Annotated in this window: 58 protein-coding genes and 1 pseudogene (1 of these 59 only partly in view); 34 read left to right on the top strand and 25 right to left on the bottom strand. The window is 58.1% G+C overall.

Features of this window, described 5'->3' with window-relative positions; genetic code table 11:
• The 7 genes from murA to mlaF all read right to left on the bottom strand — a co-directional run.
• Positions 1–338, bottom strand: the beginning of a protein-coding gene (murA, locus tag DXXMK7_RS01665) for a UDP-N-acetylglucosamine 1-carboxyvinyltransferase (RefSeq protein WP_038917564.1). 925 nt of this gene lie to the left of the window's left edge; 338 of the gene's 1263 nt are visible here — the first part of the coding sequence; the start codon lies at positions 336–338; its stop codon lies beyond the left edge, outside the window.
• 53 nt (positions 339–391) lie between these two features.
• Positions 392–646 carry a BolA family iron metabolism protein IbaG gene (gene ibaG, locus DXXMK7_RS01660; protein WP_038663133.1) on the bottom strand — a complete coding sequence of 85 codons (255 nt, stop codon included), beginning with the start codon at positions 644–646 and terminating at the stop codon, positions 392–394.
• A 132-nt stretch (positions 647–778) separates the two neighbouring features.
• Positions 779–1081, bottom strand: a complete 303-nt coding sequence (gene mlaB / locus DXXMK7_RS01655; protein ID WP_038663136.1) for a lipid asymmetry maintenance protein MlaB — start codon at positions 1079–1081, stop codon at positions 779–781.
• Complete coding sequence (gene mlaC, locus DXXMK7_RS01650; protein ID WP_038663139.1) at positions 1074–1706, bottom strand: phospholipid-binding protein MlaC; 633 nt, start codon at positions 1704–1706, stop codon at positions 1074–1076. Before mlaC ends, mlaB begins: the two co-directional genes overlap by 8 nt.
• Before the next feature lie 11 nt (positions 1707–1717).
• Entirely contained in the window at positions 1718–2347 is a 630-nt protein-coding gene (gene mlaD, locus DXXMK7_RS01645; protein WP_038663142.1) for an outer membrane lipid asymmetry maintenance protein MlaD, read from the bottom strand.
• Positions 2348–2351: 4 nt separating this feature from the next.
• A complete protein-coding gene (gene mlaE / locus DXXMK7_RS01640; protein WP_038917563.1) occupies positions 2352–3134 on the bottom strand; it encodes a lipid asymmetry maintenance ABC transporter permease subunit MlaE in 783 nt (260 codons plus the stop codon).
• 3 nt (positions 3135–3137) lie between these two features.
• A complete protein-coding gene (mlaF, locus tag DXXMK7_RS01635) occupies positions 3138–3947 on the bottom strand; it encodes a phospholipid ABC transporter ATP-binding protein MlaF (RefSeq protein ID WP_038917562.1) in 810 nt (269 codons plus the stop codon).
• A gap of 280 nt (positions 3948–4227) precedes the next feature.
• On the opposite strand from mlaF, the gene DXXMK7_RS01630 reads away from it, so the two are divergent.
• From DXXMK7_RS01630 to rnk, 12 genes are all read left to right on the top strand, one after another.
• Positions 4228–5190: a calcium/sodium antiporter gene (locus tag DXXMK7_RS01630; RefSeq protein ID WP_038663150.1), complete on the top strand. Its 963-nt coding sequence runs from the start codon at positions 4228–4230 to the stop codon at positions 5188–5190.
• Positions 5191–5220: 30 nt separating this feature from the next.
• Entirely contained in the window at positions 5221–6207 is a 987-nt protein-coding gene (gene kdsD / locus DXXMK7_RS01625) for an arabinose-5-phosphate isomerase KdsD (RefSeq protein WP_038663153.1), read from the top strand.
• 49 nt (positions 6208–6256) lie between these two features.
• Entirely contained in the window at positions 6257–6823 is a 567-nt protein-coding gene (gene kdsC / locus DXXMK7_RS01620; RefSeq protein ID WP_038663157.1) for a 3-deoxy-manno-octulosonate-8-phosphatase KdsC, read from the top strand.
• Positions 6820–7389, top strand: a complete 570-nt coding sequence (lptC, locus tag DXXMK7_RS01615) for an LPS export ABC transporter periplasmic protein LptC (protein WP_038917560.1) — start codon at positions 6820–6822, stop codon at positions 7387–7389. Before kdsC ends, lptC begins: the two co-directional genes overlap by 4 nt.
• Positions 7367–7945: a lipopolysaccharide ABC transporter substrate-binding protein LptA gene (gene lptA / locus DXXMK7_RS01610; RefSeq protein ID WP_038663163.1), complete on the top strand. Its 579-nt coding sequence runs from the start codon at positions 7367–7369 to the stop codon at positions 7943–7945. Before lptC ends, lptA begins: the two co-directional genes overlap by 23 nt.
• 15 nt (positions 7946–7960) lie before the next feature.
• Positions 7961–8686, top strand: a complete 726-nt coding sequence (gene lptB, locus DXXMK7_RS01605) for an LPS export ABC transporter ATP-binding protein (protein WP_022631820.1) — start codon at positions 7961–7963, stop codon at positions 8684–8686.
• A 49-nt stretch (positions 8687–8735) separates the two neighbouring features.
• The gene (gene rpoN, locus DXXMK7_RS01600) at positions 8736–10169 is read left to right on the top strand and encodes an RNA polymerase factor sigma-54 (protein ID WP_038917559.1); all 1434 of its coding nucleotides are present in this window, start codon (positions 8736–8738) and stop codon (positions 10167–10169) included.
• Positions 10170–10193: 24 nt separating this feature from the next.
• Entirely contained in the window at positions 10194–10481 is a 288-nt protein-coding gene (hpf, locus tag DXXMK7_RS01595; protein ID WP_022631818.1) for a ribosome hibernation promoting factor, read from the top strand.
• A gap of 92 nt (positions 10482–10573) precedes the next feature.
• Positions 10574–11062: a PTS IIA-like nitrogen regulatory protein PtsN gene (gene ptsN / locus DXXMK7_RS01590; RefSeq protein WP_024104239.1), complete on the top strand. Its 489-nt coding sequence runs from the start codon at positions 10574–10576 to the stop codon at positions 11060–11062.
• 148 nt (positions 11063–11210) lie between these two features.
• Positions 11211–12065 (top strand): RNase adapter RapZ, encoded by an 855-nt coding sequence (rapZ, locus tag DXXMK7_RS01585; RefSeq protein WP_013316003.1) that lies wholly within the window; start codon positions 11211–11213, stop codon positions 12063–12065.
• On the top strand, positions 12062–12334 hold the full coding sequence (gene npr, locus DXXMK7_RS01580; protein ID WP_038917558.1) for a PTS phosphocarrier protein NPr: 273 nt from the start codon (positions 12062–12064) through the stop codon (positions 12332–12334). Before rapZ ends, npr begins: the two co-directional genes overlap by 4 nt.
• Before the next feature lie 269 nt (positions 12335–12603).
• Positions 12604–13014 (top strand): nucleoside diphosphate kinase regulator, encoded by a 411-nt coding sequence (gene rnk / locus DXXMK7_RS01575; RefSeq protein WP_038917556.1) that lies wholly within the window; start codon positions 12604–12606, stop codon positions 13012–13014.
• 66 nt (positions 13015–13080) lie between these two features.
• On the opposite strand, the gene pmbA is transcribed toward rnk, so the two are convergent.
• Positions 13081–14421 (bottom strand): metalloprotease PmbA, encoded by a 1341-nt coding sequence (gene pmbA / locus DXXMK7_RS01570; RefSeq protein WP_038917555.1) that lies wholly within the window; start codon positions 14419–14421, stop codon positions 13081–13083.
• 190 nt (positions 14422–14611) lie between these two features.
• Between pmbA and yjgA the strand changes: the two genes are divergently transcribed.
• Positions 14612–15160, top strand: a complete 549-nt coding sequence (gene yjgA, locus DXXMK7_RS01565; protein ID WP_038663181.1) for a ribosome biogenesis factor YjgA — start codon at positions 14612–14614, stop codon at positions 15158–15160.
• 31 nt (positions 15161–15191) lie between these two features.
• On the opposite strand, the gene DXXMK7_RS01560 is transcribed toward yjgA, so the two are convergent.
• Complete coding sequence (locus DXXMK7_RS01560) at positions 15192–15818, bottom strand: LysE family translocator (protein ID WP_038917553.1); 627 nt, start codon at positions 15816–15818, stop codon at positions 15192–15194.
• Positions 15819–15933: 115 nt separating this feature from the next.
• On the opposite strand from DXXMK7_RS01560, the gene DXXMK7_RS01555 reads away from it, so the two are divergent.
• On the top strand, positions 15934–16434 hold the full coding sequence (locus DXXMK7_RS01555; RefSeq protein ID WP_038917552.1) for a DUF1543 domain-containing protein: 501 nt from the start codon (positions 15934–15936) through the stop codon (positions 16432–16434).
• A 12-nt stretch (positions 16435–16446) separates the two neighbouring features.
• On the opposite strand, the gene aaeB is transcribed toward DXXMK7_RS01555, so the two are convergent.
• The 3 genes from aaeB to aaeX are packed head-to-tail and all read right to left on the bottom strand — an operon-like array spanning position 16447 to position 19568.
• Positions 16447–18396, bottom strand: coding sequence for a p-hydroxybenzoic acid efflux pump subunit AaeB (gene aaeB, locus DXXMK7_RS01550; protein WP_038920768.1), 1950 nt, complete (start codon positions 18394–18396; stop codon positions 16447–16449).
• Between the two features lie 13 nt (positions 18397–18409).
• Entirely contained in the window at positions 18410–19333 is a 924-nt protein-coding gene (aaeA, locus tag DXXMK7_RS01545) for a p-hydroxybenzoic acid efflux pump subunit AaeA (protein ID WP_080762624.1), read from the bottom strand.
• Positions 19334–19364: 31 nt separating this feature from the next.
• Positions 19365–19568, bottom strand: coding sequence for a p-hydroxybenzoic acid efflux pump operon protein AaeX (aaeX, locus tag DXXMK7_RS01540; RefSeq protein ID WP_022631808.1), 204 nt, complete (start codon positions 19566–19568; stop codon positions 19365–19367).
• A 337-nt stretch (positions 19569–19905) separates the two neighbouring features.
• On the opposite strand from aaeX, the gene aaeR reads away from it, so the two are divergent.
• Positions 19906–20850, top strand: coding sequence for an HTH-type transcriptional activator AaeR (gene aaeR / locus DXXMK7_RS01535; RefSeq protein WP_038663193.1), 945 nt, complete (start codon positions 19906–19908; stop codon positions 20848–20850).
• 46 nt (positions 20851–20896) lie between these two features.
• Here the strand turns inward: aaeR and tldD are convergent, their stop codons facing one another.
• The 8 genes and pseudogenes from tldD to csrD form a co-directional block, all read right to left on the bottom strand.
• Positions 20897–22342 carry a metalloprotease TldD gene (gene tldD, locus DXXMK7_RS01530; protein WP_038917549.1) on the bottom strand — a complete coding sequence of 482 codons (1446 nt, stop codon included), beginning with the start codon at positions 22340–22342 and terminating at the stop codon, positions 20897–20899.
• A gap of 46 nt (positions 22343–22388) precedes the next feature.
• On the bottom strand, positions 22389–26225 hold the full coding sequence (gene yhdP / locus DXXMK7_RS01525; RefSeq protein WP_038920767.1) for an AsmA2 domain-containing protein YhdP: 3837 nt from the start codon (positions 26223–26225) through the stop codon (positions 22389–22391).
• A gap of 109 nt (positions 26226–26334) precedes the next feature.
• The gene (rng, locus tag DXXMK7_RS01520; RefSeq protein ID WP_038663199.1) at positions 26335–27804 is read right to left on the bottom strand and encodes a ribonuclease G; all 1470 of its coding nucleotides are present in this window, start codon (positions 27802–27804) and stop codon (positions 26335–26337) included.
• Complete coding sequence (locus DXXMK7_RS01515) at positions 27794–28387, bottom strand: nucleoside triphosphate pyrophosphatase (protein WP_038917548.1); 594 nt, start codon at positions 28385–28387, stop codon at positions 27794–27796. The genes rng and DXXMK7_RS01515 overlap by 11 nt, the downstream gene beginning before the upstream one ends.
• Before the next feature lie 24 nt (positions 28388–28411).
• Positions 28412–28900 (bottom strand): rod shape-determining protein MreD, encoded by a 489-nt coding sequence (gene mreD, locus DXXMK7_RS01510; protein WP_033570505.1) that lies wholly within the window; start codon positions 28898–28900, stop codon positions 28412–28414.
• Between the two features lie 13 nt (positions 28901–28913).
• Positions 28914–30054, bottom strand: a pseudogene (gene mreC, locus DXXMK7_RS01505) (rod shape-determining protein MreC).
• A gap of 103 nt (positions 30055–30157) precedes the next feature.
• On the bottom strand, positions 30158–31201 hold the full coding sequence (gene mreB, locus DXXMK7_RS01500; protein ID WP_012883014.1) for a rod shape-determining protein MreB: 1044 nt from the start codon (positions 31199–31201) through the stop codon (positions 30158–30160).
• Positions 31202–31515: 314 nt separating this feature from the next.
• Positions 31516–33462 (bottom strand): RNase E specificity factor CsrD, encoded by a 1947-nt coding sequence (csrD, locus tag DXXMK7_RS01495; protein ID WP_038917545.1) that lies wholly within the window; start codon positions 33460–33462, stop codon positions 31516–31518.
• A 152-nt stretch (positions 33463–33614) separates the two neighbouring features.
• Between csrD and DXXMK7_RS01490 the strand changes: the two genes are divergently transcribed.
• The 11 genes from DXXMK7_RS01490 to fis all read left to right on the top strand — a co-directional run bounded on the left by DXXMK7_RS01490 (position 33615) and on the right by fis (position 43449).
• The gene (locus DXXMK7_RS01490; RefSeq protein WP_038917544.1) at positions 33615–34601 is read left to right on the top strand and encodes an MDR family oxidoreductase; all 987 of its coding nucleotides are present in this window, start codon (positions 33615–33617) and stop codon (positions 34599–34601) included.
• 259 nt (positions 34602–34860) lie between these two features.
• On the top strand, positions 34861–35862 hold the full coding sequence (gene msrP, locus DXXMK7_RS01485; RefSeq protein WP_038917543.1) for a protein-methionine-sulfoxide reductase catalytic subunit MsrP: 1002 nt from the start codon (positions 34861–34863) through the stop codon (positions 35860–35862).
• 68 nt (positions 35863–35930) lie between these two features.
• Entirely contained in the window at positions 35931–36530 is a 600-nt protein-coding gene (gene msrQ, locus DXXMK7_RS01480) for a protein-methionine-sulfoxide reductase heme-binding subunit MsrQ (protein WP_038917542.1), read from the top strand.
• Between the two features lie 238 nt (positions 36531–36768).
• Positions 36769–37221: a type II 3-dehydroquinate dehydratase gene (gene aroQ / locus DXXMK7_RS01475; RefSeq protein ID WP_029456545.1), complete on the top strand. Its 453-nt coding sequence runs from the start codon at positions 36769–36771 to the stop codon at positions 37219–37221.
• 35 nt (positions 37222–37256) lie between these two features.
• Positions 37257–37718: an acetyl-CoA carboxylase biotin carboxyl carrier protein gene (accB, locus tag DXXMK7_RS01470; protein WP_038917541.1), complete on the top strand. Its 462-nt coding sequence runs from the start codon at positions 37257–37259 to the stop codon at positions 37716–37718.
• Positions 37719–37729: 11 nt separating this feature from the next.
• Positions 37730–39073 carry an acetyl-CoA carboxylase biotin carboxylase subunit gene (gene accC, locus DXXMK7_RS01465; RefSeq protein WP_038917540.1) on the top strand — a complete coding sequence of 448 codons (1344 nt, stop codon included), beginning with the start codon at positions 37730–37732 and terminating at the stop codon, positions 39071–39073.
• A 172-nt stretch (positions 39074–39245) separates the two neighbouring features.
• Entirely contained in the window at positions 39246–39488 is a 243-nt protein-coding gene (locus DXXMK7_RS01460; protein ID WP_033570481.1) for a YhdT family protein, read from the top strand.
• On the top strand, positions 39478–40929 hold the full coding sequence (panF, locus tag DXXMK7_RS01455; RefSeq protein WP_038917539.1) for a sodium/pantothenate symporter: 1452 nt from the start codon (positions 39478–39480) through the stop codon (positions 40927–40929). Before DXXMK7_RS01460 ends, panF begins: the two co-directional genes overlap by 11 nt.
• A 14-nt stretch (positions 40930–40943) precedes the next feature.
• The gene (gene prmA / locus DXXMK7_RS01450) at positions 40944–41831 is read left to right on the top strand and encodes a 50S ribosomal protein L11 methyltransferase (protein WP_038917538.1); all 888 of its coding nucleotides are present in this window, start codon (positions 40944–40946) and stop codon (positions 41829–41831) included.
• Between the two features lie 332 nt (positions 41832–42163).
• Positions 42164–43129 (top strand): tRNA dihydrouridine synthase DusB, encoded by a 966-nt coding sequence (dusB, locus tag DXXMK7_RS01445; protein ID WP_038663237.1) that lies wholly within the window; start codon positions 42164–42166, stop codon positions 43127–43129.
• A 23-nt stretch (positions 43130–43152) separates the two neighbouring features.
• Positions 43153–43449, top strand: a complete 297-nt coding sequence (gene fis, locus DXXMK7_RS01440) for a DNA-binding transcriptional regulator Fis (RefSeq protein WP_012883002.1) — start codon at positions 43153–43155, stop codon at positions 43447–43449.
• Positions 43450–43593: 144 nt separating this feature from the next.
• Here the strand turns inward: fis and DXXMK7_RS01435 are convergent, their stop codons facing one another.
• The 3 genes from DXXMK7_RS01435 to DXXMK7_RS01425 are packed head-to-tail and all read right to left on the bottom strand — an operon-like array spanning position 43594 to position 45841.
• The gene (locus tag DXXMK7_RS01435; protein ID WP_038917536.1) at positions 43594–44646 is read right to left on the bottom strand and encodes an NAD(P)-dependent alcohol dehydrogenase; all 1053 of its coding nucleotides are present in this window, start codon (positions 44644–44646) and stop codon (positions 43594–43596) included.
• 30 nt (positions 44647–44676) lie between these two features.
• A complete protein-coding gene (locus DXXMK7_RS01430; RefSeq protein WP_371206443.1) occupies positions 44677–45465 on the bottom strand; it encodes an SDR family oxidoreductase in 789 nt (262 codons plus the stop codon).
• A complete protein-coding gene (locus tag DXXMK7_RS01425; protein WP_038917535.1) occupies positions 45446–45841 on the bottom strand; it encodes a cupin domain-containing protein in 396 nt (131 codons plus the stop codon). Before DXXMK7_RS01425 ends, DXXMK7_RS01430 begins: the two co-directional genes overlap by 20 nt.
• 349 nt (positions 45842–46190) lie before the next feature.
• On the opposite strand from DXXMK7_RS01425, the gene DXXMK7_RS01420 reads away from it, so the two are divergent.
• The gene (locus DXXMK7_RS01420) at positions 46191–47084 is read left to right on the top strand and encodes a LysR family transcriptional regulator (RefSeq protein ID WP_038917534.1); all 894 of its coding nucleotides are present in this window, start codon (positions 46191–46193) and stop codon (positions 47082–47084) included.
• A 53-nt stretch (positions 47085–47137) separates the two neighbouring features.
• On the opposite strand, the gene DXXMK7_RS01415 is transcribed toward DXXMK7_RS01420, so the two are convergent.
• Together DXXMK7_RS01415 and DXXMK7_RS01410 are read right to left on the bottom strand one after the other, a co-directional pair.
• Entirely contained in the window at positions 47138–47983 is an 846-nt protein-coding gene (locus DXXMK7_RS01415; protein ID WP_082170943.1) for an SDR family oxidoreductase, read from the bottom strand.
• Between the two features lie 246 nt (positions 47984–48229).
• Positions 48230–49372 carry an endonuclease/exonuclease/phosphatase family protein gene (locus tag DXXMK7_RS01410; RefSeq protein ID WP_038917533.1) on the bottom strand — a complete coding sequence of 381 codons (1143 nt, stop codon included), beginning with the start codon at positions 49370–49372 and terminating at the stop codon, positions 48230–48232.
• 245 nt (positions 49373–49617) lie between these two features.
• Here DXXMK7_RS01410 and DXXMK7_RS01405 point away from each other — a divergent pair, with 245 nt between their 5' ends.
• The 7 genes from DXXMK7_RS01405 (at position 49618) to DXXMK7_RS01375 (ending at position 56337) form a co-directional block, all read left to right on the top strand.
• Positions 49618–50388 (top strand): amino acid ABC transporter substrate-binding protein, encoded by a 771-nt coding sequence (locus tag DXXMK7_RS01405; RefSeq protein WP_038917532.1) that lies wholly within the window; start codon positions 49618–49620, stop codon positions 50386–50388.
• A gap of 25 nt (positions 50389–50413) precedes the next feature.
• Positions 50414–51079, top strand: a complete 666-nt coding sequence (locus tag DXXMK7_RS01400) for an amino acid ABC transporter permease (RefSeq protein WP_038917530.1) — start codon at positions 50414–50416, stop codon at positions 51077–51079.
• A gap of 114 nt (positions 51080–51193) precedes the next feature.
• The gene (locus DXXMK7_RS01395) at positions 51194–51889 is read left to right on the top strand and encodes a CTP synthase (protein WP_038917527.1); all 696 of its coding nucleotides are present in this window, start codon (positions 51194–51196) and stop codon (positions 51887–51889) included.
• A gap of 297 nt (positions 51890–52186) precedes the next feature.
• Entirely contained in the window at positions 52187–53212 is a 1026-nt protein-coding gene (locus DXXMK7_RS01390) for an amino acid ABC transporter substrate-binding protein (protein ID WP_038669033.1), read from the top strand.
• A gap of 72 nt (positions 53213–53284) precedes the next feature.
• Positions 53285–54463: an amino acid ABC transporter permease gene (locus tag DXXMK7_RS01385; protein ID WP_038917526.1), complete on the top strand. Its 1179-nt coding sequence runs from the start codon at positions 53285–53287 to the stop codon at positions 54461–54463.
• Positions 54464–54472: 9 nt separating this feature from the next.
• The gene (locus tag DXXMK7_RS01380) at positions 54473–55567 is read left to right on the top strand and encodes an amino acid ABC transporter permease (RefSeq protein ID WP_038917525.1); all 1095 of its coding nucleotides are present in this window, start codon (positions 54473–54475) and stop codon (positions 55565–55567) included.
• 8 nt (positions 55568–55575) lie between these two features.
• Complete coding sequence (locus tag DXXMK7_RS01375; RefSeq protein WP_038663273.1) at positions 55576–56337, top strand: amino acid ABC transporter ATP-binding protein; 762 nt, start codon at positions 55576–55578, stop codon at positions 56335–56337.
• The last annotated feature ends 292 nt before the right edge of the window (positions 56338–56629 follow it).

The following is a 56629-nucleotide window of genomic DNA, read 5'->3' as shown; positions in this document are numbered from 1 at the left end:
CCCGGCAACGACACCTGCCCCTGGCCAAAGCGCGCCACCAGCGGGCCCAGCGCCCAAATTGACGCACGCATGGTTTTCACCAGGTCATAGGGTGCGCAGAACACGTTAACCGTGCTCGCATCCACATGCACGGAACCGTTGCGCTCGACGCGCGCGCCCAGTTGGCTCAACAGCTTCATGGTGGTGTCGATATCACGCAGCTTGGGAACGTTCTGGATTTCTACCGGCTCTTCAGCCAGCAATGCGGCAAACAGAATGGGCAGAGCTGCGTTTTTAGCGCCGGAAATGGTGACTTCACCAGCGAGCCGGGTTGGACCCTGCACACGAAATTTATCCATAGTGACGATTTCTCAATGTTCAGACTCAATAGCACGGCCGGGCGGCCGCTGAATTACAGACCGCTCAGTTTGCGGTCGCGCTGCCATTCTTCAGGGGTGTAAGCCTTGATCGACAACGCATGAATGCGATTATCCGCGATATATTCCATCAGCGGCGCGTAGACCGCCTGCTGCTGTTTTACGCGGCTCATACCCTTGAACAACTCACCTATCACAATGACCTGGAAGTGGCTGCCGTCACCGGAAACATGCACTTCCTGCAGCGCCAGCGCGCTCATCAGCACGTCTTTAATTTCGTTGTTTTCCATTGCTCTCGATTCTACGTCAGGGGGATGATAAACAGGGTGGTATCTTAGATGAATCTGTCGCTATCTTAAACAAAAGAAATCCCCCTTGCGCACACGCGACAAGGGGGATCGATGCTAACCGGAATGCAAGGTTCAGTCGGCTGGCTGAACGGGAATGATTTCACTCAGGTTATATAACTGAATCAGGGTACGAAGCCGGTCGCTGGCGCCGATAATCGCCAGCGGTTTCCCCCGCTGTTCCTGCTGATGATAAAAATGCACCAGCAGGGCAAGCCCGGAAGAATCCACCCGCGCCACCTGACCGACATCCAGCACGCTGCTGTCGTTCAGCAGTGCCTCGCGCTGCCGCCACAGCGGCAACAGCGTATTCCGGTCCAGATCGCCTTCCAGACGCAGGGCGCCGTCCTCCTGTCGCCAGCGCAGCGCGTCAGCCATTTTTCTGACCCAGCGAAATCGGCTGCTGAGCCGCGGCCTGCAACTGCTTAGTCAGGCCGTCGACCCCGTTCTGACGCAGCGTGGACGCCCACTCGTTCTGCTTGGTGGTAATCATGCTCACCCCTTCGGCGATCATGTCATACGCCTGCCAGTAACCGGTTTTGGTGTTCTTGCGCCACTGGAAATCCAGACGAATCGGCGGGCGGCCGCCGTTATCGATGATGGTCACGCGAATGGAAACGATCTCGGCGTTGCCCACCGGCTGCTCCGACGCGATCTCGTAGGTCTGACCGTGATAAGACGCCAGCGCCTGACCATATGCCTGTTCCAGATAAGCCTCAAACGCCTTGAAATAAACCTCACGCTGATCCGGCGTGGCGTTCTTGTAATACTGACCCAGCACCAATGCGCCGGCGTATTTCACCTGCACATACGGCAGCAGTTCTTCACGCACCACGGTACGCAGATAGTTGGGGTCCTGCTTAATGCGCGGCTGTTCATTTTTGAGGCGGTCGAAGGTTTTCTGCGCCGCGTCGCGCATCAGGCTGTAAGGGTTGGTCTGGTCAGCAGCGCTGACAAACGGGGCTACCACCAACAGAGCAACCATCAATAAACGTTTCAACATGCTGTGTCCTCTCAAGGCTGTTGGGCTGGTTTTGCGCCAGATTCAGGGGTTGCCGCCTCGCCACTTTTCTCCGCCGGTTTGGTTGGTGCCGGTTGAGCATGGCTCTGATTCGCATTATTTGGGGTAACCGTGTCCTGACCGGCATTATTCTGGCTGGCATTGTCAGTATTGTTGCCGCCGCTCTTATATAGGAATTGACCGATAAGGTCTTCCAGGACCATGGCCGACTTGGTGTCCTGGACGGTGCCGCCGTCTTTCAGAATCGACGTGCCCATATCCTCGTCTTCAAAACCCATGTTCAGCGCCAGATACTGTTCACCCAGCAGACCGGAAGTACGAATCGCCAGCGAGCTGGTATCCGGAATGTGGTCGTAACGCTTATCGATATCCATCGCCACCCGCGGCAGATACGTCTTGGTGTCCAGCGAGATATCCGCCACCCGGCCAATCACCACCCCGCCGATTTTCACCGGGGAACGCGCTTTGAGACCGCCGATATTGTCGAAGGTCGCGTACAAACGGTAGGTCTGTTGTTGCCCCAGCGATTTCAGGTCAGCGACTTTCAGACATAAAAAGACTATGGCGCACAGCGCAATCAGCATGAATACGCCAACCCAAATTTCATGTTTCTTTGTTTGCATCGACTCATTTCCCAAACATCAGTGCTGTCAGCACAAAATCCAATCCCAGTACCGCCAGCGACGAATGCACCACGGTGCGGGTCGTCGCGCGGCTGATGCCTTCTGACGTCGGAATCGCGTCATAACCGTTGAACAGCGCAATCCAGGTAACGGTAATGGCAAACACCAGGCTCTTGAGAGCGCAGTTAAGCAAGTCTTTCTGCCACTCCACCGCGTTTTGCATCGCCGACCAGAAAAAGCCGTTGTCGATGCCTTTCCAGTCCACGCCGACCAGCGCGCCGCCCCAGATACCGACGGCGACAAAAATCACCGTCAGCAGCGGCATGGTGATTACCCCGGCCCAGAATCGCGGCGCCACCACGCGGCGCAACGGGTCCACCGCCATCATCTCCATACTGGATAACTGCTCGGTGGCCTTCATCAGCCCGATTTCCGCCGTCAGGGCGGAACCGGCGCGTCCGGCGAACAGCAACGCGGTCACCACCGGCCCCAGTTCGCGCAGCAACGACAGCGCCACCATCATGCCCAGACTGGCTTCGGCGCTGTAGGTAGTCAGGACCAGATACCCCTGCAACCCCAGCACCATTCCGATGAATACGCCGGATACCATGATGATCAGCAGCGACTGCACGCCGACGCTATACAGCTGTTTGCGCAGCAGCGGCCACTGTTTGACCAGCTCCGGCTTTCCGACCAGCGCATTGAACAGCATCAGCCCGGCACGCCCGAAAGCGGCGCAGACCTGAATGCCAACGCGTCCCAGCGACGCTAATGCCTGTACTAGCATGAATTACTTACTCCCCAAGCCTAACAGCCCACGCTGATAATCGCCTGCCGGATAGCGGAACGGCACCGGGCCATCGGCAATGCCATCCAGAAACTGCCTCACGCGCGGATCGCCATTCTGCTGCAATTCAGCCGGCGAACCTTCCGCCACCACGCGTTGGTCGGCGATGATGTAAGCATAATCGGCAATACTCAGCACTTCCGGCACATCGTGGGACACCACGATGCAGGTCACGCCAAGCGCATGGTTCAACTCGTCGATCAGCTTCACCAGCACGCCCATGGTAATCGGGTCCTGGCCGACGAACGGCTCATCGAACATGATCAGCTGCGGGTCGAGCGCAATGGCGCGCGCCAGCGCCGCCCGCCGCGCCATTCCTCCCGACAGCTCCGACGGCATCAGTTCCGCCGCGCCGCGTAGCCCAACCGCTTCCAGCTTCATCATCACCGTACTGTGCAACAGCGGCTCGGGCAGTTGCGTATGTTCGCGCAGCGGCCAGGCGACATTGTCGAACACGTTCAGATCGGTAAACAGCGCACCGGACTGAAACAGCATGCTCATTTTCTTACGGGTCTCATACAGACGGGAACGGGAAAGAATCGGAATATTTTCCCCGTCGAACCAGATTTCGCCGCTGTCCGGTTGCAGTTGTCCGCCAATCAGACGCAGCAGCGTGGTTTTACCGATGCCGGACGGCCCCATGATGGCCGTGATCTTTTGTTTTGGCACGTTCAGCGAGACATCCGAAAAAATCGGCCTGTTGCCCCGCCGGAAACTGAGCCCGCGAATTTCTACCAGATTTTCGTGGTTCATGGTCTCTTTCCTCAACGGCCGCCGATGGCAGCCGCCCGTTTTCACATTTTTGCGCCGCACAGCCCCGACAACCGTCTTCCGGGGTGTTACGCTGGCCCTTCACTGTTACAGAATCAGGACACCGGTTCGTGACCAAAATTGCCATTGGTTTTACTTTTTCGCCCTGCGCAGTCAGAATTAGCGCTAACGAGGAAAAATGGCGGTTTTGCTTATTATTCGTCCAGAAATACTGGTTTGTTCGCCAATAAACCGGTGATTATACCTGAATAAAGGACGCTGCATGCTTTTTGCGACAGTACTGTTAATTGTTGGTTTAGTATTACTGGTTTATGGCGCCGACCGTCTGGTGTATGGCGCTGCCGTACTGGCCCGCACATTTGGCGTACCGCCGATGATTATCGGCATGACGATTGTAGGCATGGGCACTTCGCTGCCCGAACTGATGGTATCCGTGACCGCCGCGCTCAACCATCAGACCGATATGGCGGTCGGCAATGTATTGGGGTCGAACATCGCCAATATTCTGCTGATCCTCGGCAGCGCCGTCCTGATCCGCCCATTGACCTTTCATTCCACACTGCTGCGTCAGGAACTGCCGCCCATGCTGGTGGTGACGCTGCTGTGCGGCGTCCTGCTGCACGACAGCTTCCTAAGCCGCCTGGATGGCGTGATTCTGTTGCTGGCCGCCGCTGGTTGTATCGTGCTGATGCTGCGTATGGCGCACGCCGCCCAGAACCGCGGCGACGACAGCCTGACCCGCGAGCAGATGGCCGAACTGCCCAGAGAGAACAACCAGACCGTGGCGCTGTTATGGCTGCTGATCGGCCTGATTATTCTGCCGATGTCGGCGCGGATTGTGATCGATAACGCCACGGTCATCGCCAATTACTTTAATATCAGCGAACTGACCATCGGGCTGACGGTGCTGGCCGTCGGCACCAGTCTGCCGGAATTGGCGACCGCGATCGTCGGCACCCTAAAAAAAGAAGACGACATCGCGCTCGGCAACCTGATTGGTTCAAATATCTTTAATATCGTGATAGTGCTGGGCGTGCCCGCCCTGTTGTCCCCCGGTGCGGTAAACCCGCTCGCGTTTGCGCGCGACTACTGGGTGATGCTGGGGGTCAGCGCGCTCCTGACGGTTCTCTGTCTCCGCCAGAAACGGCGCATCGGTCAGGGCGCGGGCGCATTGCTGTTATGTGCGTTCATCGCGTACCTTTCGGTGCTGTTCTTGTTCTCATAGCCAGAGCATTGGCAACGCAGGATGTTTTACATGTCACATTTCGAACTACAACCTGGTTTCGATTTCCAGACCGCCGGTCGGCAGGTCCTGTCCATCGAACGCGACAGCCTCGCGCAGTTGGATCAATACATTGACGACAATTTTTCGCGTGCCTGCGAGAAAATGTTTTACTGCCACGGCAAGGTAGTGGTGATGGGCATGGGTAAGTCGGGGCATATCGGCTGCAAGATGGCGGCCACCTTCGCCAGCACCGGCACGCCCGCATTTTTCGTCCACCCCGGCGAAGCCAGTCACGGCGATTTGGGCATGATTACCGCGCAGGATATCGTAATCGCCATTTCCAACTCCGGCGAGTCCCATGAAATCCTGGCGCTCATCCCGGTGTTGAAGCGCCTGCAAGTGTGCCTGATCTGCATGACCGGCAATCCGGAAAGCACCATGGCCAAAGCGGCGGACATCCATCTTTGCGTCCACGTATCGCAGGAAGCCTGCCCGCTGGGTCTGGCGCCGACCTCCAGCACCACCGCCACGCTGGTGATGGGCGATGCGCTGGCAGTCGCGCTGTTGCAGGCGCGCGGCTTTACCGCCGAAGATTTCGCGTTGTCGCACCCCGGCGGCGCACTTGGCCGCAAACTTCTGTTGCGGATCAACGATATCATGCACACTGGCGACGAGATCCCCCGCGTCAGCCGCGACGCATCGCTGCGTGACGCGCTGCTGGAGATAACCCGCAAGAATCTGGGGATGACGGTGATTTGCGGCCCCGACGATCGTATCGAAGGCATCTTTACCGACGGTGACCTGCGCCGGGTGTTCGACATGAATATCGACCTGAACAGCGCCGGTATCGCCGATGTGATGACCCGCGGCGGTATCCGGGTTACACCGCAAACGCTGGCGGTGGATGCGCTGAACCTGATGCAATCCCGCCATATCACCTCGCTGCTGGTGGCGGAGGACGACCGCCTGCTGGGGATCGTCCACATGCACGATATGCTGCGCGCCGGCGTGGTGTGAACCGGCGACGTGCGTACAACGCAGAATGAAAAACCAAGGATATGTGTGAATGAGTGAAATCCGGCCGCAAACCGATACCTGTTACGGGCCTGTCGATACCCAGGTGATGCAACGCGCCCGTGATATACGTCTGTTAATCTGCGATGTCGACGGGGTACTTTCCGACGGCCTGATCTACATGGGAAATCAGGGCGAAGAACTCAAAGCCTTCAACGTACGCGACGGCTACGGTATTCGCTGCCTGCTGACGTCCGACATCGACGTGGCGATTATCACCGGCCGTTCGTCGCAGCTGCTGGTCGACCGCTGCCAGACGCTGGGTATCCGCCATCTTTATCAGGGACAATCGGATAAGCTTTTGGCCTTCCGCGAGCTGTTGGATACACTGTCGCTCACCGCCAGCCAGGTTGCCTACATCGGCGATGATCTGATCGACTGGCCGGTGATGGCCGAGACAGGGCTGAGCGTCGCGGTAGCCGACGCCCATCCGTTGCTGCTGCCCAACGCGCACTATGTGACGCGCATTGCCGGCGGCCGCGGCGCGGTCAGAGAGATTTGCGATCTTATTTTGCTGGCGCAGGGTAAACTGGATTTCGCCAAAGGGCTGTCGATATGAGTAAAACAAAACGCTGGCTAACGCTGTTGCTGGCATTGATTGCGTTGGTGCTGATCGGGTTAAATCTGACAAACCAGCGTGCGGGAAACGGGCCGACGGAAGTGCAGAATAACGATCCGGCCTATACCATGCAGAAAAACATTACCGTGGTGTATGACCCGACCGGAAAGCTGAGCTACAAGCTGGTGGCCGAAAAAGCGGAGCACTACAACGCCGACCAGGTAAGCTGGTTTACCCAGCCGGTGGCGACCATGTTCAATGAACAAGCCGTCGCCACCTGGTCGGTACGGGCCGATCGCGCCAAACTGACGAAAGATCGCATGCTGTATCTGTACGGTCATGTCGAAGTCAACAGCCTGACCAACGACTCGCAACTGGAGCGGATTAAAACGGATAATGCGCAGATAAATCTGGTTACGCAGGACGTGACGTCGGATGACGAAGTCACCCTGTACGGTGTCAACTTTACTTCTAACGGATTGAAAATGCGCGGAAATCTGCGCAGCAAAACCGCTGAGCTGATCGATAAGGTAAAATCCTATTATGAAATCCAACCAAAAAATTAATGTCTTACACAGCATCCTGATCGCCAGCTCGCTTTTTGCCGTCAGTATTCCGGCACTGGCGCTGACCGGCGACACCGATCAACCCATCCACATCACCTCCGATCAGCAGGCGTTGGACATGCAGGGCAACGTGGTGACGTTCACCGGCAACGTTATCGTCACGCAGGGATCGATAAAAGCGCAGGCCGACAAGGTCGTGGTCACCCGTCCTAACGGCCAACAGGGCCATGAAGTGATCGAAGGCTACGGCAACCCGGCCACCTTCTATCAGATGCAGGACAACGGCAAGCCGGTCAAAGGCCATTCTCAGAAGATGCGTTACGAAATGGACAAGCAGCTGGTTATTCTGACCGGCGACGCCTATCTGGAACAGCTGGACAGCAACGTTAAGGGCGACCGCATCACCTATCTGGTGCAACAGCAGCAGATGGAAGCGTTCAGCGACAAAGGCAAACGAGTCACCACCGTGCTGGTCCCGACGCAGTTGCAGGACAAAGGCACCCAGAACGGCGCCAAGCCCAGCGGCAACACCGGCAAGCCCACCAAACAACAGTGAGTAACGCGCTAACCCATGGCAACACTAATCGCCGAAAATCTGGCCAAGGCGTATAAAGGCCGCAAAGTGGTGGAAAACGTCAGCCTGAATGTGAATTCAGGCGAAATCGTCGGGCTGCTCGGGCCCAACGGGGCCGGCAAGACCACCACCTTTTATATGGTTGTCGGTATCGTCCCGCGCGACGAAGGCCGCATCGTGATCGACGATGAGGACATCAGCCTGCTGCCGCTGCACGATCGCGCCCGCCGCGGCATCGGTTACCTGCCGCAGGAAGCCTCGATTTTCCGGCGTCTGAGCGTCTACGACAACCTGATGGCGGTGCTGGAAATCAGAAAAGATCTGACCCGTGAACAGCAGCAGGATCGCGCCAACGAACTGATGGAAGAGTTTCATATTGTTCACCTGCGCGATAGTTTGGGACAATCGCTGTCCGGTGGCGAGCGCCGCCGGGTGGAAATCGCCCGGGCGCTGGCCGCCAACCCCAAATTCATCCTGCTGGACGAACCCTTTGCAGGGGTAGACCCGATTTCGGTCATCGATATCAAGAAAATCATTGAGCATCTGCGCGATAGCGGGCTGGGCGTGTTGATTACCGACCATAACGTTCGCGAAACGCTCGATGTCTGTGAACGCGCTTATATCGTTAGTCAGGGCCAGCTTATTGCCCACGGCTCACCGATGGATATACTGGCGAATGAGCAGGTAAAACGAGTCTATCTGGGCGAAGGCTTCCGACTCTGATAACGTCATGTTTTAGGTTGATCATTCAAAAAGGAAGTTAGCGCGCGTTATGAAGCAAGGTTTGCAACTCAGGCTCAGCCAGCAACTGGCTATGACACCGCAGTTACAGCAGGCCATCCGCCTGCTGCAGTTGTCCACGCTTGAACTCCAGCAGGAAATCCAACAGGCGCTGGAAAGCAACCCGTTGCTGGAGCAAGCCGATATTCATGACGAAGTGGAAACCCAGGAAAGCAGCGACAGCGAAACGCTGGATACCCGCGAGGCGCTGGAACAGAAGGAGATGCCCGACGAGCTGCCGCTCGACGCCGCCTGGGATGAAATCTACACCGCCGGCACGCCGTCCGGCACCAGTACTGACTACCGCGACGAAGAGCTGCCTGTCTATCAGGGCGAAACCACCCAGACGCTACAGGATTACCTGATGTGGCAGGTGGAACTGACGCCGTTTTCCGACACCGATTCCGCCATCGCCACGTCTATCGTGGACGCGGTGGACAATACCGGCTATCTGACCGTGTCGCTGGACGACATCCGCGACAGCATCGGTAATGACGATGTGACGATGGAAGAAGTGGAAGCGGTGCTCAAGCGCGTACAGCGTTTTGACCCTGTCGGCGTAGCCGCCCGTGATTTGCGCGAATGCCTGCTGGTGCAGCTATCGCAGTTCGACAATGACATTCCCCGTCTGGCCGAAGCCAGGCTCATCGTCAGCGAATACCTCGACCTGCTCGCCAACCATGACTTCCGCACCCTGATTCGTACCAGCCGTCTCAAGGAAGAAGTGCTGAAAGAAGCGCTGGCGTTAATCCAGTCGCTGGATCCGCGCCCAGGGCAGTCGATCAACACCGGCGAATCCGAGTATGTCATTCCGGATGTGCTGGTGCGCAAGATGCAAGGCCACTGGACGGTGGAACTCAACACCGACAGCGTGCCGCGGCTGCAGATCAACCAGCAGTACGCCGCGCTCGGCAGCAGCGCGCGCAACGACAGCGACGGCCAGTTCATCCGCAGTCATCTGCAGGAAGCCCGCTGGCTCATCAAGAGCCTGGAAAGCCGTAACGATACCCTGTTGAAGGTGACCCGCTGTATTGTGGAACAGCAGCAGGCGTTCTTCGAACACGGCGAAGAATTCATGAAACCCATGGTGCTGGCGGATATCGCCCAGGCCGTGGACATGCACGAGTCCACCATTTCCCGCGTAACGACCCAGAAATTTCTGCACAGTCCGCGCGGTATTTTTGAGCTGAAGTATTTCTTTTCCAGCCACGTCAACACCGACAGCGGAGGCGAGGCGTCGTCCACCGCTATCCGCGCGCTGGTCAGGAAACTCATTGCAGCGGAAAACCCCGCTAAACCGCTGAGCGACAGCAAGCTGACCACACTGCTTTCCGAACAGGGAATCATTGTGGCCCGCCGTACTGTCGCCAAGTATCGAGAGTCTTTATCTATCCCGCCGTCAAACCAGCGTAAACAGCTGGTTTGACCCCTACATGAGAAGGAAGACGATATGCAGCTTAACATTACCGGACACCACGTCGAAATTACGGATGCTCTGCGCGAATTCGTGACCTTAAAATTCGCCAAACTTGAGCAATACTTTGATCGTATCAATCAGGTGTACGTGGTATTGAAAGTGGAAAAGATCCTGCACATTGCGGATGCCACCATCCACGTCAACGGAGGTGAGCTGCATGCCACATCGGAAGCGGATGATATGTATGCCGCCATCGATCTGTTGATCGACAAGCTGGCAAGACAGTTAAACAAACATAAGGATAAACTGAAACAGCACTGATTTTGCCGTTTCAGGTGCAGGGACAGCAACCGGCCTGCTGTATGATGGCGGGCCGGTAACCGAAGGCAACAGTGTCGTTAAGTGAACGTATCATGAACAACGAGCCCGTTATGCAACTTAGCGCCGTTCTCCGTAAGGAGTGCACGCGTAGCGCCGTCCACTGTCAGAGCAAAAAGCGCGCACTGGAAATCATCAGTGAACTGGCCGCCAGACAGCTCAACCTGCCGCCGCAGATGGTGTTTGAAGCGATTCTGACCCGGGAACGCATGGGCAGCACCGGTATCGGCAATGGCATCGCCATTCCGCACGGCAAGCTGGAAGACGAGAATACGCTGGGCGCGGTCGGCGTCTTTATCCAGTTGGAGCAGCCGATCGCTTTTGACGCCATCGACAACCAGCCGGTCGATCTGCTTTTTGCCTTGCTGGTTCCCACTGAACAATGTAAAACCCATTTACATACTTTGTCGCTCGTCGCCAAACGGCTGGCGGATAAAACCGTGTGTAAGCGGCTGCGCGCCGCTCAAAGCGATGAAGAGCTGTATCAGATCATGACGGAAGCGGATCTGTCCGACCAGCCCTGACGGCTGGCGGCGCCGGTTTCGGTTGCTATCCACAACGCACGTAACAGCAGGCGCGAGCCTGACAGGATGCCGGCCCGGCCGGGAAAACGAAGTTAGCTAACTGTGGCGGTGGACATTCACCATCCCGCTGCCAGGGGGGAGTCGTCAGATGGTGCTGATGATTGTCAGTGGTCGTTCAGGTTCGGGGAAATCCGTAGCCCTGCGCGCGCTGGAAGACATGGGTTTCTATTGTGTGGATAACCTGCCGGTGGTGTTGTTGCCCGAGCTGGCGCACACGCTGGCGGAACGGAATATCTCCGCGGCGGTCAGCATTGACGTGCGCAACCTGCCGGAAACGCCGGAAGTGCTGGAACATGCCCTGACCCGCCTGCCCCAGAGCTTCTCTCCCCAACTGCTGTTTTTGGACGCCGATCGCAATACGCTGATTCGGCGTTACAGCGATACCCGCCGCCTGCATCCGCTCTCCAGCAAAAACCTGTCGCTGGAAAGCGCTATCGATGAAGAAAACGATCTGCTGGAGCCGCTGCGCTCGCGCGCCGATCTGATCATCGATACCTCGGAGATGTCGGTGCACGAGCTGGCGGAAATGCTGCGTACCCGTTTACTGGGTAAACGCGAGCGCGAGCTGACTATGGTATTCGAGTCATTCGGCTACAAGCACGGCATCCCGATTGATGCGGATTACGTGTTTGACGTGCGTTTCCTGCCTAACCCGCACTGGGACCCGAAACTGCGCCCGATGACGGGTCTGGATAAACCGGTGGCCGCGTTTCTCGACAGGCACACCGAAGTCCACAACTTCATCTACCAGACCCGCAGCTACCTGGAACTGTGGCTGCCGATGCTGGAAACCAACAACCGCAGCTATCTTACCGTCGCGATCGGTTGTACCGGCGGGAAACACCGCTCGGTCTACATCGCCGAGCAACTGGCGGATTACTTTCGCTCCCGTGGCAAAAACGTGCAGTCACGCCACCGTACGCTGGAAAAACGCAAATCATGACCGTCAGGCAAACCGTTGAAGTGACAAACCGTCTGGGGATGCACGCCCGCCCGGCCATGAAACTGTTCGAGCTGGTGCAAAGCTTTGACGCCGCGGTGTTGCTACGCAACGAAAGCGGCACCGAAGCCGACGCCAGCAGCGTCATCGCCATGCTGATGCTGGATTCGGCCAAAGGGCGTCATATCGAAGTGGAAGTCACCGGCCCGGATGAAGAACAGGCGCTGGCGGCGGTCATTCAGCTGTTTGAAGCCGGGTTTGACGAGGATTAATCTGCCGGGGCGGCTCCTGCTGACGCAAGTCGCCTCGTGATCCCGCGCTCTTCCTTTTTTCTGCGTTCAGTTTTTATGTGGTAGGTTTTTCTGTAGTAGGTTTTTCTGTAGTAGGTTTTTCTGTAGTAGGTTTTTCTGTAGTAGGCTTTTATGCGGCGAGTTTTTATGCGGTAAGTTCCCGACATCCCTGCTACCATCAGATTAACTTATGCCCCTGCCCTTCGCGGCGGGGGTGTTGTTATCTGCTATTGCAAAAACTGGAGAGACATATGGATAAACCGCACCTGACGATTAGCGAGCTGGATGCCGAACGCCTGGATGCGCTGCTGGAGCAACCCGCTTTTGCCGATACAGAGGTGGCTCAGGCCCTGAGCGAAGAACTGGATCGGGCGGATATCGTCCAGCCGGTCGAGATTCCGGCCGATGTAGTCACCATGAACAGCCGGGTTCGGTTCCGCGACCTGCTCACGACGGAAGAACATATCCGCACGCTGGTCTATCCGGCCAGCCTTAAAGACAGCCGGGAGCAGATTTCGGTCATGGCGCCGCTGGGCGCCGCGCTGCTCGGCATGCACGTCGGCAACAGCATTGCCTGGCCGTTGCCGAATGGTGAAGAAACGCGGATTGAAGTGATGGAACTGCTCTACCAGCCGGAAGCGGCGGGTGAATACCACCGCTGATAACGGCGACATGCGCCAAACGACTGCCCTGAATGTCCGGGCAGTCAATGTCACTGAAAATAAAACTTATACCCCGGCAATCTTCATCGACGGCAACAAGACCGAGCCGCACTGGATGTTGCTGCGCGTTTCGATATCATCACCGATGGTCACCATGTTGCGCAGCATATCTTTCAGGTTGCCGGCGATGGTGATTTCGCTCACCGGATACTGAATTTCGCCGTTCTCCACCCAGAATCCGGCCGCGCCGCGGGAATAATCCCCGGTTACCGCGCTCACGCCTTGCCCCATCAGGCTGGTGACCAGCAGCCCGGTGCCCATTTCCTTCAGCATGCCGTCAAAATCCAGCCCGCGCCCGGCAATACGCCAGTTATGAATCCCGCCGGCATGGCCGGTGCTCTTCATGCCCAGTTTACGACCGGCATACGTGGTCAACAGCCAGGTTTGCAATACGCCGTCTTTGACGATATCGCGCTGCTCGGTGCGAACGCCTTCGCTGTCGAACGGGGTGGACGCCAGCCCTTTGCGCAAATGCGGCAGTTCCTGAATGGTCAGCCATTCCGGCAGAATCTGTTTGCCGAGGCTATCCAGCAGGAAAGTGGATTTACGGTAGACGCTGCTGCCGCTGATGGCGCCGACCAGATGACCGAACAACCCGGTCGCCACTTCGGCGGAGAACATCACCGGCGCTTCCATGGTGGCCAGTTTACGCGGCGACAGGCGCGCCAGCGTACGGCGGGCGCACTCTTCCCCAACCCACGCCGGCGAGCTCAGATCGCCCAGCGCGCGGCCGATGGTGTAGGCGTAATCGCGCTCCATCTCGCCGTTGTGCTCGGCAATCACGCTGACCGACATGGAGTGGCGGCTGGAGCAGTAGCTTTGCAGCATACCGTGGCTGTTGCCGAAAACCTTGATGCCATAGTGGCTGTTGAAACTGCCGCCTTCGGTATTGGTAATGCGTTTGTCGGCTTTCAGCGCCGCCTGTTCAGCGGCTGCGGCCAGTTCGATACCGCGATCGGCGTCCAGCTCCGCCGGGTGGAACAAGTCCAGATCCGGCGCCTCAAACGCCAGCAGATCCTTGTCCGCCGGGCCAGAGCATGGGTCAACCGAGGTGTAACGGGCAATATCCAGCGCCGCCTGCACCGTGCGGGCAATGGCGTCCGGGCTCATATCGGTGGACGACGCGCTGCCCTTGCGCTGTTGATAGTAGACGGTAATACCGAGCGCACCGTCACTATTGAATTCGACGTTTTCAACTTCACCATACCGGGAGCTGACGCTGATCCCCGTTGTTTTCGTGACGGCAACTTCCGCCGCATCAGAACCGGCACGGGCCAATTCCAGCGCCTGCGATACCGCCTGTTCCAGCACTTTACGCTGTTCTGCAACCTGAGTGATTATTGTCATCGATTTGCCATAATGAGTGAGAAAACATTCAGATAATCCATGATGCAACGAATGCTGTCCGCCTGCTATTCGTCACCTTACCTCAGACGTAAAATGAGGTAGCCTGTGATTGAGTCTAACAGGATCGGCGGACAATTTCGCACAAAGCCCATAACCTGATAGGATCAGCCTCTTTTATTGGGGAGCCACGATGAACAAACATCCCGAAGACTGGCAGGATGACGTCCCGGACGCCAGCCAGGACGATGAAGACGAAGAGATAATTTGGGTCAGCAAAAGCGAAATCAAACGCGATGCTGAAGCCCTGAAAGCGCTGGGCACCGAGCTGGTTGAGCTGGGTAAGAACGCGCTGGAGCGCATCCCGCTGGATGAAGACCTGCGTGCCGCGATTGAACTGGCGCAGCGCATCACCAAGGAAGGCCGCCGCCGTCAGTTGCAGCTGATTGGCAAGATGCTGCGCGCCCGCGACCCGGAGCCAATCCAGACCGCGCTGGACAAGCTGCGCAACCGCCACAACCAGCAGGTATCGCTGTTCCACAAACTGGAGCAGTTGCGCGACCGGTTGGTGACCGAAGGCGACGGCGCGATTCCAGACATCCTCGCACTTTATCCGCAGGCCGATCGCCAGCAGCTGCGCTCGCTGGTGCGTAACGCCCAGAAAGAAAAAGCCGCCAACAAGCCGTCCAAGTCGGCCCGGCAGATTTTCCAGTATCTGCGCGAACTGGCGGAAGCCGAGTAATGTCAGGCAGGCACCTTACGGTGCCTATTTTTTATTTGGTTGACGCCACCAGCGCGGAGCCGGCGAAAATGAACAGGGTGCCGGTGGCGCGGTTGAACAACCGCAGGCGGCGCGGATGGGCAAACAGCGCCGATACCCGGTGGCCCATGCAGGCGTAAGTAAACATGATGCTGAAATCCAGCACTACCCAGGTGAGCGCCAGCAGCGCGAACTGCATGGCTTGCGGCGCGCTGGTATCGATAAAATTGGGAAACAGGGCGGCAAAGAACAGGATGTCTTTGGGATTGCTGACCCCCACCATAAAGCCGTGACGATAGAGACCCAGCGCGCCCGGCGCCGCTTCATCCACCTCAGTTGACGGCGTCAGGGTGCTTTCCCGTGTCCGCCAAGCGGAAATGCCGAGCCAGATCAGGTAGAGCGCGCCCACCACTTTCAGCGCCAGAAACGCCGTCGCCGACGCGGCCAGAATCGCGCCCAGCCCCAGCGCGGACGCCGTCATCAGCACCAGCGAGCCGGTCGCGCCGCCCAGAATGGTCGCCAGCGCGCGCCGTTGCCCGTACCGCAGGCCATGCGCCATACTGAGCAAAGCCGACGGACCCGGTACGGCAATCAGCACGGCGATCACACCGAGGTAAACCAGCCAAAGATGCAAAGTCATTATTCTGTCTTCCGTTGATGTCAATTTATCTAACAAGCGGTTAAGGTAACGCTTTCGTTATGTAATTTAAAACACAACGAAATGGCAGACCACAACCCTAAGAGACTGATCCCACATGACAACGCTATTTCTGTATTACGTGGGCGGGCGCGCCCAGGGCGCCAACATCGAACTGCATGACGTCCAGTTCGCCGCAGTGGAACGCCCAGAAGACGGATTTCCCCTGCTGAAAGCCAGCTGGTTCGGCGATAAAAGCCAGGTCCACGTCGATAGCTACACCCCCTGTCAGTGGGCGGACGGCTATGATATCACGCTCAGCCGTCAGCCGTTTCATGGGCGGGAAAAACTCTGGTTCATCAATATGGGCGGATATCTGCCGCACGACCCGGCGGAAGTGCATCAGTTCGGGCTGTTCGTGGCGCCGGATGCGGAACAGGCCAAACAACGCGCCAAAGCGGTGTTGCTGACCGAGGTGTTCCAGCAGCACAAGGACGATCTGCGCGATGTGGACGACTGCCTGCCGCTAACCCTGCTGGACCGCTGGCATATCCACCTGACCGCCAACCTGACCGGTCGCGTATCGCCGCCGCAGTGGCAGGGGTATCACCCGCTGTAATCGCTTCCCGGCTTAATCGCCGAGCGCGTGTTTATGACGGTGCAGCAGCGCCGTCAGGCGGCCGACCGCATTAATTGCGTCATCCGATACCTGATGGTCGCGCAACAGGTGCTGATATTCATCCATCTGCGCCAACAGCCGGGAAAAATGGTGACTGCGGTCGCGGGTAGCGGCAATCACTTGTTCCGCCGTCGCCCGCATCTGGCGGTGAAAAGCGGACAGGCTGGGGCTGACCGGCAACTCCAGCGTCCGCAGGCGCTGATGCATCATGATCAGCGACAGCGCCAGCCGGTATTTGCCGATTTCCCCCGGAAACAGGTTCAGCAGCAAAAACAGGTGCTGATACAACGCGGGCAGGTGGTTCTCCTGCCGCCGTGCCGGACGGGTCGACAGCGCCGACACCGCGCCGAACACAAACCGGTTAAGTAGCGTGCGCTCGGTGCGGTCGCGGGTATTATCCCGAATCAGCAGAATAACGATCAACGCCAGAAAACAACCGATAATCTGCCCGATAGCGTTATCAAGGAACTGGGACAGGTTGAACTTCATCGGATTGCTGAGTACCAGAATGTTGATGGTGCTGGCCAGCGCACCCAACGATCCCAGCCGCCGCTTCTGCACCTCAATGCCGATCACAAACGCCATGCCGCCCAGACTCAGGCACAACAGCAGCAGGCTTTGCTGGGTGGACGGCAACACCAGCATGAACATCAACGCCCCCAGCGGCAGCGCCACCAGAGAACCAATCAGAAAGTCCTTGGCCGCCATCAATGGATTAGGCAGCCGCATCGCCAGCGAGGTCACCACCGCGATGATCACCATACATGAACTGCCCGATGTCCAGCCGGTCCACAACCAGAACAAACACCCCAGGCCGGTGGCGACAGCAGTGCGTATGCCGTTGATCATGGCGTGATGCGTTTCCGCCGAGCTGGCCTTCACCGGCACGTCGGCATCCAGCAACGCCGCTTCGCTCTGACTGATGCGCACATTGGTTTTTACGCCTTTCGACAGCAGTTGGTAGCGGGCCGCCGCCGACAGCCAGCTCACCAGCGTCGGCGGCAGGCTGCGGCTATGCGCGGCAGCCAGATGACGAAACTGTCGTAAACGCCGCTGCACGTCCGCCGGCGTATCCGCCGGTTGTTCCAGCATCATGGCAATCGCCCCTTTAACAGCATCGGGGTGGTCCTGCAGCGTCAATCGGGTTTCGCACGCCTGGGTAATCATGACCCAGGATTGGGTCAACAGCGTTTTTATCCGGCGACTAGCCCCCTGCCAGCGGGATGACTCCATCATCAGCACGCTGCGCATACCGTTGATGGCGTGTGTTTTACGCACCAGTCCGTTCCACGCGGCGTCCAGCTCCTCTTTCGACATGCCATTCACGCAGCGTTGCAGCAATTGATATTGCCCCACCAGCAGTTCATCCACCGCCCGGTCGATATCCTTTTTGATAGAACGGGGTGAAAACAACAGGTCGGCCAAAATGGCGCAGACAATCCCCAGCACGATTTCACTGCAACGTTCAACGGCGAATTGCGGAATACGCAGCGGCGCGCTCTGGCTGGTAACGATGATGATCAACGTCGTGTAGCCCGCCAGCGCAAACACATAGGCGTTCTCTACTTTCACCAGCGACGAAATCCAGACGCAGACGCCCGCCCACAGGCAGCACAGCATCAGCATCACCACCGGCGCCCGCACCGTGGCGATGATAATAACCAGCGCGCCGATACAACCGATAAAGGTGCCGATCACCCTGAGCATACCGCGGTGACGAATGGCGCCGGAGAACGGATCGCCGCCGGCGGCGAAAGCCGGACCGGCCGCTACAATCGCGGCGGTCAGCGCCGCCCAGCGCGGGGTTTCCAGTTGCAGATGAAACCCCAGCACCAGCGACAGCACGATAGCCGTGCTGAGTTTGAAGGCAAACCGCAGGCGCAAAAACGCGGGACTGTTCATCATAGGCGCTCGCTTAGCCAAACTCGCGCAGACGATGCAGCAGTTGCAATAACGGCGACATCGACTTGGTGTTGCGGGTATGCTCGCCGGTCACTACCACCGTGGCGGTGGTCCCGGCCGGGTACAGGTCGCCCCATTGCTGATCGAGACGAATCCTGACCGGCACCCGCTGTGCCAGCCGTACCCACTCCAGATTGGAATCCACCGTCGCCAGCCCTTTGGTGTCGGCGGAACTGCTGCTGTTGGTTACTCCGGCGGCGATGCTATCCACCGCGCCGAACAGAATCTGATTGCTGCCCAGCGGGGTGATTTCCACCCGATAGCCGGGGCGCACGCCCGCCAGTTTAGTTTCTTCCATGTAGGCCAGCAGATAGAACGAATCCTTTTTCACCAGCGCCACCGCGGTGGAGCCGCGGGTAATGTATTCGCCGGCGTGCACGTGCAGGTTGGTTATCCAGCCATCGGCCGGGGCTCGCACCACCGTACGCGCCAGATCGAGCTTCGCCAGTTCCAGCTCCGCCTGCGCCTTTGCCAGCTGATGCAGCGTGGTTTGCAGCGCATTGCCGGACTGTTCAATCTCTTCACGCGACATCGCCTGCACGCCGAGACGCTGGCGGCGCGCCGACTCCCGCTTTTTCTCATCAGCCAGCGCCTGATAGTAGGCCACGTCCGCCTGCGCCTGCTCCAGCGCCTGCTGGTAACGCGGCTGATCAATCACGAACAGCACATCGCCCTGCTTCACCGGCTGGTTATCCTGCACTTTCACATCGGTCAGCAGGCCGCTGACATCGGGGGCGATCGCCACCACATCAGCGCTGAAACGAGCGTCGCGGGTCCAGGGAGATTCGGTGTAAAACGACCACACGCGCACCAGCGCCACCGCGGCCAGCAACACCAGCACTAGCGTGATGGCCATGCGGCTGAATTTTTTGATCATCACTTTCACAACAGATGCTTTCACAACAACCTCAAAGACCGAAACGAAACAGCAGATAGAACAGGCAGACAAACAACGCGGTATTAAACAGAGCCGGGTGCCAGACCCGGTCGTAAATGCCCGTGGGATGCAGCAGTCGGATACAGATAAAAAACAGCGCCAGCGTCACCAGCAGCACAAAAAACACCGGCGGGAACGACAGGCCGAACAGCACCATGACCGGGAGTGAATTCATCCTCTTTTCCTTTTTTTCACCATCACGCCGCCCGTCGCTCGCATCAGCAACCGTATGTGTCGGGGTCGGGGAAGATGAGGTAAACACCCATTCCCGTCGGCATCGCTGCCAGCGGGTGAAAGACACAGCTTTAACTGAATAATCACGATGGCGGGCGCTGATTTAATGCAGATCGCTTGCGGCGTTAAATCAGCGTTTTAAACCCTTCGGAACGACCACGGCAGCAAAGACGAGTAATCAGGACCGCTCTTCGTGGTCAAACAGGCTATATTATGAAACGTTATTATTATGTTATCTACGCAGTGTGATCTAAATCACTTTTAAGCCAGGATTAACAATGGAACGATTAAAGAGCATGTCGGTCTTCGCCAGAGTAGTGGAGTTCGGCTCGTTCACCGCCGCCGCCCGTCAGCTGGAAATGAGCGTATCCGCCGTCAGCCAGACGGTTACCCGGCTGGAAGATGAACTGCAGGTGAAACTGCTCAACCGCAGCACCCGCAGCATCGGGCTGACGGAAGCCGGCAGGATTTACTACCACGGCTGCCGCCGCATGTTGCACGAAGCGCAGGAAGTGCATGAGCAGTTATATGCGTTCAACAACACCCCGATCGGTACGCTGCGCATCGGCAGCTCCTCCACCATGGCGCAAAACGTGCTGGCGAATATGACCACCGACATGCTGAAGGAGTACCCGGGGCTGTCGGTCAATCTGGTGTGCGGCATTCCGGCGCCGGACCTGATTGCCGACGGATTGGACATCGTCATCCGGGTCGGCGCGCTGCAGGACTCCAGCCTGTACAGCACCCGTCTCGGCTCCATGCCGATGGTGGTCTGCGCCGCCAGAAGCTATCTGGCGCAGCACGGCACGCCGGAAAAACCCGCCGACGTGAGCAACGTATCCTGGCTGGAGTACAGCGTCCGCCCAGACAGCGAATTTGAGCTGATAGCGCCGGAAGGCATCACCACCCGGCTGACGCCGCAAGGACGCTTCGTCACCAACGACCCGGTCACGCTGATTCGCTGGCTGAAAAACGGCGCCGGCATCGCCTATATGCCGTTAATGTGGGTATTTGAAGAGATCAAACGCGGCGAAATAGAGATCCTATTCCCGCGTTATCATTCGGACCCGCGCCCGGTGTACGCGCTCTACACCCGCCGCGACAATCTGCCGCTGAAGGTGCAGGTTTGCATTAATTACCTGACCGAGTATTTCAACAAGGTGGCGCTGATTTATCAGGGATACCGGCAGGAACACCCGCAGAGCGAGCCGCCGCAGAAATAAATCAGGCCGCACCGGCGGCCTGATTTAACAACCAACGTATCAACGCTTAGGCGGTGCCGCCCACCGTAATGTTGTCGAGCTTCAGGGTCGGCTGACCGACGCCGACCGGCAAGCTTTGCCCTTCCTTGCCGCACACCCCGACGCCTCTATCCAGCGTCAGATCGTTGCCGACCATCGAAATCTGCTGCATGGCTTCAATGCCGGAGCCAATCAGCGTCGCGCCTTTCACCGGTTTGGTGACGCGGCCGTTCTCGATCAGGTACGCCTCGGACGTGGAGAACACGAACTTGCCGGAGGTGATATCCACCTGACCGCCGCCAAAGTTCGGCGCGTACAGACCGTAATCCACGCTGGCGATGATCTCTTCCGGAGTGGATTTGCCCGCCAGCATGTAGGTGTTGGTCATACGCGGCATCGGCAGATGGGCGTATGACTCGCGGCGGCCGTTGCCGGTCGGCGCGACGCCCATCAGACGGGCGTTCAGTTTGTCCTGCATGTAACCTTTGAGAATGCCGTTCTCAATCAGCACGTTGTACTGGCCGGGCACGCCTTCGTCATCCATCGCCAGCGAACCGCGGCGCCCTTCCAGTGTACCGTCATCCACCACCGTACACAGCTCGGATGCTACCAGCTTGCCGACCTGACCGCTGAACACCGAAGTGCCGCGACGGTTGAAGTCGCCTTCCAGACCGTGCCCGACCGCCTCGTGCAACAGCACGCCCGGCCAGCCTGAGCCCAGCACCACCGGCATCGACCCAGCCGGCGCCGCCACGGCGGACAAATTGACCAGCGCCATGCGCACCGCCTCTTTGGCCCAGGCTTCCGCCCGCACTTCGCCATCCGCCTGCTGCCAGAAATAGTCGTAGCCGGTACGCGCGCCGCCGCCGCTGGAGCCGCGTTCACGACGGCCGTTTTCTTCCACCAGCACGCTGACGGACAACCGCACCAGCGGGCGCACGTCCGCCGCCAGAGTGCCGTCGGTGGCGGCCACCAGAATCAGCTCATACACGCCGGTCAGGCTGGCGGTGACTTCCTGCACGCGCGCATCCGCCGCGCGGGCGGTGGCGTCAACCCGTTGCAACAGCGCGATCTTCTCTTCACGAGTCAGGCTGTCCAGCGGATTGGCCTGCGGGTACAGGCCGCGATGCGGCACTTCGCCCAGCGTTTTAACCGCGCCGTTGCCCTGCTCACGCACAATGCTGCGCGCGGCCTGCGCGCTTTGCTGCAGCGCGTTGAGCGTAATCTGGTCTGCGTAGGCAAAACCGGTCTTCTCGCCGTTAATGGCCCGGATCCCCACGCCCTGATCGATATGATAAGAACCGTCCTTGATGATGCGATCTTCCAGCACCCAGGACTCATGGTAGCTTGACTGAAAATACAGGTCGGCGTAGTCGATACGCCGTTCACTCAACGTGCCTAAAATAGACTGTAAATCCTGATGGCTCAGTTTATTGGCCGTGAGTAATTGCTCACTGACAAATGTCAGACTCATAGAATGTCACTCTTATTGTCAATGTCATCAGATAACCAGACCGCAGTTACTGGCCCGCCGCCTCGGCGGCCTTGGCTTTTTGCGGTTCACGCACTACTTCCTGAATCTTTGGTTGATCCACACTACCGGAAATGTGGTAACGAATCAGGGAAATTTTACTCCACAACGGCGCCAGCACCTTGCTGGCGGCAAACACCGCCGCCCCGATTACCGGGTTGACCGCAAAGGCGGTCGCCACGCCGACGGTGGCGGAAATCTCCGGCGCCACCACCGCTTCCATCGACAGTTCGCGCTTCACCAGATCGATGTCGCCTTTCATGGCGATATCCGCCTCAAGGCCGTCCACCAGCAGATTATCGGTGTGCAGCACCCCGTCTTTTATCCACGCCGTGCTGCGAACCGAGTCAAAGTAAAAGCCTTTGCCGAAGGTGTCGCTGAAATCAAACTGTAGCTTACGCAGCAGCGCATCGAAACTCACCAGCCGTAATAATTGCCCGGCCTGGCCGGTGCCGACGTTGACGATTTCGCCTTTGCCGATATCGGTTTTCAGGATCCCGCTCAGGCTCGGAATATGCGGCGCCCACGGCGAACCGTGCCAGTATAGGTCGTAGTCGATCTTGAACGCGCCGGCGCGCAACGGCGTCGCCAGCCCCAGCCAGTCGGCGTTGTCGCTCAGGCTGCCGCCGGACAATTGCCCTTTGATCGCGGTGCGGGTGCCTTCGCCGCTTTCCTGCCAGCTGCCGTCCAGCGTCAGCCTGGCCTTACCGTTGTCGACCAGCCCGTTAGCCAGCACCAGCTTGTTGGGTTCCGGTTGCAGCGTGCCTTTCATCTGCCCGACGTTTTGCCCCATCAGCCAGCATTCACGGCATTCAAACTGCAGCGCCGGCCAGTCTTCAAAGCGAATGCTGGGATCGTTGAGCGGCGATTTTTTCTCCGCCAGCGCCGCCGGGTTGGTCGCATCGTCCCCTTGCCACTGCGGATTATAATAAAGATAGCGCACATCGCCGCGCCACAGCCCGGAAGCTGGGATCAGCAGGCGACCGTCGATTTCTCTGCCGGCGGCGGTAATTTCGCTGCCGCCGTTCTGGCTGCGGCTGGTAAACATCAGGTCATGCCATTGCTGACCGAGTATTTTCAGTTCCGGCGTGGTCAGCGTCACCCGCTCCGGCCACTGAAAGCGGCTGGCTCCGGCCTGCGCCGTAACGGCGTTGCGCACGCCGGGCAGCAGCGCCAGCCAGCGCTCGCCGTCCAGCGGCGGCAGCGCCAGCGTCAGCGACGAATCATCCGGCAGCGGCGGGGGTTTCCCCCCTTCCTGCCAGGCGGCTCGCGTCAGCATGACTTGGTTATCTTTAAGCAGCCACTGACTGTTGAAAGACTGGTTTTTTCCCAATGAACCGGTGAGCGAGAAACCGCGAACGTCCCCTTTGGCACTGACCTGCAGCCCCAGCGCCGTTCCTCCGGCTTTATTCAGCGGAGAAGGTAAGCGACTGCTCACTTCCTTAAGATCGCCCTGAACCGTCACTTCATAACTGGATGGCCCCTGATGCGGCAGCGTTACCTGTACCGCGCTCTGCCAGCCGGCATTGCCATTAAGCGCCATCGTTACCGGTTTGGGCAGCCCCGGCAAACGGGACACCGCCCAGCTTCCCTGCAATCCGACATTGACCAGAAACGCTTTTTCCTGTTCCTGAGTCGAAAAGTTGAAGGTCAGCGGTTGTTCGAGCCAGCGCGCCTGTAGCGTCTGGCTGGAGAGGTTGCCGTTATCGTAATGGAACGTCCCGCTGACCGACTGGAGCGACACGTCCAGCGGCTTGATAAACAGATGGTTATTGTTGAGCGCTACGTCGCCGCTGGCCTTCACCAGCCCGCCATTGAGCGGGATGTCGAGATGCAGGTTGCCCTGCACGTCTCCGCCAATCTGGAGCTGCGTCAGCGCGCTGCCCAGCGTGGGTTTCATCGGCGTCTGCGCGAAGTAATCGCTCACTTTCTTACCGCTTCCGCTGATGTCGCCGTCAATCAGCAGCTTTTCCTTGCTGTAGTCCGGGATCACCGCATTGATGTTGCGCCCTTCAGCCTCGCCCAGCATCACATGCGGCGCCGACATCCACAGGCCGTTATTAAGGAAATTCAGGGTAATATTCAGATTGTCCAGCGCGGGCCAGCCGGGCTGGAACTCGAAACGCGATTTTTCCAGCGGCACCCAGACCTGGAATTGCCCTTCCTGATGCTCGAACGGGAACTGCGCCGGATTGCCGGCGAACACCAGCGTGGCGTTATCCACCTGACCCGATTTGATGGCGCCGGTCAGGTAATTCACCAGATCCTTGCCCATAAACGGCTCGGGATAATAGCGCCAGGCATCGGCGGCATCGCCGAGCCGAATCCCGGCCAGAATATCCAGCCGTGGTTCTCCCTGCGCGGGATGGCGATAGTGGAAATCACCGTTGGCCCACAACGAACGGGAGCGAACATCCAGCCCTTGTCCCCACAGCTCCCAGCCCTGAGAGTCGTTGCGCCAGTCCAGCGTGGCGTCCGCCTGCCGGATATCCAACGGCGCGCGGAACATATCCTGATACGGCAAGGTGCTCTGCGCCAGATTCACCCGCACCCGCCCGCGCGCCAGACTGCCCGCCGCCTCGCCGGAAACATGATTGGCGCCCGGCAGCAGTCGCCAGTTTTTCCAGCCGACATCCTGCCAGCTCGCCTGAAAGCGGGTCTGTTCGGGTTGCTGCAAGGGGATATCCAGCGCCAGCGTGGTCAGTTGTCCCTCCGGTTGCAGTGCCTGCCAGCGGGTTTTCAGTTCCGGCGTGGTGGTGCTTAACAGCGGCAGCAACGGCCCCAGACGATCCAGCGCCAGATGACGACCGCGGATGCGTAACTCGGCCGGGCGGTCCGGCCCCAGCAACTGCGTATCCGACGGCAGCCACAGGGCGGACAGTTGCCCTTTCGGCCAGTCGACGCCATCGGTGGACAGGTTCAGCGCCGGCACATCCAACTGCCAGCCGTTCTGGTAGCGGCTGGCGTGCAGCGTCATGCCGTTAATGCCCAGCCGGTGCAGCGTGGTGCCGTCGCGCCAGCTGGCATCGCCCTGACTGAGCAACAGATCGCCGCCGTATATGTCGCCTTCCCGCACCTGCAACCAGGCGGCGAGGCTGAAATTGGCGCTCTCCAGCCCGGTGTTGTTGCGAATCCAGCGGCCCAGCCACGGTTTCATGTCGATGTTGTCGGCCTGCAGATAGACCACGCCGTTATTCAGCCAGCCCTGCTCGTCGCGCAAATCCATGCGCAGCTGCACCATGCCGTGCGGGCCGTTAAGGCTGGACAGGCTAATTTGCCCTTCCGCCCGGTGCCGGTTTTTACCGTTCAGCCAGGTCAGTTGGGGAATTTGCAGTTCGGCCTGGGTACCCGCCGGGGTCAGGAAACGAATGCGGCTATTGCGCAGATCGAAATGATCGAACTGTCGCAGGAACAGCGAGCCAAGTTGATCCGGTTCCCAGGTGCGGGCGCGCTGTCGATCGGGATCGATCGGCGTTTTGATGTCTACTTGCAGGTGATAAAACGTGAGATCGCGGAATTTCCACTTCAGATGCAGCAGCGACTGCCAGACATCCAGCGCTACCGAAATGCGTTCCGATTGCCACTCGGCATCCGGATGATGAATACGTAGATTAGTGATATCCAGCGTGGGGCCGAAGGTTTCCCAACTGCCGCTGAGGCTCTCCACCTCCATCGGCAAACCGGTGACGGACTGCGCCCAGGCCACGACCTGTGGCCGGAAAGTATCCAGCGTCGGCAGCACCATTCTCAGGCCGCTGACCAGCAGCGCGACCAGTACAATCAGAATGGCCCCCGTGGCTGCTGCTATTCCGGGCAATCGTTTTATGCCGGCCAGTCGCCTCACACATGTCTCCTCGTTGTTCGTCACCGGCGACGAGCGAAAACCTTAACAGAGAAAAACCCGCCAGCCGGTCTTGGCGGCGGGCGGCATGGCCTTACATCATGACCACATCAAACTGTTCCTGGCTGTACAGGGGTTCGATCTGAACCTTGACCTGTTTGCCGACGAAAATCTCCACTTCCGCCAGTGCATGCGACTCGTCGCTTTTCAATGCTTCGCCCACCGCCGGCGAGGCGTAAACCAGGAAGCGGTCGGAATCATAAGCATGGTGTACACGCACGATTTCGCGCATGATTTCATAGCACACGGTTTCCACGGTTTTTACCGACCCGCGGCCGTGACAGGTAGGACACTCGCTACACAACACATGTTCTATGCTCTCACGGGTGCGCTTGCGCGTCATCTCCACCAGTCCCAATTGAGAGAAGCCGCTGATGCCGGTTTTGACCCGATCCTTGCTTAGCGCCTGTTCCAGCGAATGCAGCACGCGACGGCGGTGATCCTCATTCCCCATGTCGATGAAATCGATGATGATGATCCCGCCCAGATTGCGCAGCCGCAGCTGACGGGCAATCGCCTGCGTCGCTTCGATATTGGTATTGAAAATGGTTTCGTCCAGATTGCGGTGACCGACAAACGCGCCGGTGTTGATGTCGATGGTGGTCATCGCTTCCGTCTGGTCGATAATCAGGTAGCCGCCGGATTTCAGTTCTACCTTGCGATCCAGCGCCCGCTGAATCTCGTTTTCCACGTCGTACAGGTCGAAAATCGGCTGTTTGCCGCTGTAATGCTCCAGCTTGCTGGTCATTTCCGGGATGTATTCGGCGGTGAATTCCAGCAGCGAGTCGTAGGTCAGCTTTGAATCAACACGGATGCGATCCAGCGACGCGCCGGCGAAATCACGCAGGATGCGATGGGCCAGCGCCAGCTCGCCATACAGTTTGCATTTGGTCTGGTTGCGCTTTTTGCGTTCCATCACCTTGGTCCACAAGCGCTTGAGAAAGGCGGCATCTTGCGCCAGCTCTTCTTCGCCCACGCCCTCGGCGGCGGTACGGATGATAAAGCCGCCCTGCTCGTCGCAGTAATCGGCCACCGTCTTTTTCAGGCGCTCGCGCTCGGCTTCGCTTTCAATACGCTGAGATACCCCGACGTGCGACGCGCCCGGCATGAACACCAGATAACGCGACGGCAGCGTGATATCGGTAGTCAGGCGCGCGCCCTTGGTGCCTAGCGGGTCTTTCACCACCTGGACCATCAGGTCCTGCCCCTGACGCACCAGTTCGGCGATGTCGCGCACATGAAAATTTTTCTGCTCGTCGCCAGCCACGCACTCGGTATGCGGCATGATATCGGACGCGTGCAGAAACGCCGCTTTATCCAGCCCGATATCGACGAACGCCGCCTGCATGCCCGGCAGCACACGGCTGACCCGGCCTTTGTAGATATTGCCGACAATTCCACGCCGGGCTTCCCGCTCGATATGGATTTCCTGCAAAATACCGCCGTCGATATAAGCGACACGCGTCTCTGAAGGGGTAATGTTTACCAGCAACTCAGCGGTCATGGGTTCCTCGTTCTTTACGCCGTGCAGAAAAATGTGTGAACAATTCAAGAGTTTCCACCAATGGCAACCCTACCACGGCGTGATAGCTCCCGAAAATCGATTTAACGAAACATCCGCCCTTTCCCTGAATGCCGTAAGCGCCGGCTTTATCCATCGGCTCGCCGCTGGCGATATATTGCGTAATTTCGTCGTCGGACAGCGTGCGGAATTGCACCTCGGTCACGACCCGCGCCGACACGCTCTCACGACGGTCCGCCAGCGCCAGCGCGGTCATCACCTGATGACGCTGGCCGGACAACGCGCGCAGGATGCGGGCGGCATCTTCTTCATCGCGGGGTTTTTCCAGCACCTGACCGTTCAGCACCACAATGGTATCGGCGCCCAGCACCGGCAAATCCACCGGCGCCGTCGCCACGCCGGCGGCGGCTTTGTCGCACGCCAGACGGCTGACATACTGTTCCGGCGTTTCATCCGGCTGGCGTTGCTCGGCGACATCGATCTTCAAAATATCGAACGAGAGGTCCAGCAACGTCAGCAGTTCGCGGCGACGAGGCGACGCGGACGCCAGATACAGATCGGTCATCACTTCCCTCTTATCATTTGCTTGTTATTGAACGGCAAACTGGCGGCGAATCTTGCGCATCAGCAGGAACAGCCACGGCCACAAGATGCCGTCGACGACACTATTCCAGAAAATTTCCGGCCGTAAAGAGACATTGATCACCAGGAACTCCGCCCAGAACACCAGTAAATCCAGCACCAGCGACAACAGCATGACGATCAGCGCCTGCTGCCACAGCGCCATGTTGCGGAACAACTGGAATTTGAACGCCACCAGATAAGCGATGATGCTCAGCCCCAGCGCCCGTACTCCCAACGTGGAGCCGAGGATCAGGTCGGTGATCATCCCCAGCACAAACCCGGTGCCGACATTGACCCGGTGCGGCAACGCCATCACCCAATAAATCAGGATCAGCGTCAACCAGGAAGGGCGATACATGTAGAGGTCATCCGGCCAGGGCATGATCTGCAGCACCATTGCCACCAGAAAAGAGAGCCAGATGATCCAGTGCCCGTGCCGGCGGTAACTATTCATGGGTTACCTCCCGTCATTGGTTACCTCCCGACGCGCCGGGCGCGGGCGTGGTCCTTTGCTGCGACGGCGCAGCCGGATTGGCGGCTGGCGTCGTGGTATGCCGGGACGATGTGGCGTTCGCCGGTTTGGACGGCGCCGCATTATTGGTTTTGGCCGGCGCCGTTTTAGCAGGCGGCGCGGGCGGGCCGACAAAGTCAGCCGCCGGCGTGTTTGACGACGGCGCAGGCGGCCCCATTTCCTCTGGCGACGGCAGCACGTGCGGCATCATCTGCATCAGGCGCTCGTTCGCTACCCGGTGCACGTCGTCCGGCGGCAGCGCGGTGCGGGAATTGCTGTCGACGCCCCACATCAGCAACAGATAACGCAGACGTTGCAGCTCAGCGGTAGGACGCGCCTGAATAACGGTGTAAGCACGCTGAGTGTCCACTTTCACGGACGACACCACCGCCACCGGATACCCTTCCGGGAAACGCCCGCCCAGACCGGAGGTGACCAGCACATCGCCGACCCGAATATCGGTATTGTTGGGCAGATGTTCCAGTTGTAAATCTTCGGTGCAGCCGTTGCCGGCGGCGATAACGCGGATGTCGTTACGCAGCACCTGAATCGGCAGCGCATGAGACGCATCGCAAATCAACAGCACGCGGCTGGTAAACTGCCCCACCGCTACAACCTGGCCGACCACGCCTTTATCGCTGATGACCGGTTGCCCTTCATACACGCCATTGACGTTGCCTTTGTCGATCACCACCTGATCGCTATAGGGATCGGAACCGGAAGACAGCACCTGCGTGACCATCTTCTGCTCTTCCTGACGCAGCGGCGACCCCAGCAGTTCGCGCAGACGGGCGTTCTCCTGACGAAATTGCCCCAGCAGCAGCAGATCGCTGTTTTTCAGCAGCAGTTCCTGACGCAGGGCGGTATTTTCCCGCTCCAGCTGTTCACGGGAGGTCAGATTGGCGGACAGGTTATCCAGCATGGCGCGCGGGCCATTCGCCAGAAAATAGAACGGGCTGACGGCGGTATCCATGTACGTTCTGATTTTGACAAACGTACCGAGCCGACTGTCAGCAAAAATAATGACAATTGCGGTAATAACTGCAAGAAAAAGGCGCAGTTGCAGGGAAGGGCCCCGGCTAAAAAATCGGCTTCATAAAATTGCGTATTCCTCGACAATAAAAAAGGGGGCTACCACGCGGGATGAATACGGCAGGCTTTCATCCATGCGATCGGTCCCCCTTCTTTGTTCTGGCCGGATTATTCTTCGCTGAACAAATCGCCGCCATGCATGTCGATCATTTCCAACGCCTTACCACCGCCACGCGCTACGCAGGTCAGCGGATCTTCCGCCACCACGACCGGAATGCCGGTTTCTTCCATCAGCAGGCGATCGAGGTTGCGCAACAGCGCGCCGCCGCCGGTCAATACCATGCCGCGTTCAGAAATATCGGACGCCAGTTCCGGCGGGCACTGCTCCAGTGCGACCATCACGGCGCTGACGATACCGGTCAGCGGTTCCTGCAGCGCTTCCAGGATTTCATTGGAGTTGAGGTTGAAACCGCGCGGCACGCCCTCAGCCAGGTTACGACCGCGCACTTCGATTTCGCGCACTTCGTCGCCCGGATAGGCGGAACCGATTTCGTGTTTGATACGCTCAGCGGTCGCTTCACCAATCAGGGAGCCGTAGTTACGACGAACATAGTTGATGATGGCTTCGTCGAAACGGTCGCCGCCGATACGTACCGAGGAGGAGTACACCACGCCGTTCAGGGAGATCACCGCCACTTCCGTGGTACCGCCGCCGATATCCACTACCATGGAGCCGGTCGCTTCGGATACCGGCAGACCGGCGCCGATCGCAGCCGCCATCGGCTCTTCGATCAGGAACACTTCACGGGCGCCTGCGCCCTGAGCGGATTCGCGGATCGCACGGCGTTCAACCTGGGTGGCGCCGACCGGCACACACACCAGCACGCGCGGACTCGGACGCATGAAGCTGTTGCTGTGCACCTGTTTGATGAAGTGCTGCAGCATTTTTTCGGTGACGAAGAAGTCGGCGATCACGCCGTCCTTCATCGGACGAATGGCGGCGATATTACCCGGCGTACGGCCCAACATCTGTTTGGCCTCGTGACCGACGGCGGCCACGCTTTTCGGGGAACCGGCACGATCCTGGCGAATAGCCACCACGGAAGGCTCATTCAGTACAATGCCTTGTCCTTTTACGTAAATCAGGGTATTGGCGGTACCCAGGTCGATGGACAAGTCGTTGGAAAACATGCCACGAAATTTCTTAAACATAACTAAAGGATAATCCTGCAAGCTGGGGGCGGAAATGAAATCCGCTTACTGTACCAACCACACGCAACAGCGACAAGGCGCTAACCGGCTCTGCTACGGTGAAAAAATGATGTTTGCGCAAATTGCCATGATAATAAATGCCTGCAGAACAGCGATCCTTCTGGCAGCGGCTGGGATTGTCGCGAGCTGTCCCCGAAAATTGCGCGAACCACCGACATAAAATCTAACATTTTCGTGCGCGCCGCCCCGTTCAGCAAACCGGTCAGCTACGCTATGGCGCCGATATTCTACGCTAATTTGTTCGGATTTTGACATCAAACATACGTGCGCGGTGAATATTTTTTCAGCGTGTTGCCGACGGGCTCGGAAGCGGCGAACAGATCGCCCTGACCGCCGCAAACGCCTTTATCCAGCAACGTCTGCCACTCTTCGCGCGTACGCACGCCGGCGGCGAACACCTGGGCGTGCGTCCCCTTACAGGCCTCGGTCAGACTACTGACGAACAGCTGGTTCTCCGGTCGCTTATCCAGGCTGCGCACCAGCCCCGGGTGCAGCTTGATCACCTCCACCCTCAGCGACTTGATATAGGCGGTGCTGACCAGCGTCAGCCCGGCCTGCGTCACCGCCAGCCGGCAGCCCAGACCGGTGATCATGGCAAGTATCGGTCGCAAACGGCCGATATATTGACACACATCCGCTTCAGCAAGTTCAAACAATAATCGCTCGCGCTGCCTTTTCGGACACTGGAGCAACGTTTCGCGCAGCCAGCGCAGGAACGGCCGCTGCAACAGCGAATCCACCGTAATCGGTAAAGCCAGCACCGAATCCTGCCAACTGACCGTCAGGGCAATCACCCGGTTGATCAACTGACGGTCATAACCGGAAGTCAGGCCAAGCTGACGCACCAGCGGCATGTACTCCGCCTCCAGCAATTCCTGGGTGCCATCATAAATTCGGCTAAACATTTCCCGGTGATGCAACTCGCCGTCGCGGGTAATCGCCGGTTTCTGATACAAACGCGGCCCGCCGCGCAACAGGGTATGTTCCAGCAGCGTGCGCCACTTCACGCTGCCGCGGCCTTTTTCCGGCACCCGCCGGTCATAAACGCACCAGCCGTTGCCGCCCTGCAATACGGCGTTGCGGGTGGCATCTTCCACGCTTTCCATCACCTGTTCGGTGGTCTGCCCGCCGTGATAGGCGCTGATGCCGATGTGCAAAATGTCTTCCCGATCGATCAGCGGCGTAACCGGCAGAATATCGATCGCTTTCACCAGTTGGCTGGCGATGCTGTCCGCTTCTTTCAGGGTGCGGTGCGGCAACAGCACCGTAAAATCACTGTGGTAGTAACGCGCCAGCAGCGCGGAGGGGTAGCGTAAGACAAACGTGGACAGCAGGTTGATCAGGGTATTGCGATACTCTTCGAGCACGCCGCCGTAGCCATGCGTTTCCTGCAGGGTGTCAAAATCCGGCAGGCGGATCATCATCACCACGCCGTGCGTGCCGACGTCTTCCGGGTCTTCCAGTTGCGTGGCGAGCTGATTTTCAAAAAACAGCCGGTTATTCAGGCCGGTTTGCGCATCCTGCGCCGCGAACGAGCGGATCAGCGTATCCACCCGACTGCGCGCTTCGCGCGCTTCCGCCAGATCCAGCAGCAACTGGTCCAGCGCGCCGCTGGCCGTCGCCGGCCATTCGTGTACCGAACCGTGCATCACGGTGTCGCGCTCACCCGCCAGAATGCGTCGGGCGCGCTTCTCCAACTGTTCCTGTCCGGCCATTTGACGTCGTAGCCAGCGCACGCCATGAAACACGGTCACCGCGATCAGCAAAATCACCAGCACGATGGACAACGCGGATTTGAGATATCGCGGTATGCCGAACAGCGGGTCGACGTAGGTTACGTTTACCCGCACGTCAGTATGGTGCAGCAGCGATAAACGGGTGTGACGATAGAGCAGCGCCCGATCCTCGCCGTCAGACAACATTTCCGGCAAACGTAATAAATAGAGGCTTTCGTGGCCGTCACGAATCTCCAGCTCCACGATTCCGGCCGCTTTCATCACCGCCGGCAACCAGAACTGGATACTGCCGGGCGGCTGCACCAGCAGCGCCTGATCAATACTCGCCGCCACCGCCCTGAGCTGGTGCTCCATCCGTTGCTGGCTATAACACACAAAACTGAAAATGCTGCTGGCCAACATTAGCACTACGGCCAATGTCGTTAGCATCGTCATCAATATCGATATTCTGGCAGTCAACCCCATCCCTGCGCCTAACTCCGTATCAAAGAATTGAAAAGTGCTTTCATGAGATACTTTGTGTGTTCTTTGCGATTTATCAGTTCGCATACTACCCGTTACAAATATAGTCCTTAAATGATTTACCTCTATTTTTGTCCCCGATAAGGAGGATTTTTATGCGCGCTTTAGTGCTCAGGCAACAAGACGGTCTGACTTTGGCCGATGTCAGCACCATCGAACCGTCACAATTACCTGATGGCGATGTCACCGTCGACGTCGACTGGTCCGGCATCAACTATAAGGATGCGCTGGCTATCACCGGTAAAGGGAAGATCATTCGTCAATTCCCGATGGTGCCGGGTATCGATTTTGCCGGAACCGTTCACCACAGCGACCATCCCGACTTCCAGGCCGGGCAGCCCGTAGTACTGACCGGATGGGGCGTGGGAGAAAATCACTGGGGCGGGCTGGCGGAACAGGCGCGGGTGCGGGCCGACTGGCTGGTGCCGTTGCCGCAGGGACTCACGCCGCGTCAGGCAATGATCCTCGGCACCGCCGGCTTCACCGCCATGCTGTGCGTCATGGCGCTGGAAGAAGGCGGGGTAACCCCGGCGAGCGGCGAGGTGGTGGTCAGCGGCGCCAGCGGCGGCGTCGGCAGTACCGCCGTCGCGCTGTTGCACGCGCTGGGTTATCAGGTTACGGCGATCAGCGGCCGGGCGGACAACAGCGCCTATCTGCAGCAACTTGGCGCTCATCAGGTGTTGGATCGCAAGGAGTTCGCCACTGCCGGTCGTCCGCTGGAAAAACAACGCTGGGCAGGCGCCATCGACACGGTGGGCGATCAGGTGCTGGCGACGCTGCTGACCCAAATGCATTACGGCGCGACCGTCGCGGCATGCGGGCTGGCGGGCGGCGTATCGCTGCCCGCCACGGTGATGCCGTTTATTCTGCGCAATGTGCGCCTGCAAGGGGTCGACTCGGTGATGACGCCACGCGCGCGGCGTCAGGAAGCCTGGCGTCGTCTGGCCACGCTGCTGCCGGCGTCCTTCTATGAGCAGGTTACGCAGGAAATTACGCTGGAGCAGGTTCCCGCCACCGCCGCTGCACTGCTGGAAAACCGGGTTACCGGCCGTACGCTGGTGCGCGTCGGCGCTGCGGATTAGCCCTGTTTCAGGACGGGCCGGCAACGGCCTGTCCTCTTCGCCTTTTGCAACAACCGCCAGAATGAACAACTGGAACACCCAGCAGAATGTAACATCCGGTATAATGCAACATCCGGTATAATGTAACACCCGGTAAAAAAAGAACGTTTCCCCGGCGCATTATTTCACCGCATACTGACCACATCGCCATCACGATCAGGGCGAGCATTTAACCCGAATCCCCCAGCCAGACATCAATAATCAAAAGCGGGAGTTCACCATGCCCAGACATCGCAAACTGACCGACGCCGATGTGACGCCGGAATCCCTGTTCCACCAACGCCGAACCGTCCTCAAGGCGCTGGGTCTTACCGCCGCCACGCTGAGCCTGTCGTCCGGCGCGCGCGCCGACCTGCTCAACTGGTTCCAGGGCAAGCAGGCGCCTGTCGCCCCGCCCGGTAAGCCGCTAACGTTCAGTCAGCCGCCGCAGTGGCACCCGGACCTGGCGTTAACGCCGGAAGACAAAGTAACCGGCTACAACAACTTCTACGAATTCGGTCTGGACAAGGCCGACCCTGCCGCCAACGCGGGCGGTCTCAAGACCGAGGGCTGGAAAGTCCGGATTGACGGCGAAGTCGCCAAACCCATGACGCTGGATATCGACGACATTCGTCGCCGTTTCGCGCTGGAAGAACGCATCTACCGTTTTCGCTGCGTCGAAGCCTGGTCGATGGTGATCCCGTGGGTCGGCGTTGAACTGTCGCAATTGATAAAACTGGCCGAACCCACCAGCGACGCCCGTTATGTCGCCTTTCAGACGCTCTATGACCCAGCGCAGATGCCCGGTCAGAAAGACAGTTTCGTGGGCGGCGGCCTGGACTATCCCTACGTCGAAGGGTTACGCCTGGACGAAGCCATGCACCCGCTGACGTTGCTGGCGGTCGGCGTATACGGCAAAACGCTGCCGCCGCAAAACGGCGCGCCGATACGGCTGGTTACGCCGTGGAAATACGGCTTCAAGAACATCAAATCCATCGTGCATATCCGGCTGACCCGGCAGCAGCCGCCGTCCACCTGGAATCTGTCCGCGCCCAACGAGTACGGGTTTTACGCCAACGTCAATCCGAACGTCGACCATCCGCGCTGGTCACAGGCCAGCGAACGGGTGATCGGCTCCGGCGGATTGTTGAACGTTCAGCGCCAGCCGACGCTGATGTTCAACGGTTATGCCGACCAGGTCGCCTCGCTGTATCAGGGGCTGGATTTACGGGCGAATTACTGATCGCCGCAGGGTTTACTCCATATGGTCCGGGACTCACAGGAATGCTCAATGCACAGGAAAACGTCCGCATGCGTTTAACCGCCCGACACATCACAGCCCTGAAAGTGGTGCTGCATCTGGCGGCGTTTCTGCCGCTGGCATGGCTGGTATTCGCCGTCAATCAGGGCGCGTTCAGCGCCGATCCGGCAAAAGATATCCAGCATTTTACCGGCCGAATGGCGCTTAAACTGCTGCTGGCGACGCTGATGGTGACGCCGCTGGCGCGCTACGGCAAACAGCCGTTGCTGATCCGTTGTCGCCGCCTGCTGGGGCTGTGGTGTTTTGCCTGGGCCAGCCTGCACCTGCTCAGCTACACCTTGCTGGAGTTGGGGGTCAATCATCTCGATCTGTTGGGAAAAGAGATTTTCCTGCGACCTTACCTGACGCTCGGTATGGCGAGCTGGCTAATCCTGCTGGCGCTGACGGCGACCTCCACCCAATCGGCGCAGCGAAAACTGGGAGCTCGCTGGCAAAAGCTGCATAATCTCATTTATCTGGTCGCGATCCTCGCCCCGGTTCATTATCTTTGGTCGGTCAAATCGCTGTCGCCATTGCCAATCATTTACGCGTCAGTTGCCGTCATCTTGCTGCTTTTTCGCTACAAGAAATTGCGTCAGTGGCGTCGTTAATCGCGAATATCGGCGTAAATCAGGCGGCGTTCTCCGTGAAATTTCGTAAAAATTTGTCAATGACGACGTGGCAACTCCGGAGATAAGACCAGTATTTCGCTGCCAACTGCTACGATATGGCTATAATGTTCAAACCTTGCGGGTGAAAACGGATATTTTCGCCCGGCAAAGGGTGACAAACGGATAGCTTCGCGTTATGTTGTGCGCCACTGAGCCAATCGAGGGAGATAGCAGCACAATGGCAGACAAGTTTCACATTTTGCTCCTTAACGGTCCAAACCTGAATCTGCTGGGCACCCGTGAGCCGGACAAATACGGCCATACGACGCTGGCGGAGATTGTGAGCCGACTGGAGCAGGATGCGGCAGCGCTGAACGTGCAGCTTTCCCACCTGCAGTCGAATGCGGAACATGAGCTGATTGACCGTATCCATCAGGCCAGAGGAAACACCGATTTCATTCTGATTAACCCGGCAGCCTTTACCCACACTAGTGTGGCGCTGCGGGATGCCCTGTTGGCGGTCGCCATCCCGTTTATCGAGATCCATCTGACCAACGTGTACGCGCGTGAACCCTTCCGCCATCACTCCTACCTGTCCGACGTGTCGGCCGGGGTGATCTGCGGTCTGGGGGCAGACGGATACCATTATGGTTTACAGACGGCGGTCAAACGCCTGTCAACGTCCAATTAACCGTTTCCAATAAACAAGAGTACGGAACCACATTCATGGATATTCGTAAAATCAAGAAGCTGATCGAACTGGTTGAAGAATCCGGCATCGCCGAACTGGAAATCTCCGAAGGCGAAGAGTCAGTACGCATCAGTCGCGCTCCGGCGCCGGGTAGCTACCCCATTATGCAACAGGCCTACGCACCGATGCCGCAGGTCGCTCCGGCCGCCGCCCCGGTTGCTGCGCCCGCCGCCGCTGCAGAAGCCGCGCCGGCCGCCATCAGCGGTCACGTCGTGCGCTCGCCGATGGTCGGCACCTTCTACCGTACGCCGAGCCCGGACGCCAAAGCCTTCGTGGAAGTCGGTCAGCAGGTAAAAGTGGGCGATACCCTGTGCATCGTTGAAGCAATGAAAATGATGAACCAGATCGAAGCGGACAAAGCAGGCGTGGTGAAAGCCATTCTGGTTGAAAGCGGCCAGCCGGTTGAATTTGACGAGCCACTGGTTGTCATCGAATAACGAGGCTTACCATGCTAGATAAAATTGTCATCGCCAACCGCGGTGAGATTGCTCTGCGCATTTTGCGTGCCTGTAAAGAACTGGGCATCAAAACCGTCGCCGTGCACTCCACAGCGGACCGCGACCTGAAACACGTATTGCTGGCGGACGAAACCGTGTGCATCGGCCCGGCGCAGTCTGCGAAAAGCTACCTGAATATTCCGGCGATCATTTCTGCGGCGGAAATCACCGGCGCGGTGGCGATCCACCCCGGTTACGGTTTCCTGTCCGAAAACGCCGACTTCGCCGAGCAGGTTGAGCGCTCCGGCTTCATTTTCATCGGTCCGCGCGCCGACACCATTCGCCTGATGGGCGACAAAGTGTCCGCCATCAGCGCCATGAAAAAAGCCGGTGTTCCCTGTGTGCCGGGCTCTGACGGCCCGTTGGGCGACGACATGGACAAGAACCGCGCTATCGGTAAGCGCATCGGTTATCCGGTCATTATTAAAGCCTCCGGCGGCGGCGGCGGTCGCGGTATGCGTGTGGTACGCAGCGAGAAAGAGCTGGAGCAATCCATCGCCATGACCCGCGCGGAAGCAAAAGCGGCGTTCAACAACGACATGGTCTACATGGAAAAATACCTGGAAAATCCGCGTCACGTGGAGATCCAGGTATTGGCAGACGGCCAGGGCAACGCCATCTATCTGGCTGAGCGCGACTGCTCCATGCAGCGCCGCCACCAGAAAGTGGTCGAAGAAGCGCCGGCGCCGGGCATCACCGCCGATCTGCGCCGTTATATCGGCGATCGCTGCGCCAAAGCCTGTGTGGACATCGGCTACCGTGGCGCCGGTACGTTTGAGTTCCTGTTCGAAAACGGCGAGTTCTACTTTATCGAGATGAACACCCGTATTCAGGTAGAACACCCGGTGACGGAAATGATTACCGGCGTCGACCTGATCAAAGAACAGCTGCGCATCGCCGCTGGTCAGCCGTTGTCCATCAAGCAGAGCGAAGTGCAGGTGCGCGGCCATGCGGTGGAATGCCGTATCAACGCGGAAGACCCGAACACCTTCCTGCCGAGCCCTGGCAAGATCACCCGCTTCCACGCGCCGGGCGGTTTTGGCGTGCGCTGGGAATCGCACATTTACGCGGGCTACACCGTGCCGCCGCACTACGATTCCATGATCGGCAAGCTGATCACCTACGGTGAAAGCCGCGACATCGCTATTTCCCGTATGAAGAACGCACTGGCGGAACTGATCATTGATGGCATCAAGACCAATGTGGAATTGCAGATGCGCATCATGTCCGACGAAAACTTCCAGCATGGTGGCACCAACATCCACTATCTGGAAAAGAAACTCGGCCTGCAGTAATCTCCCGCACCGATGAAACGGGCCGGCCATGCCGGCCCGTTTTTATTTCCGCGCCGCCCGCCTCTTTCTGGCTCGATGCATCGATTTTTCGCTGGGCAATTGGCTGGCATGCCGTAAAATCCCCTGTTTTGTGTCACCTATACACTGATTCCTGCCGGATTAAGGGGAAATCATGGATAAACGCTTTCTCCAGGCTCACCGCGAAGCCCGCTGGTCACTGATACTGACGCTGGCTTATCTAGTAGCCTGGGTGCTCTTTGCCTATCTGCCCGACAACCGTCCCGGCCTGACGGGTCTGCCGCACTGGTTCGAACTGGCCTGTCTGGCGTTGCCGTTGCTGTTTATCGGCCTGTGTTGGCTGATGGTGCGCGTGGTGTTCCGCGATGTTTCACTGGAGGATCACGATGCAAAGTGATGTCATCCTGCCGCTGATTGCTTATCTGCTGCTGGTGTTCGGCCTGTCGATATATGCCTGGCGGCGTCGCCAGCAGGGCAACTTTCTCACCGAATACTTTATCGGCAACCGCTCGATGGGCGGCTTCGTACTGGCGATGACGCTGATCGGTACCTATGTCAGCGCCAGTTCGTTCATCGGCGGCCCTGGCGCGGCTTACAAATACGGGCTGGGCTGGGTACTGCTGTCGATGATTCAGGTGCCGACCATGCTGTTGTCGCTAAGCATCCTCGGCAAGAAGTTCGCGATTCTGGCGCGCCGTTACAACGCCATCACCCTCAATGACATGCTATACGCCCGCTACGGCAGCCGTTTGCTGGTCTGGTTCGCCAGTCTGAGCCTGCTGGTGGCGTTTATCGGCGCGATGGCGGTACAGTTTATCGGCGGCGCCCGGCTGCTGGAAACGGTAGCGCACGTGCCTTATAACGTCGGGCTGCTGATTTTCGGCATTACCATCGCGCTCTACACCGCGTTCGGCGGCTTTCGCGCCAGCGTGCTGAACGACGCGTTGCAGGGGATTGTGATGCTGATCGGCACCCTGCTGTTGCTGGCAGGCGTGATCTACGCAGCGGGCGGTTTGCCGGCCGCCGTCGGCAAACTGGCGCAGATCAACCCGGCGCTGGTCGATCCGCACGGCAGCAACCAGATCCTGTCCGCGCCGTTCATGGCGTCGTTCTGGGTGCTGGTGTGTTTCGGCGTCATCGGCCTGCCCAACACCGCCGTGCGCTGCATTTCCTACCGCGACAGCAAGGCGCTGCACCGCGGCATCCTGATCGGCACCCTCGTCATCAGCGTACTGATGCTGGGTATGCATCTGGCCGGCGCGCTGGGACGCGCTATCCTGCCCAACCTGACGATTCCCGATCAGGTGCTGCCGGAGCTCATGCTGACCGTGCTGCCGCCGCTGGCCGCCGGGATCTTTCTGGCTGCGCCGACCGCCGCCATCATGTCGAACATTAACGCCCATTTGCTGCAGGCTTCCGCGACGATCGTGAAAGATCTTTACCTGAGCGTCTATCCTCAGAAGATAAGCAACGAGCGTTATATCCGCCATCTGTCCAGTTTCACCACCTTGCTGCTCGGCCTGCTGGTATTGCTGGCGTCATGGCGGCCGCCGGAAATGATCATCTGGCTGAACCTGCTGGCGTTCGGCGGACTGGAAGCGGTGTTCCTGTGGCCGCTGGTGCTGGGCCTGTACTGGGAACGCGCCAACGCCTCCGGCGCGCTGTGTTCAATGTTCAGCGGCGCAGCCAGCTACACCCTGCTCGCCAGCTTCAACATCCAGCTGGCCGGTTTTCATCCGATCGTGCCATCGCTGCTGTTAAGCCTGGTGGCGTTTATTCTGGGCAACCGCTTTGGGCGCCAGCCCGCGCCTGCGGTTGCCGCATCTTCATCACTTTGAGGTCAGAGGCTGCTATGCCGTGGATTCAACTGAAAATCAATACGTCCGGCGCACACGCGGAACAACTGGGCGACGCGCTGTCTGAAAGCGGCGCCGTCTCGGTCACGTTTCAGGACACCCATGACACGCCGGTGTTCGAACCGCTGCCGGGTGAAACCCGTTTATGGGGCGATACCGACGTCATCGGTCTGTACGACGCCGAAACCGACATGGCCGAGGTCGTCGCCATGCTGGAGCAGGAACCGCTGCTTGGCGCCGGTTTTCGGCACAAAATCGAACAGTTGGAAGACAAGGACTGGGAGCGGGAATGGATGGAAAACTTCCACCCGATGCAGTTCGGCAAGCGGCTGTGGATTTGCCCGAGCTGGCGCGACGTGCCGGACCCGAACGCGGTCAACGTGATGCTGGACCCCGGCCTGGCGTTTGGCACCGGCACCCATCCCACCACCTCGCTATGTCTGCAATGGCTCGACGGGTTGGATCTGGACGGCAAGACCATCATCGATTTCGGCTGCGGTTCCGGCATTCTGGCGATTGCCGCGCTGAAACTCGGCGCCGCCCACGCCATCGGTATCGATATCGATCCGCAGGCGATTCAGGCCAGCCGCGACAACGCACAGCGTAACGGCGTGTCCGAGCGTCTGGAGCTGTATCTGCCGAAGGATCAGCCAAAAGACCTGTCCGCCGACGTGGTGGTCGCCAACATTCTGGCCGGCCCGCTGCGTGAACTGGCGCCGCTGATCGGCGTGCTGCCCAAGAGCGGCGGCCACCTCGGCCTGTCCGGAATTCTGGCTTCGCAAGCGCAAAGCGTGGCGGAAGCCTATGAAGACCGATTCCAGCTCGACCCGGTGGCGGAAAAAGAAGAGTGGTGCCGCATTACCGGCGTTCGTAAACCGGTCTGACCTGTTGCGATTGCCTGCCGGAACATCGCGGTTCCGGCAGGCGTCTCCTGTGGACATTTCGCTGGACAAATGTACTGCCGCTGCCATCAATCACTGTTTCTATGCGGTGAAACAGCATATTCAGGCAGATGTTTTATTTCCCCAGCCTGTTTACAAAATCAGCGACATGAAAATAACATTCTGTAAATAAAGGAAAAATAAAAACAGCGTGGAAGCAATGCGGCATTTCCTTGATCTGTTCCGCTCAATTGCTCAAAGTTTGGCCTTTCCTATCGCGTAAAAAATGCGTAATATACGCGCCCTTGCAGGCACAGTATGGTCACTCTTTGTCTATGCGCATTGGACAATTTCAGCTTCCCAATCGTTTGATTGCCGCCCCGATGGCGGGCGTAAGCGATCGCCCGTTCCGGGCACTCTGTCACGCGATGGGCGCTGGAATGACGGTCTCCGAAATGCTTTCTTCCAATCCGGAAGTGTGGCGTTCGGACAAGTCGCGACTGCGCATGGTACACAGCGATGAGCCCGGTATCCGGGCGGTGCAGATCGCCGGCGGCGATCCGGACGAGATGGCGGCGGCCGCCAGAATCAATGCGGAGAACGGCGCGCAGGTAATCGACATCAACATGGGATGCCCGGCCAAGAAGGTCAACCGCAAGATGGCCGGATCGGCGTTGTTGCAGTATCCGGAACTGGTCAAACAGATCCTGACTGCGGTGGTGAAAGCGGTAGACGTACCGGTAACACTGAAAATCCGCACCGGCTGGGCGCCAGAGCACCGTAACTGTGCAGAGATTGCCAAATTGGCTGAAGACTGTGGTATTCAGGCGCTAACCGTTCATGGACGCACGCGCGCGTGTCTGTTCAATGGCGAAGCGGAATACGACAGTATTCGGACAGTTAAGCAGAGCGTCTCCATTCCCATCATTGCGAATGGCGACATTACTGACCCGCGCAAAGCCAGAGCGGTTCTTGATTACACCGGGGCAGACGCCCTGATGATAGGACGAGCCGCTCAGGGAAGACCCTGGATCTTTCGGGAAATCCAGCATTATCTGGACACAGGGGAGCTGCTGCCCCCGCTGCCACTGGCAGAGGTCAAGCGCTTGTTGATCGGGCATATACGGGAATTGCACGACTTTTATGGTCCAGGCAAGGGATTTCGTATAGCGCGTAAGCACGTGTCCTGGTATCTCCAGGAGCACGCCCCAAACGACCAGTTTAGGCGCACATTCAACGCCATAGAGGACGCCAGCGAACAGCTGGAGGCGTTGAAGGCATATTTTGAAAATCTTGCGTAAACAGAAAAAGAGCTGACAGAACTATGTTCGAACAACGCGTGAATTCTGACGTACTGACCGTTTCCACTGTAAACTCTCAGGCTCAGGTAACCCAAAAACCCCTGCGCGACTCGGTTAAACAGGCACTGAAGAACTATTTCGCTCAACTGAATGGTCAGGACGTGAATGACCTGTATGAGCTGGTACTGGCTGAAGTAGAACAGCCGCTGTTGGACATGGTGATGCAGTACACCCGCGGCAACCAGACCCGCGCTGCTCTGATGATGGGTATCAACCGCGGCACGCTGCGTAAGAAACTGAAAAAATACGGCATGAACTGATAACCATCAGTCATCCACTGAATACAAAAGGCGCGATACCGGATAGGAATCGCGCCTTTTTACTTATTACCGTGTCACAGTTTCACCATCTCACCTTCGCGTTTTCCGCTTAATCAGACTGTCCTGAACCAGCGTGCCGGAAGCTTATGCCAGCGATGCCATATCGATGACAAACCGGTATTTCACGTCGCTTTTCAACATACGTTCATAGGCCGCGTTGATGTTCTGAATATCGATCATTTCCACGTCGGACGTGATGCCATGCTCGCCGCAGAAGTCGAGCATTTCCTGCGTCTCGGCAATCCCGCCGATGCAGGAACCCGCCACCGAGCGCCGCCCCAGAATCATCGAAACGGTACTGAGCATCGGGTTGATATCGCCCAGCAGGCCCACAAACACCAGGGTGCCGTCTACCGTCAACGTCGGCATGTAAGGGTTGATATCATGTTCGTAGGGTACGGTATCGATAATCAGCTCAAACTGCCCTTTGACGGTTTCCATCTGCGATGCCGAAGTAGAAAGCACAACGCGATCGGCGCCTAAACGCCGGGCGTCGGCCTCTTTGCCGGGAGAACGAGTGAATAGCGTCACTTCCGCGCCGAGAGCGTGAGCCAGTTTGATCGCCATATGACCCAGACCGCCCAATCCAACCACCGCCACTTTGCTGCCTTTACCTACGTTCCAGTGACGCAGCGGCGACCAGGTGGTAATCCCGGCGCACAGCAGCGGCGCCGCCGATTTCAGGTCCATCGATGCGGGAATCCGCAGCACAAAATCCTGCGAGGCGACGATTTGCTGAGAATAGCCGCCATAGGTCGGCTGGTGATCATGACGGTCGACCCCGTTATAGGTCTGCACGTTGCCTTCATCGCAGTATTGTTCCAGGCCCTGCTTACAGGGCTGACATTCACGACACGAATCCACCATGCAGCCGATACCCACCAGATCGTCAGGTTTGAATTTGGTGACGCCGGCGCCAACGCCGGTCACACGCCCGATGATTTCATGGCCGGGAACCAGCGGGTAATGGCTAAAGCCCCAGTCATTGCGCGCCTGATGCAGATCGGAGTGGCAAACGCCGCAATAGAGCACCTCCACCACCACATCATCAGGGCGCGGCGTACGGCGGGTGAAGTGAAACGGCGCTAACGGCGCGGTTGACGACTGCGCAGCATAACCCAGTACTTTCATGGTCATAGTTGACTCCTTGCCTTATTCAAAGCGTGATTACAATTCCTGCCGGGTCGGACGGAACAGAATTTCGTTAATATCCACGTCTTCAGGCTGGCGGATGGCGAAGGCCACGACCCGGGCGAACGACTCTGCAGAAATAGCATAGTCGTCATAGAACGACTTGACGCCCGCTGCCATGTCAGGATCGGTAATACTTTGCACCAGTTCGCTTTCCACCGCGCCGGGCGAGATAACGGTGGTGCGAATATTGTAGGGTTTGACCTCCTGACGCAGCCCTTCCGAAATCACCCGGACCGCGGTCTTGGTGGCCGCATAAACCGCGCTGCCGGGGCGGACTTTGTGTCCGGCCACCGAAGAAGTATTAATGATGTGCCCGCGCTGTTGCTGCTTCATATAAGGAAGCGCGGCGGCGATGCCGTACAGCACGCCTTTCAGATTGACATCGATCATGGCGTCCCAGTCCTCAATCCGGCGCCGTTCCAGCAGGGAATGCGGCATTAGCCCGGCGTTGTTGACCATCACGTCGATGCGGCCGTACAGTGCAACGGCACGGTCGACCAGCGCCTGAACCTGCTCCGGACGGGTCACATCGGTGCCGACTACCGCAGCCTCCGGCAGCCCCAGCGAGCGGGCAAGCGCCTGTAACCGATCTAACCGGCGTGCGCCCAATACCAACCTGGCGCCCTGCGCGGCCAGATGGCGAGCCAGCGCTTCGCCAAGCCCGCTGCTGGCTCCGGCAATCACCACCACCTTATTACCTTGGTTCTCAGTCAAAATATCTGCCTTCTCGTGATCCCCCAGGTTATTTCGGGTATTGCTCATCACTGACGTGCTCCATCCATTCCACCACGCTGCCGTCAAGCGACTCGGCAATCGCAATGTGCGTCATCGCCGTTTCCGCCGCCGCGCCGTGCCAGTGCTTGACCCCTTCGGGGATCCATACGATATCTCCCGGATTGATTGCCTGAACCGCCTGTCCCCATTCCTGAACCCAGCCCTGCCCGTGAGTGACAATCAACGTTTGCCCCAGCGGATGGGAGTGCCAGGCGGTGCGTGCGCCGGGCTCAAACGTCACGGTCGCACCGCCCACGCGGGCGGGTTCAGTCGCCTGAAACGGCGCGTCAATGCGCACCTGACCGGTAAACCATGCTTCCGGGCCTTGCCGGGAAGGCTGTGAGCCATTACGAATAATCTTCATTTTTTCCTCTACTCCCGGCCAGATTGCCGGCGTTAACATCAACAGGGCGACGGGGCATGGCATCAAGGCTGTGCGCCATACGTCGCTATCAGTATGGTTGGCGCCAGCCAATATCGGCGTCGCGCCCGACAAGGCGTTGCCGTCGTCAACCACGCCGTTCTCGTCTGAAACGCCGCTTTCGCCTTAAACGCCACGTCCGCCCAAGCTCAATCGCTGATGAAAACGTATCGCGCCTGATAACCGGCGACTAGACAGGGAAATCCGCATGGAGCTATGAGTTAAATTCATATATTTATTCAGTATAGTGTCAGGCGACGACACGCGCGCTGCGCCACAGGAGGCAAATCAATTGCTTAAAGAAAACTTCAGCGATCTCATTTCGTTTCGCATGGTCGCGCAGGAAAAGAGCTTCACCCGCGCCGCGGCGAAGCTGGGCATATCCCAGTCGGCGCTAAGCCATGCCATGCGCAGCCTGGAAGAACGGTTAGGCATCCGCCTGCTGACGCGTACCACGCGCAGCGTGTCATTGACCGAAGCCGGCGAGCGCCTGCTCGGGAATATTTCGCCATCGCTCAGTGAACTCGAATACGCGCTGGAAGATCTGGGAGAAATGCGCGACAAACCGGCGGGCAATATCCGTTTGACGGCCGGCGAACATGCGGTGAATTTTGTCCTCTGGCCGGTATTGAAACCGTTCCTCAGCCAGTACCCGGATATCCATCTGGAAATTACCGTCGACAACGCGCTGACGGACATCGTTAACGAGCGTTTTGACGCCGGAGTCCGGCTGGGCGAGCAGGTCGCCAAAGACATGGTGGCTGTTCGCATCGGCCCGGATATGCGCATGGCGGTAGTCGGTTCGCCGGCGTATTTCGCCCGTCACACCGTGCCCGAAACCCCACAGTCGCTACAGCAACACAGTTGCATCAACATGCGTCTTCCAACATTAGGGGGATTGTTCGCCTGGGAGTTTTCCAGAGACGGGCGCGAAATCCGCGTCCGGGTCGACGGCCAGCTGACATTCAACAACCTGCAGCACCGCATCGACGCCGCGCTGTCCGGTCTGGGGCTGGCTTACGTTCCGGAAGACACCATTCGGCAAGCGGTCGCAGAAGGGCGTCTTATTCAGGTACTGGAGTCATGGTGCGAACCGTTTCCCGGCTATTACCTGTACTATCCCAGCCGTAAGCAGCACACAGCCGCCTTTTCACTGTTTATCGACGCGCTGCGCTATCGCGGCTGATTACGGATGCGCGTGGCGCACGCGCCCTGTGGTAAAAGGCAATCGATAATGCATTACGCTCCCGGCGGGAAGTCGGTGGACGCGGCCAAATCGACCTGCTGTTCAAAATCCTGCAGCCGTTTGCGCAGTACGTCGATCGTGCCTTGCAACGCCTGAGAACCCAGCACCATGCGCAACGGCGCCGGTTGTTGATCAACGCTTTCGATAATGCGCGCCGCCATTCTGACCGGATCGCCCGGTGCCAGCCCATTCGCAGGATCAAGCATACGCAAAAAAGCATGGGCGGGCGTCGCGTCATAAACCGGCGTCAATGTGGCGACCTGCGCGCTGCCGTAGCGGAATTCGGTGCGGGCGCCGCCGGGTTCAACCAGCGTCATGCCAATGCCAAAGGGCGCGACTTCCTGCGCGACCGACTCGACAAAGCCTTCAATCCCCCACTTGGTGGCGTGATAGAGAGAATTGCCGGGGAAGGCCACCTGCCCGCCATAAGACGAGATCTGGATAATGCGCCCTCCGCCCTGCTGGCGCATGATGGGAATCACGCTGCGGATAAATTGAATGGACCCCAGCAGATTGGTGGCGATCATCTGCTCGATCTGACGATCGGAAAGTTCCTCCGCCGCGCCAAACAGCCCATAACCAGCGTTGCTGATCGCCACGTCGATACGGCCGAACTGTTTGAATGTCCGCTCGACCACACCGGTTATCGCTGCAGTATCCGTGACATCCAGTATTTCCGGGCGGAACGTCTGCGGCCATTGATCTATAAGGGGCTGCGCGCTGGCCAGATGTCTTACCGTGCCCACCACGCGGTCGCCCTTTGCCAACAGTTGCTGCGTCAGTTCACGACCAAAGCCGGTGCTGACCCCGGTAATCAGCCAGATTCGCTGTGACATCATCTCTTCTCCATCATTGTCTTGATGGTCGATAATTTAAGCAGCCGCCGGGATGAAGACTATAGATAGAAAATGCTTGTACTTATGAATAAGAATCATGAGTTCACAGGCAGATTCCGCTGCCGCGCCTTTCTTCCTGCGCCGAGAGGCACATTAAGACGAGGCGGATGACCCGAAAACGAGGCGGATAACCCGCCCCGTTCACAACGGTGCAATCTCCTCACTGTCGCCGCCCCATGCCGGACGAATTCAGGAGATATCCAGCTCGACCCACACGGCGGCGTGATCCGACGCCGCGGTATCCCAGGAGGTGACGGTCGGGAACGGCTTCACCGGTTCCGCGCCTTCTTTGGCGGTGATCTTGTCAATGTTATAGATACCGCGCCGTTCAATGCCGCAGGTGACCTTCGCCTGATGCAACGGCGTGGAAATGAAAATATAGTCCAGTTGGTTCAGCCGTTCCCCGGCCTTACCGCCAGAAAAGTAATAGGTATAACGCGCCGTTTCCGGCAGGGAAGGATCGATCGCCGGGTGCAAATCCGGCACGGAAAACAGCGGCGCCAGGCTATGCCAGGGATTGGCGACATCCTCGTTCAGGTCGCCCATCACCACCACATACTCCTGCTGCAGATTGTACCCGCGGACAATGTCGGCAACCCGCTCCGCCTGCGCGCGCCGCCGTTTGGCCGCGCGTTCGCGTTCGTCATCGTTACGGCCGTTCTGGCTTTTGAAGTGATTACACAGCACATGTACCGGCTTCGACAGGCCGACATCTATCGTCACCTCCAGACAATCGCGGCTGAACAGCGGGGTAAACGACTCGCCGGCGTCAAAAATATGGGTACGCAACTGGATAATACGATGACGCGTCAGGCAGGCGACATCGATGCCGCGTGGATCGTTCGGGCTGTCGATCAAGACATACTGAGCGAACGCCTGATCCGCCAGAATTTGCCGGTTGAAATCGCGCAACACCGCCATGTTTTCCACTTCCGCCGCACACAGGATATCGGCATTCAGCGCCTTGATGACCAGTCCGGTATTTTTTCGCTGTTGATCGCCGAACGCTTCGGCGCGAAAAATCAGCTCGCCCAGCCAGTCGCCTCGACCCTGGCAGCTCTTGTTAATCCGGAATCCGGTCTTGCCCGCCTCGTTTTTCCAACTGCCGAGCGAGCCGCCGTCGACGCGAAGGTCAATGTAGGGTTGGAGATTGCTGGTCAGGGTAAAAATTCGGTCTTTCAGGGCATCGTCATACTTATCGGCATCCAGCAGCGTTTGCAACTGGCGTACTTTCTCCAGTAACTCACTGCTTTGCTGCGGGTCGGGCAGGTTGAGAATAGCGGTGCGATGAAACAGGTTTTCAACGTTATAGCTGGCAAGTCTGAGCTTCATAACTCCTCCTCAGGCAACAGACTACGGCGGGAAAGTACAAGTCTGGCAACCGATTGTTACCACCGTATATCACGCCTTCCCGCGATGCTAACCCGCGGCCCTCAGTGGTAAAAAACACCGGCGCTCACTATATTCATAGCAGATATAAGCCATGTCTTTATGTACTTGGCAAACATCATGACATCACGTAAATTCGCAGCATTTCTGACTTACAACGGCAATAGCCATACCTGGCAGGAACTATGATGAAAAAATCTCGCTTAGCATTACTTACCGGCGCTTTACTGGTTACCAGCGCGCTGGCACAGGCTCAGGACGATCTCAGCGCCATCAAGGCCGCGGGTGTGATTAAATTCGGTACCGAAGGCACGTACGCGCCTTACACCTACCATGATGCCTCCGGCAAACTGGTCGGTTTCGATGTGGATGTCGGCCGTGCAGTGGCGGAAAAACTGGGCGTAAAAGCGGAGTTCGTCGAAGGCCGCTGGGACGGGCTGATTGCCGGCGTGGACGCCAAACGCTACGACGCCGTTATTAACCAGGTGGGCGTAACCAAAGAGCGTCAGGCGAAATACGATTTCTCCAAGCCGTATATCGACGCCAAATCGGTGCTGATCGTACGTGGCGATAACACCAGCATCAAATCGTTCAACGATCTGAAAGGCCACAAATCCGCCCAGAGCCTGACCAGCAACTACTCCAAGCTGGCGACCAGCTACGGTGCGGAAATCGTGCCGACCGACGGCTTCAACCAGTCGCTGGAATTGGTGCTGAGCGGTCGCGCCGAAGCCACCCTGAACGATAACCTGTCGTTCCTGGACTTCAAAAAACACAAGCCGGACGCCAATGTGAAAGTGGTTGCCACCGCTGAAAGCGGCGACCCGTCCGCCATTCTGGTACGTAAAAACCAGCCGCAACTGGTGGATGCGCTGAACAACGCGCTGGATCAAATCAAAGCGGACGGCACCTATAAGACGATTTCTGTGCGATACTTTGGACAAGACGTTTCCAAATAATGCATTGATATCGGAGTTATTTTAGATGCCATCATGGCTACAACTCATGGCAGACTCCTTCTGGAGTCTGCTTTCCGCTGGGCTGACATTTACCGTTCCTCTCGCGATTCTTTCCTTTATCCTCGGTTTGATGATCGGGGTGCTGGTCGCCTTGCTACGCCTGTACGGCCCGAAATCGCTCAAGCGAATTTGCGACTTTTATGTGTGGGTGATTCGCGGTACGCCGCTGCTGGTCCAGCTGTTCCTGATTTTTTATGGCTTGCCCAACGCCGGCATCACGCTGGACGCATTCCCGGCGGCCCTGATCGGTTTCAGCCTTAACGTCGGCGCCTACAGCTCGGAAATCGTGCGCGGCGCTATTCTGTCCGTGCCGAGGGGGCAGTGGAACGCCGCCTATTCGCTCGGCATGAGCGGAGCACAGGCCATCCGCTGGGTGATCGTGCCGCAGTCGGTATTCGTGTCGCTGCCGCCGCTGGCGAATACCTTTATTTCGCTGGTCAAGGACACGTCGCTGGCCGCCGTAATCACGGTGCCGGAAATGTTTCTGGCGGCGCAGCGTATCGTGTCGGTGACCTACGAGCCGCTGATTCTCTATGTCGAAGCCGCATTAATCTACCTGCTGTTCAGCACCGTGCTGAGCAAACTGCAGACCTGGCTGGAAAAATACTACCAGCGCCACATCGTGCATTGATAACCGGCAGGCAGGCCGTCTGGCCTGCCTTTCCCCTCTCTCACAATCAGACTGACCACCTCGACATTACCTCCGATTTACCGTAGCCTTCTGTTTTACCAGCCGGAGAATGTCATGAAACAGACTGTCAGAATCGCGCTGATAGGTGACTACAACCCTGCCGTCACCGCCCATCAGGCTATCCCGCCCGCTCTCGACCTTGCCGCCCGCCAGCTTAATCTCAACCTTCAGTACCAATGGATAGACAGCGAACAGTTGTCGCCCGCGGCTCAGCTCGACGCCTTCGACGCCGTCTGGTGCGTACCCGCCAGCCCGTACCGCCACGACGACAATATCCTGCAGGCCATTCGGTTTGCCCGCGAAACACAGCTCCCTTTTCTGGGCACCTGCGGAGGCTGCCAGTACGCCCTGCTGGAATACGCCCGTCATGTGTTGGGCTGGCATGACGCCAACAATGCGGAAGTCACTCTGGAAGGCCGGGCGGTGATTGCTCCATTACAATGCGAGATGGTGGAAAAACAGGGCGATATTCGCCTGTCGCCCGACTCACGCATCGGCCGCGCTTACGGCCGCGACGCGATCACCGAAGGCTATCGCTGCCGCTACGGCATCAACGAAGCGTTTCGGGATGCGTTCACCGCCGCCGGCGTCCGGGTGTCTGGCGTGGATGACAACGGCGATATTCGCGCGGTCGAACTCACCGATCACCCGTTTTTTGTCGGCACCCTGTTTCAGCCGGAACGCGCTGCACTAAAACAGATAGCGCCGCCGCTGGCAGTTGCCCTCCTTGAGGCAGCCTCAACGCATTAATTCCCGGTTTTTACGTAAGTTGCACCAAAATGGATCGAGCACAGCCTGCTTCCTCCATTTTGGTGCATCCTATGCCTTTCCTTTATCCCCCCATACCTCTGATTTATCACGGCGTACCACTGATACGATTTAGTTTCTTGCCCGTAGCACGATGATTACAAGCTGGCATTGTTCTTGCTTTCTGATAACGACGGCTCCCGAATCCGGGGCACAACGCCGACAGACAGAGCAGGTGCAGCCATGACTGCGCCAAAACACAACAGCACATTACTATTACATTAGGCACATACGATGATTATGAAGAAAGTGATTATGTCCACGCTGGTCGCCAGCGCTTCACTGTTTGCCTTCATCAACCAGGCACACGCAGGCGCAACTCTGGATGCGATTCAAAAGAAAGGGTTCGTGCAGTGCGGTATCAGTGATGGACTTCCTGGTTTCTCGTATGCCGATGCCAACGGCAAATACTCCGGTATCGACGTTGACGTCTGCCGCGGTGTCGCTGCGGCCATTTTTGGCGATGCCAATAAAGTCAAATTCACCCCGCTGACCGCCAAAGAGCGCTTCACCGCCCTGCAGTCCGGCGAAGTGGATTTGCTGTCCCGCAATACCACCTGGACTTCCTCCCGTGACGGCGGCATGGGCCTGCTGTTCACCGGCGTAACCTACTACGACGGTATCGGCTTCCTGACCCATAACAAAGCCGGACTGAAAAGCGCTAAAGAGCTGGACGGCGCAACCGTTTGTATCCAGGCCGGCACCGACACCGAGCTGAACGTGGCCGACTACTTCAAAACCCACAACATGAAATACACCCCGGTGACCTTCGACCGCTCTGACGAAAGCGCCAAAGCGCTGGATTCCGGCCGCTGCGATACGCTGGCTTCCGACCAGTCTCAGCTGTACGCCCTGCGCATCAAACTGGGCAAACCGGCCGACTTCGTAGTACTGCCGGAAGTGATCTCCAAAGAACCGCTGGGACCGGTAGTACGCCGCGGTGACGAAGACTGGTACGCGATTGTCCGCTGGACGCTGTTCGCCATGCTGAACGCCGAAGAGATGGGCATTACCTCTCAGAACGTCGACCAGATGGCCGCCAAACCGACCACCCCGGACATGTCGCACCTGCTGGGCAAAGAAGGCAACTACGGCAAAGACCTGAAACTGCCGGCCGACTGGGCCTACAAAATCGTCAAACAAGTGGGCAACTACGGCGAAGTGTTTGAGCGCAACGTGGGTCAGGGCAGTGAGCTGAAAATCAAACGTGGCCTGAACGAACTGTGGAACAAAGGCGGCATCCAGTACGCCCCTGCCGTTCGCTGATTCCTGATGTAAAACCGGGCACGTGCTGCGAACCAGCCGTGCCCTTGCTTTATCTGTCACTGAGGCTCCAACATGCTGCAACGCCCAACCGTGAAAGGTGATTTATCACTGACTAATCCAGCGGTGCGCGCCTGGTTGTATCAAATCCTGGCGGTCGTAATCGTCGTGGTTACCGTCGGTTATCTGCTGCACAACACGGTAACCAATCTGGCGCAGCGCGGGATTACGTCAGGTTTTGCCTTTCTGAACAACAGCGCCGGCTTTGGTATTGTTCAGCACCTGATTGACTATGAACAAGGCGATACTTACGCCCGCGTCTTTGTCGTCGGTCTGCTGAATACGCTGCTGGTCTCGGCTATTTGTATTGTCTGCGCCTCGCTGCTGGGGTTTATCGTCGGCCTGGCTCGTCTGTCCGACAACTGGCTGTTACGTAAACTGTCCACTATCTATATCGAGACATTCCGCAATATTCCGCCGCTGCTGCAGATTTTCTTCTGGTATTTCGCGGTACTGCGCAACCTGCCGGGCCCGCGTCAGGCGGTCAACGCGCTCGATACCTTTTTCCTGAGCAACCGCGGATTGTATATTCCGGCCGCCGAATTTGGCCCGGGGGCGCTTCCTTCGATACTGGCGCTGATCGTTACGCTGATCGTCGCCGCCATGATTTTCCGCCGCAATAAGCGCTACCATGCCCTTACCGGTCAGCAACGCAGGTCCTGGCCGATTCCGCTGGCGATGCTCGTGGTGTTGCTGGGCTTATCGCATCTGATTTTCGGCCGGGCGCTGCATTGGGATTTCCCGGTACTGAAAGGATTCAACTTCAGCGGCGGGCTGGTGCTGATTCCTGAACTGGCGGCGCTGGCGCTGGCATTGTCGGTGTATACCTCCTCCTTTATCGCCGAGATCATCCGCTCCGGGATCCAGTCCGTCTCTTATGGGCAACACGAAGCGGCGTTGTCGCTGGGCCTTCCCAAACCGGTCACCCTGCGTAAGGTTATTCTGCCGCAGGCGCTGCGCGTGATTATTCCGCCATTGACCAGCCAATATCTGAACGTGGTGAAAAACTCGTCGTTGGCTGCCGCCATCGGTTATCCGGATATGGTGTCGCTGTTCGCCGGCACCGTGCTGAACCAGACCGGCCAGGCCATCGAAACCATCGCCATCACCATGTCGGTCTACCTGATTATCAGCCTGCTGATCTCGTTACTGATGAACATCTATAACCGGAAAATCGCCTTAATTGAGCGTTAAAGGAATAGGATGACCATGATTACACACACACCATCCAACCCGACGCCCATTAACCGCGCCATCGTCTGGGCGCGACGGAACCTGTTCTCCAGCATCACCAATAGTGTGCTGACGCTGGCCTGTCTGTGGCTGCTCTGGACTCTGATCCCGCCGCTGCTGAACTGGGCCATTCTCAAGGCCAACTGGATCGGATCCACCCGCGCGGATTGCACCAGTGACGGCGCCTGTTGGGTGTTTATCCATGCCCGTTTCGAGCAGTTCATGTACGGGCTTTACCCACGGGAAGAGCTCTGGCGCATCAATTTCGCACTGGTACTGGCGCTGATCAGCATCCTGCCGATGTTCTGGCGCAACCTGCCGCGCCGTGGTCGTTACATCGCCATCTGGTGCGTGGTCTATCCGCTAATCGCCTGGTGGTTGCTGTTCGGTGGTTTTGGCGGCCTGACTCGGGTGGAAACCCGCCAGTGGGGCGGCCTGACGTTGACCATCATCATCGCGGCTATCGGCATTGCCGGCGCCTTGCCGCTGGGAATCCTGCTGGCATTGGGACGTCGCTCCAACATGCCGGTACTGCGGGCGCTCTGCGTCATCTTTATCGAGTTCTGGCGCGGCGTACCGCTGATTACCGTACTGTTCATGTCCTCCGTTATGCTGCCGCTGTTTCTGACGGAAGGCACCAACATCGACAAACTGCTGCGCGCGCTGGTCGGGGTGATTCTGTTTCAGTCCGCCTATGTGGCGGAAGTGGTCCGCGGCGGTCTGCAGGCGCTGCCCAAAGGGCAATATGAAGCGGCCCAATCTCTGGCGCTCGGCTACTGGCGTATGCAGGGGTTGGTGATTCTGCCTCAGGCGCTGAAGATGGTGATACCCGGTCTGGTCAACACCATCATCGCGCTGTTCAAAGACACCAGCCTGGTGATCATCATCGGCCTGTTCGACCTGTTCAGCAGCATTCAGCAAGCGACCGTTGATCCGGCCTGGCTGGGAATGTCCACGGAAGGCTACGTATTTGCCGCCATCCTCTATTGGATCTTCTGTTTCAGCATGTCGCGTTATAGCCAGCACTTAGAAAAACGTTTTGATACCGGACGCAAGTCTCATTGAGGTTACCCATGAACCAGGACACGTTAACACCATCTTCCGACTACATGATCACGCTGGAAAACGTGAATAAGTGGTATGGGCAGTTCCACGTACTGAAAAATATCAACCTGCAGGTCAAACAAGGGGAACGTATTGTTCTGTGCGGACCGTCAGGCTCCGGTAAATCAACTACCATCCGCTGTATCAACCATCTGGAAGAACATCAGCAGGGACGTATCGTGGTAGACGGCATCGAACTTAACCACGATAGCCGCAACATTGAGAAAATCAGAACAGAAGTGGGCATGGTGTTCCAGCATTTCAACCTGTTCCCGCATCTGACGGTTCTGCAAAACTGTACGCTGGCGCCGAGCTGGGTTCGCAATATGCCGAAAAAAGAAGCGGAAGAGCTGGCGATGCACTATCTGGAACGAGTGCGCATCGCCGCGCATGCCCATAAATACCCCGGGCAGCTTTCCGGCGGCCAGCAACAGCGTGTCGCGATTGCCCGCTCACTGTGCATGAAGCCGAAAATCATGCTGTTTGACGAACCGACATCGGCGCTGGATCCGGAGATGGTGAAAGAAGTACTGGATACCATGCTGGGTCTGGCGGAAGACGGCATGACCATGTTGTGCGTGACCCATGAAATGGGCTTCGCCCGTACTGTAGCCAACCGGGTAATCTTTATGGATCAGGGTGAGATCGTCGAACAGGCGCCGCCGGATATCTTCTTCAGCAGCCCGCGCTCAGAACGTACACAAACATTCCTGGCTCAGATACTGCATTAATCACACCCAACATCTCTCAGGCCCGCTCACCGTAGCGGGCTTTTTCATGCCCTGAATACCACACATTGGAATCAACAGGCAGAAGCGAACCGATCGATAAAATCCTGCTTTACCGTCACGAGTCTGGGCGTGATATCGCAACGCTGATCGATGCCGACACGCTGGCTGTGGCCAGCGACTCCGCCTTAACGCTCGCCCTGCCCTGTCTGGATCTCAACCAGCCGGTACAGATCGCCGCGTTTATCCGTGACTGGCTGCGAAGGCGAACCGGGACAACCGGAGACTGAGCGCG

Origin of the sequence: Dickeya sp. MK7 (assembly GCF_000406305.1) — a bacterium.
Lineage (GTDB): Bacteria > Pseudomonadota > Gammaproteobacteria > Enterobacterales > Enterobacteriaceae > Dickeya > Dickeya fangzhongdai.
The sequence above is the reverse complement of the archived record's forward strand: the minus strand, read 5'-3'. Positions and strand labels throughout refer to the sequence as shown.

Coding starts and splice junctions, on each gene's coding strand:
- ibaG (WP_038663133.1), bottom strand. CDS start 646: ATGGAAAACAACGAAATTAAAGACGTGCTGATGAGCGCGCTGGCGCTG.
- mlaB (WP_038663136.1), bottom strand. CDS start 1,081: ATGGCTGACGCGCTGCGCTGGCGACAGGAGGACGGCGCCCTGCGTCTG.
- mlaC (WP_038663139.1), bottom strand. CDS start 1,706: ATGTTGAAACGTTTATTGATGGTTGCTCTGTTGGTGGTAGCCCCGTTT.
- mlaD (WP_038663142.1), bottom strand. CDS start 2,347: ATGCAAACAAAGAAACATGAAATTTGGGTTGGCGTATTCATGCTGATT.
- mlaE (WP_038917563.1), bottom strand. CDS start 3,134: ATGCTAGTACAGGCATTAGCGTCGCTGGGACGCGTTGGCATTCAGGTC.
- mlaF (WP_038917562.1), bottom strand. CDS start 3,947: ATGAACCACGAAAATCTGGTAGAAATTCGCGGGCTCAGTTTCCGGCGG.
- DXXMK7_RS01630 (WP_038663150.1), top strand. CDS start 4,228: ATGCTTTTTGCGACAGTACTGTTAATTGTTGGTTTAGTATTACTGGTT.
- kdsD (WP_038663153.1), top strand. CDS start 5,221: ATGTCACATTTCGAACTACAACCTGGTTTCGATTTCCAGACCGCCGGT.
- kdsC (WP_038663157.1), top strand. CDS start 6,257: ATGAGTGAAATCCGGCCGCAAACCGATACCTGTTACGGGCCTGTCGAT.
- lptC (WP_038917560.1), top strand. CDS start 6,820: ATGAGTAAAACAAAACGCTGGCTAACGCTGTTGCTGGCATTGATTGCG.
- lptA (WP_038663163.1), top strand. CDS start 7,367: ATGAAATCCAACCAAAAAATTAATGTCTTACACAGCATCCTGATCGCC.
- lptB (WP_022631820.1), top strand. CDS start 7,961: ATGGCAACACTAATCGCCGAAAATCTGGCCAAGGCGTATAAAGGCCGC.
- rpoN (WP_038917559.1), top strand. CDS start 8,736: ATGAAGCAAGGTTTGCAACTCAGGCTCAGCCAGCAACTGGCTATGACA.
- hpf (WP_022631818.1), top strand. CDS start 10,194: ATGCAGCTTAACATTACCGGACACCACGTCGAAATTACGGATGCTCTG.
- ptsN (WP_024104239.1), top strand. CDS start 10,574: ATGAACAACGAGCCCGTTATGCAACTTAGCGCCGTTCTCCGTAAGGAG.
- rapZ (WP_013316003.1), top strand. CDS start 11,211: ATGGTGCTGATGATTGTCAGTGGTCGTTCAGGTTCGGGGAAATCCGTA.
- npr (WP_038917558.1), top strand. CDS start 12,062: ATGACCGTCAGGCAAACCGTTGAAGTGACAAACCGTCTGGGGATGCAC.
- rnk (WP_038917556.1), top strand. CDS start 12,604: ATGGATAAACCGCACCTGACGATTAGCGAGCTGGATGCCGAACGCCTG.
- pmbA (WP_038917555.1), bottom strand. CDS start 14,421: ATGACAATAATCACTCAGGTTGCAGAACAGCGTAAAGTGCTGGAACAG.
- yjgA (WP_038663181.1), top strand. CDS start 14,612: ATGAACAAACATCCCGAAGACTGGCAGGATGACGTCCCGGACGCCAGC.
- DXXMK7_RS01560 (WP_038917553.1), bottom strand. CDS start 15,818: ATGACTTTGCATCTTTGGCTGGTTTACCTCGGTGTGATCGCCGTGCTG.
- DXXMK7_RS01555 (WP_038917552.1), top strand. CDS start 15,934: ATGACAACGCTATTTCTGTATTACGTGGGCGGGCGCGCCCAGGGCGCC.
- aaeB (WP_038920768.1), bottom strand. CDS start 18,396: ATGAACAGTCCCGCGTTTTTGCGCCTGCGGTTTGCCTTCAAACTCAGC.
- aaeA (WP_080762624.1), bottom strand. CDS start 19,333: ATGATCAAAAAATTCAGCCGCATGGCCATCACGCTAGTGCTGGTGTTG.
- aaeX (WP_022631808.1), bottom strand. CDS start 19,568: ATGAATTCACTCCCGGTCATGGTGCTGTTCGGCCTGTCGTTCCCGCCG.
- aaeR (WP_038663193.1), top strand. CDS start 19,906: ATGGAACGATTAAAGAGCATGTCGGTCTTCGCCAGAGTAGTGGAGTTC.
- tldD (WP_038917549.1), bottom strand. CDS start 22,342: ATGAGTCTGACATTTGTCAGTGAGCAATTACTCACGGCCAATAAACTG.
- rng (WP_038663199.1), bottom strand. CDS start 27,804: ATGACCGCTGAGTTGCTGGTAAACATTACCCCTTCAGAGACGCGTGTC.
- DXXMK7_RS01515 (WP_038917548.1), bottom strand. CDS start 28,387: ATGACCGATCTGTATCTGGCGTCCGCGTCGCCTCGTCGCCGCGAACTG.
- mreD (WP_033570505.1), bottom strand. CDS start 28,900: ATGAATAGTTACCGCCGGCACGGGCACTGGATCATCTGGCTCTCTTTT.
- mreB (WP_012883014.1), bottom strand. CDS start 31,201: ATGTTTAAGAAATTTCGTGGCATGTTTTCCAACGACTTGTCCATCGAC.
- csrD (WP_038917545.1), bottom strand. CDS start 33,462: ATGGGGTTGACTGCCAGAATATCGATATTGATGACGATGCTAACGACA.
- DXXMK7_RS01490 (WP_038917544.1), top strand. CDS start 33,615: ATGCGCGCTTTAGTGCTCAGGCAACAAGACGGTCTGACTTTGGCCGAT.
- msrP (WP_038917543.1), top strand. CDS start 34,861: ATGCCCAGACATCGCAAACTGACCGACGCCGATGTGACGCCGGAATCC.
- msrQ (WP_038917542.1), top strand. CDS start 35,931: ATGCGTTTAACCGCCCGACACATCACAGCCCTGAAAGTGGTGCTGCAT.
- aroQ (WP_029456545.1), top strand. CDS start 36,769: ATGGCAGACAAGTTTCACATTTTGCTCCTTAACGGTCCAAACCTGAAT.
- accB (WP_038917541.1), top strand. CDS start 37,257: ATGGATATTCGTAAAATCAAGAAGCTGATCGAACTGGTTGAAGAATCC.
- accC (WP_038917540.1), top strand. CDS start 37,730: ATGCTAGATAAAATTGTCATCGCCAACCGCGGTGAGATTGCTCTGCGC.
- DXXMK7_RS01460 (WP_033570481.1), top strand. CDS start 39,246: ATGGATAAACGCTTTCTCCAGGCTCACCGCGAAGCCCGCTGGTCACTG.
- panF (WP_038917539.1), top strand. CDS start 39,478: ATGCAAAGTGATGTCATCCTGCCGCTGATTGCTTATCTGCTGCTGGTG.
- prmA (WP_038917538.1), top strand. CDS start 40,944: ATGCCGTGGATTCAACTGAAAATCAATACGTCCGGCGCACACGCGGAA.
- dusB (WP_038663237.1), top strand. CDS start 42,164: ATGCGCATTGGACAATTTCAGCTTCCCAATCGTTTGATTGCCGCCCCG.
- fis (WP_012883002.1), top strand. CDS start 43,153: ATGTTCGAACAACGCGTGAATTCTGACGTACTGACCGTTTCCACTGTA.
- DXXMK7_RS01435 (WP_038917536.1), bottom strand. CDS start 44,646: ATGACCATGAAAGTACTGGGTTATGCTGCGCAGTCGTCAACCGCGCCG.
- DXXMK7_RS01430 (WP_371206443.1), bottom strand. CDS start 45,465: ATGAGCAATACCCGAAATAACCTGGGGGATCACGAGAAGGCAGATATT.
- DXXMK7_RS01425 (WP_038917535.1), bottom strand. CDS start 45,841: ATGAAGATTATTCGTAATGGCTCACAGCCTTCCCGGCAAGGCCCGGAA.
- DXXMK7_RS01415 (WP_082170943.1), bottom strand. CDS start 47,983: ATGATGTCACAGCGAATCTGGCTGATTACCGGGGTCAGCACCGGCTTT.
- DXXMK7_RS01410 (WP_038917533.1), bottom strand. CDS start 49,372: ATGAAGCTCAGACTTGCCAGCTATAACGTTGAAAACCTGTTTCATCGC.
- DXXMK7_RS01405 (WP_038917532.1), top strand. CDS start 49,618: ATGAAAAAATCTCGCTTAGCATTACTTACCGGCGCTTTACTGGTTACC.
- DXXMK7_RS01400 (WP_038917530.1), top strand. CDS start 50,414: ATGCCATCATGGCTACAACTCATGGCAGACTCCTTCTGGAGTCTGCTT.
- DXXMK7_RS01395 (WP_038917527.1), top strand. CDS start 51,194: ATGAAACAGACTGTCAGAATCGCGCTGATAGGTGACTACAACCCTGCC.
- DXXMK7_RS01390 (WP_038669033.1), top strand. CDS start 52,187: ATGAAGAAAGTGATTATGTCCACGCTGGTCGCCAGCGCTTCACTGTTT.
- DXXMK7_RS01385 (WP_038917526.1), top strand. CDS start 53,285: ATGCTGCAACGCCCAACCGTGAAAGGTGATTTATCACTGACTAATCCA.
- DXXMK7_RS01380 (WP_038917525.1), top strand. CDS start 54,473: ATGACCATGATTACACACACACCATCCAACCCGACGCCCATTAACCGC.
- DXXMK7_RS01375 (WP_038663273.1), top strand. CDS start 55,576: ATGAACCAGGACACGTTAACACCATCTTCCGACTACATGATCACGCTG.